Origin of the sequence: Metapseudomonas otitidis, assembly GCF_011397855.1 — a bacterium.
Lineage (GTDB): Bacteria > Pseudomonadota > Gammaproteobacteria > Pseudomonadales > Pseudomonadaceae > Metapseudomonas > Metapseudomonas otitidis.
Window position 1 is genome coordinate 609165 of record NZ_AP022642.1, and the last position, 56706, is coordinate 665870.

At 65.3% G+C, this 56706-nt stretch carries 48 protein-coding genes and 1 tRNA gene (2 of these 49 running past the window's edge); 18 read left to right on the plus strand and 31 right to left on the minus strand.

Annotated elements, in window-relative coordinates; translation table 11 throughout:
* Positions 1-225, minus strand: partial view of a LysR family transcriptional regulator gene (locus PotMrB4_RS02890; protein ID WP_172432466.1) — the start only. Its footprint begins 684 nt before the window's first position; the window shows 225 of its 909 coding nt (coding positions 1-225); it begins with the start codon at positions 223-225; its stop codon lies beyond the left edge, outside the window.
* A 110-nt stretch (positions 226-335) separates the two neighbouring features.
* Here PotMrB4_RS02890 and PotMrB4_RS02895 point away from each other — a divergent pair, with 110 nt between their 5' ends.
* The gene (locus PotMrB4_RS02895) at positions 336-1418 is read left to right on the plus strand and encodes a polyamine ABC transporter substrate-binding protein (RefSeq protein ID WP_172432467.1); all 1083 of its coding nucleotides are present in this window, start codon (positions 336-338) and stop codon (positions 1416-1418) included.
* A 43-nt stretch (positions 1419-1461) separates the two neighbouring features.
* A complete protein-coding gene (gene speB / locus PotMrB4_RS02900; RefSeq protein WP_172432468.1) occupies positions 1462-2424 on the plus strand; it encodes an agmatinase in 963 nt (320 codons plus the stop codon).
* A gap of 552 nt (positions 2425-2976) precedes the next feature.
* Here speB and PotMrB4_RS02905 read toward each other — a convergent pair.
* The 3 genes from PotMrB4_RS02905 to PotMrB4_RS02915 form a co-directional block, all read right to left on the minus strand.
* Positions 2977-4539 carry an acyl CoA:acetate/3-ketoacid CoA transferase gene (locus PotMrB4_RS02905; RefSeq protein WP_172432469.1) on the minus strand — a complete coding sequence of 521 codons (1563 nt, stop codon included), beginning with the start codon at positions 4537-4539 and terminating at the stop codon, positions 2977-2979.
* 136 nt (positions 4540-4675) lie between these two features.
* Positions 4676-6061: a GntP family permease gene (locus PotMrB4_RS02910; RefSeq protein ID WP_172432470.1), complete on the minus strand. Its 1386-nt coding sequence runs from the start codon at positions 6059-6061 to the stop codon at positions 4676-4678.
* 486 nt (positions 6062-6547) lie between these two features.
* Positions 6548-8008, minus strand: a complete 1461-nt coding sequence (locus PotMrB4_RS02915; protein ID WP_172432471.1) for a sigma-54 interaction domain-containing protein — start codon at positions 8006-8008, stop codon at positions 6548-6550.
* A 128-nt stretch (positions 8009-8136) separates the two neighbouring features.
* Between PotMrB4_RS02915 and PotMrB4_RS02920 the strand changes: the two genes are divergently transcribed.
* Positions 8137-8295, plus strand: coding sequence for a YqaE/Pmp3 family membrane protein (locus PotMrB4_RS02920; protein WP_003084988.1), 159 nt, complete (start codon positions 8137-8139; stop codon positions 8293-8295).
* A gap of 85 nt (positions 8296-8380) precedes the next feature.
* Here the strand turns inward: PotMrB4_RS02920 and PotMrB4_RS02925 are convergent, their stop codons facing one another.
* The 9 genes from PotMrB4_RS02925 to rpsU form a co-directional block, all read right to left on the minus strand.
* Positions 8381-8851 carry a BRO-N domain-containing protein gene (locus PotMrB4_RS02925; RefSeq protein ID WP_074967423.1) on the minus strand — a complete coding sequence of 157 codons (471 nt, stop codon included), beginning with the start codon at positions 8849-8851 and terminating at the stop codon, positions 8381-8383.
* Between the two features lie 590 nt (positions 8852-9441).
* Entirely contained in the window at positions 9442-11115 is a 1674-nt protein-coding gene (locus PotMrB4_RS02930; RefSeq protein WP_172432472.1) for a UvrD-helicase domain-containing protein, read from the minus strand.
* Positions 11112-13016, minus strand: a complete 1905-nt coding sequence (locus tag PotMrB4_RS02935) for an ATP-dependent nuclease (protein ID WP_172432473.1) — start codon at positions 13014-13016, stop codon at positions 11112-11114. The genes PotMrB4_RS02930 and PotMrB4_RS02935 overlap by 4 nt, the downstream gene beginning before the upstream one ends.
* Before the next feature lie 18 nt (positions 13017-13034).
* Entirely contained in the window at positions 13035-13805 is a 771-nt protein-coding gene (locus PotMrB4_RS02940) for a nuclease-related domain-containing protein (RefSeq protein WP_172432474.1), read from the minus strand.
* Positions 13806-13955: 150 nt separating this feature from the next.
* Positions 13956-14032: transfer RNA gene (locus PotMrB4_RS02945), tRNA-Ile, on the minus strand.
* 16 nt (positions 14033-14048) lie between these two features.
* Positions 14049-17783 (minus strand): bifunctional diguanylate cyclase/phosphodiesterase, encoded by a 3735-nt coding sequence (locus PotMrB4_RS02950; RefSeq protein ID WP_172432475.1) that lies wholly within the window; start codon positions 17781-17783, stop codon positions 14049-14051.
* Between the two features lie 103 nt (positions 17784-17886).
* Positions 17887-19740, minus strand: a complete 1854-nt coding sequence (gene rpoD / locus PotMrB4_RS02955) for an RNA polymerase sigma factor RpoD (RefSeq protein ID WP_044405638.1) — start codon at positions 19738-19740, stop codon at positions 17887-17889.
* Between the two features lie 67 nt (positions 19741-19807).
* Complete coding sequence (gene dnaG / locus PotMrB4_RS02960; protein ID WP_172432476.1) at positions 19808-21757, minus strand: DNA primase; 1950 nt, start codon at positions 21755-21757, stop codon at positions 19808-19810.
* Between the two features lie 193 nt (positions 21758-21950).
* The gene (gene rpsU / locus PotMrB4_RS02965) at positions 21951-22166 is read right to left on the minus strand and encodes a 30S ribosomal protein S21 (protein WP_003085057.1); all 216 of its coding nucleotides are present in this window, start codon (positions 22164-22166) and stop codon (positions 21951-21953) included.
* A 204-nt stretch (positions 22167-22370) separates the two neighbouring features.
* Here rpsU and tsaD point away from each other — a divergent pair, with 204 nt between their 5' ends.
* Positions 22371-23396, plus strand: a complete 1026-nt coding sequence (gene tsaD, locus PotMrB4_RS02970) for a tRNA (adenosine(37)-N6)-threonylcarbamoyltransferase complex transferase subunit TsaD (RefSeq protein WP_074967460.1) — start codon at positions 22371-22373, stop codon at positions 23394-23396.
* Positions 23397-23437: 41 nt separating this feature from the next.
* Here the strand turns inward: tsaD and plsY are convergent, their stop codons facing one another.
* Positions 23438-24007, minus strand: coding sequence for a glycerol-3-phosphate 1-O-acyltransferase PlsY (gene plsY, locus PotMrB4_RS02975; protein ID WP_172432477.1), 570 nt, complete (start codon positions 24005-24007; stop codon positions 23438-23440).
* Between the two features lie 52 nt (positions 24008-24059).
* Between plsY and folB the strand changes: the two genes are divergently transcribed.
* Both folB and folK read left to right on the plus strand, forming a co-directional pair.
* Positions 24060-24413: a dihydroneopterin aldolase gene (gene folB / locus PotMrB4_RS02980; protein ID WP_044405660.1), complete on the plus strand. Its 354-nt coding sequence runs from the start codon at positions 24060-24062 to the stop codon at positions 24411-24413.
* The gene (gene folK, locus PotMrB4_RS02985) at positions 24404-24943 is read left to right on the plus strand and encodes a 2-amino-4-hydroxy-6-hydroxymethyldihydropteridine diphosphokinase (RefSeq protein ID WP_172432478.1); all 540 of its coding nucleotides are present in this window, start codon (positions 24404-24406) and stop codon (positions 24941-24943) included. The genes folB and folK overlap by 10 nt, the downstream gene beginning before the upstream one ends.
* Before the next feature lie 3 nt (positions 24944-24946).
* On the opposite strand, the gene PotMrB4_RS02990 is transcribed toward folK, so the two are convergent.
* The 15 genes from PotMrB4_RS02990 to PotMrB4_RS03060 all read right to left on the minus strand — a co-directional run bounded on the left by PotMrB4_RS02990 (position 24947) and on the right by PotMrB4_RS03060 (position 42036).
* Positions 24947-25441, minus strand: coding sequence for an OmpA family protein (locus PotMrB4_RS02990; RefSeq protein WP_172432479.1), 495 nt, complete (start codon positions 25439-25441; stop codon positions 24947-24949).
* Positions 25442-25477: 36 nt separating this feature from the next.
* Positions 25478-26722, minus strand: coding sequence for a diguanylate cyclase domain-containing protein (locus PotMrB4_RS02995; protein WP_172432480.1), 1245 nt, complete (start codon positions 26720-26722; stop codon positions 25478-25480).
* On the minus strand, positions 26719-27267 hold the full coding sequence (locus tag PotMrB4_RS03000; RefSeq protein ID WP_232060787.1) for a YfiR family protein: 549 nt from the start codon (positions 27265-27267) through the stop codon (positions 26719-26721). The genes PotMrB4_RS02995 and PotMrB4_RS03000 overlap by 4 nt, the downstream gene beginning before the upstream one ends.
* Positions 27268-27396: 129 nt before the next feature.
* The gene (locus PotMrB4_RS03005; protein WP_172432481.1) at positions 27397-28638 is read right to left on the minus strand and encodes a multifunctional CCA addition/repair protein; all 1242 of its coding nucleotides are present in this window, start codon (positions 28636-28638) and stop codon (positions 27397-27399) included.
* The gene (locus tag PotMrB4_RS03010) at positions 28604-29188 is read right to left on the minus strand and encodes a DUF4136 domain-containing protein (RefSeq protein WP_172432482.1); all 585 of its coding nucleotides are present in this window, start codon (positions 29186-29188) and stop codon (positions 28604-28606) included. The genes PotMrB4_RS03005 and PotMrB4_RS03010 overlap by 35 nt, the downstream gene beginning before the upstream one ends.
* A 61-nt stretch (positions 29189-29249) precedes the next feature.
* On the minus strand, positions 29250-30815 hold the full coding sequence (locus PotMrB4_RS03015) for a SpoVR family protein (protein ID WP_172432483.1): 1566 nt from the start codon (positions 30813-30815) through the stop codon (positions 29250-29252).
* Between the two features lie 10 nt (positions 30816-30825).
* Entirely contained in the window at positions 30826-32097 is a 1272-nt protein-coding gene (locus PotMrB4_RS03020; RefSeq protein ID WP_044405672.1) for a YeaH/YhbH family protein, read from the minus strand.
* 92 nt (positions 32098-32189) lie between these two features.
* Positions 32190-34112 carry a PrkA family serine protein kinase gene (locus tag PotMrB4_RS03025; RefSeq protein ID WP_044405674.1) on the minus strand — a complete coding sequence of 641 codons (1923 nt, stop codon included), beginning with the start codon at positions 34110-34112 and terminating at the stop codon, positions 32190-32192.
* Positions 34113-34386: 274 nt separating this feature from the next.
* Positions 34387-34716 (minus strand): thiosulfate sulfurtransferase GlpE, encoded by a 330-nt coding sequence (gene glpE, locus PotMrB4_RS03030; protein ID WP_172432484.1) that lies wholly within the window; start codon positions 34714-34716, stop codon positions 34387-34389.
* Positions 34709-35536: a symmetrical bis(5'-nucleosyl)-tetraphosphatase gene (locus PotMrB4_RS03035; RefSeq protein WP_172432485.1), complete on the minus strand. Its 828-nt coding sequence runs from the start codon at positions 35534-35536 to the stop codon at positions 34709-34711. The genes glpE and PotMrB4_RS03035 overlap by 8 nt, the downstream gene beginning before the upstream one ends.
* Before the next feature lie 8 nt (positions 35537-35544).
* On the minus strand, positions 35545-35925 hold the full coding sequence (gene apaG, locus PotMrB4_RS03040; RefSeq protein WP_044405679.1) for a Co2+/Mg2+ efflux protein ApaG: 381 nt from the start codon (positions 35923-35925) through the stop codon (positions 35545-35547).
* A 39-nt stretch (positions 35926-35964) separates the two neighbouring features.
* A complete protein-coding gene (gene rsmA, locus PotMrB4_RS03045; protein WP_172432486.1) occupies positions 35965-36768 on the minus strand; it encodes a 16S rRNA (adenine(1518)-N(6)/adenine(1519)-N(6))-dimethyltransferase RsmA in 804 nt (267 codons plus the stop codon).
* 144 nt (positions 36769-36912) lie between these two features.
* Complete coding sequence (gene pdxA, locus PotMrB4_RS03050) at positions 36913-37911, minus strand: 4-hydroxythreonine-4-phosphate dehydrogenase PdxA (protein ID WP_172432487.1); 999 nt, start codon at positions 37909-37911, stop codon at positions 36913-36915.
* Positions 37912-37979: 68 nt separating this feature from the next.
* A complete protein-coding gene (gene surA, locus PotMrB4_RS03055; RefSeq protein WP_394354015.1) occupies positions 37980-39278 on the minus strand; it encodes a peptidylprolyl isomerase SurA in 1299 nt (432 codons plus the stop codon).
* Complete coding sequence (locus tag PotMrB4_RS03060; RefSeq protein WP_172432489.1) at positions 39253-42036, minus strand: LPS-assembly protein LptD; 2784 nt, start codon at positions 42034-42036, stop codon at positions 39253-39255. Before PotMrB4_RS03060 ends, surA begins: the two co-directional genes overlap by 26 nt.
* Positions 42037-42162: 126 nt before the next feature.
* On the opposite strand from PotMrB4_RS03060, the gene PotMrB4_RS03065 reads away from it, so the two are divergent.
* From PotMrB4_RS03065 to PotMrB4_RS03075, 3 genes are read left to right on the plus strand one after another with little or no spacing between them, the layout of a single operon-like run.
* Positions 42163-43188: an aminoglycoside phosphotransferase family protein gene (locus PotMrB4_RS03065; protein ID WP_172432490.1), complete on the plus strand. Its 1026-nt coding sequence runs from the start codon at positions 42163-42165 to the stop codon at positions 43186-43188.
* Entirely contained in the window at positions 43185-43856 is a 672-nt protein-coding gene (gene murU / locus PotMrB4_RS03070) for an N-acetylmuramate alpha-1-phosphate uridylyltransferase MurU (protein ID WP_172432491.1), read from the plus strand. The genes PotMrB4_RS03065 and murU overlap by 4 nt, the downstream gene beginning before the upstream one ends.
* A gap of 1 nt (position 43857) precedes the next feature.
* Positions 43858-44616, plus strand: a complete 759-nt coding sequence (locus PotMrB4_RS03075; RefSeq protein ID WP_172432492.1) for a TerB family tellurite resistance protein — start codon at positions 43858-43860, stop codon at positions 44614-44616.
* Here PotMrB4_RS03075 and PotMrB4_RS03080 read toward each other — a convergent pair whose 3' ends face one another.
* Positions 44617-45717 carry an alpha/beta hydrolase family protein gene (locus PotMrB4_RS03080; protein ID WP_074967488.1) on the minus strand — a complete coding sequence of 367 codons (1101 nt, stop codon included), beginning with the start codon at positions 45715-45717 and terminating at the stop codon, positions 44617-44619.
* Positions 45718-45854: 137 nt separating this feature from the next.
* Between PotMrB4_RS03080 and PotMrB4_RS03085 the strand changes: the two genes are divergently transcribed.
* From PotMrB4_RS03085 to PotMrB4_RS03110, 6 genes are all read left to right on the plus strand, one after another.
* Positions 45855-48257: a PAS domain-containing sensor histidine kinase gene (locus PotMrB4_RS03085; protein WP_172432493.1), complete on the plus strand. Its 2403-nt coding sequence runs from the start codon at positions 45855-45857 to the stop codon at positions 48255-48257.
* A complete protein-coding gene (locus tag PotMrB4_RS03090) occupies positions 48254-48883 on the plus strand; it encodes a response regulator (protein WP_044405695.1) in 630 nt (209 codons plus the stop codon). The genes PotMrB4_RS03085 and PotMrB4_RS03090 overlap by 4 nt, the downstream gene beginning before the upstream one ends.
* A 197-nt stretch (positions 48884-49080) precedes the next feature.
* The gene (locus PotMrB4_RS03095) at positions 49081-50193 is read left to right on the plus strand and encodes an ABC transporter ATP-binding protein (RefSeq protein ID WP_044405697.1); all 1113 of its coding nucleotides are present in this window, start codon (positions 49081-49083) and stop codon (positions 50191-50193) included.
* A gap of 54 nt (positions 50194-50247) precedes the next feature.
* Positions 50248-51279, plus strand: a complete 1032-nt coding sequence (locus PotMrB4_RS03100) for an ABC transporter substrate-binding protein (RefSeq protein WP_394354016.1) — start codon at positions 50248-50250, stop codon at positions 51277-51279.
* A gap of 69 nt (positions 51280-51348) precedes the next feature.
* On the plus strand, positions 51349-52581 hold the full coding sequence (locus PotMrB4_RS03105) for an ABC transporter permease (protein WP_172432495.1): 1233 nt from the start codon (positions 51349-51351) through the stop codon (positions 52579-52581).
* Positions 52582-52592: 11 nt separating this feature from the next.
* On the plus strand, positions 52593-53420 hold the full coding sequence (locus PotMrB4_RS03110; protein WP_044405701.1) for an ABC transporter permease: 828 nt from the start codon (positions 52593-52595) through the stop codon (positions 53418-53420).
* 83 nt (positions 53421-53503) lie between these two features.
* Here the strand turns inward: PotMrB4_RS03110 and PotMrB4_RS03115 are convergent, their stop codons facing one another.
* Positions 53504-53890, minus strand: a complete 387-nt coding sequence (locus tag PotMrB4_RS03115; protein ID WP_172432496.1) for a hypothetical protein — start codon at positions 53888-53890, stop codon at positions 53504-53506.
* A gap of 109 nt (positions 53891-53999) precedes the next feature.
* Between PotMrB4_RS03115 and rpe the strand changes: the two genes are divergently transcribed.
* The 3 genes from rpe to trpE form a co-directional block, all read left to right on the plus strand.
* Complete coding sequence (gene rpe, locus PotMrB4_RS03120; protein ID WP_172432497.1) at positions 54000-54668, plus strand: ribulose-phosphate 3-epimerase; 669 nt, start codon at positions 54000-54002, stop codon at positions 54666-54668.
* The gene (locus tag PotMrB4_RS03125) at positions 54668-55510 is read left to right on the plus strand and encodes a phosphoglycolate phosphatase (protein ID WP_044405707.1); all 843 of its coding nucleotides are present in this window, start codon (positions 54668-54670) and stop codon (positions 55508-55510) included. Before rpe ends, PotMrB4_RS03125 begins: the two co-directional genes overlap by 1 nt.
* A gap of 91 nt (positions 55511-55601) precedes the next feature.
* Positions 55602-56706 carry the 5' portion of an anthranilate synthase component I gene (trpE, locus tag PotMrB4_RS03130; protein ID WP_044405708.1) on the plus strand. Its footprint extends 383 nt past the window's final position, so the window shows 1105 of its 1488 coding nt (coding positions 1-1105); the start codon lies at positions 55602-55604; the stop codon falls past the right edge of the window.

Sequence of the window (56706 nt, forward strand, 5' to 3'; positions counted from 1 at the left end):
CGTGGCCGCCAGCACCTGCTCGCCCTTGGGGGTCAGGCGGAAGCCGGCCTTGCCGCGCTCGCACAGGCGGAAGCCCAGGCGCGTCTCCAGCTTGGCCATCTGCGTGCTGATGGTGGACTGACCCACCCCCAGCGCGCCCTGGGCGGCGCTGAAGCCGCCGCTTTCGACCACGGTGACGAACAGCCTGAGCAGTTGCAGGTCCAGGTCCTGGAGTTGGGCGAGCATGGGGATCTCCAAACATCGATGGCGAGCGATGCCAAAGTAGAACACTTCATATTTATCCGAAGCAAAGCCCGGCGCAGGATCGTCCCATCACCGCTCCGGGAGCTTTCGCCATGCGCCTTTCCCTGTTGTTCGCCCTGCTCGCCGCCTGTGTCCTGCCCGCCCATGGGCAGGACCGGGAGTTGAACCTCTACAGCTGGTCCGCCTACATCCCGCCCCAGGCGCTGGAGCGCTTCAAGGCCGAGACCGGCATCCGGGTGAAGTACGACATCTTCGACAGCGCCGAGGCCCTTGACGCCAAGCTGATGACCGGCGGCAGCGGCTATGACGTGGTGTTCCCCGCCAGCAGCGGCCTGGCGCGGGCGATCAAGGCCAATGCGGTGCAGCCGGTGCAGCGCGAGCAGCTGCACCACTACGCCAACCTCGACCCGCAGCTGCTGGCCAAGCTCGCCAGCGTCGACCCCGGCAATCGCTTCGGCGTGCCCTACACCTGGGGCACCATCGGCCTGGGGCTGAACCGCGACGCGGTGCAGAAGCGCATCCCCGACGCGCCGCTGAACAGCCTCGACCTGCTGTTCAAGCCCGAGTACGCCACCCGCCTGAAGGACTGCGGCATCGCCGTGATCGACTCGCCCCAGGAGGTCATCAGCGTGGCCCTGCACTACCTCGGCAAGGACCCGTACAGCACCGCCAAGGCCGACCTCGCGGCGGTCCATGAGCTGCTCACCGCGTTGCAGCCGAACCTGCGCTACGTCGGCGCCGGCAAGCACATCAACGACCTGGCCAAGGGCGAGATCTGCCTGGCGCTGACCTACAACGGCGACGCCGCCATCGCCGCCGAGCAGGCCCGCGAGGCGAAGATGCCCTTCGAGGTGGTCTATCGCATCCCCCGCGAGGGCACGCTGATCTGGTTCGATACCCTGGCCATCCCCGCCGACGCGCCGCACCCCCAGGCGGCCCATGCCTTCATCGACTGGATGCTGCGCCCCGAGGCCATCGCCGAGCTGACCAACAGCCAGTTCTTCGCCAACGCCAACCAGGCCGCCACGCTCTTGCTGGACCCAGCGGTGGCCAACGACCCGGACATCTACCCGGACCAGGCCGTGCGCGACCGCCTGTTCGGCGAGCAGGCGCTGACCCTCAAGGAGCAGCGCGAGCGTACCCGCATCTGGACGCGCTTCCGCACCCAGTACTGACCCCGCGCAGACGCACACCCCACCCACGACGGAGCCCGATGACATGGAACACGCCTTCGACAACGACCAGGCCATCACCCGGCCGAGCCTGCTGGGCACGGCCGCCGAAGCCACCTACGCCGGCATCACCAGCTTCATGCGCCGGCGCTACAGCCGCGACCTCACCGGCGTCGACCTGGTGGTGAGCGGTGTGCCCTTCGACACCGCCACCACCAACCGCCCCGGCAGCCGCTTCGGGCCGCGCGCCATCCGCGCCGCCTCGGTGCAGATGGCCTGGGCGCGGCATTTTCCCTGGGAGTTCGACCCCTTCGACCACCTGGCGGTGATCGACTTCGGCGACTGCGCATTCGACCACGGCACGCCGCAGCACACGCCGGAGGCGATCCAGGCCCACGCCGCGCACATCCTCGAGGCCGGCGCGGCGATGCTCACCCTGGGCGGCGACCACTTCATCAGCTACCCGCTGCTCAAGGCCCATGCGGCCAAGCACGGGCCGCTGTCGCTGATCCACTTCGACGCCCACAGCGACACCTGGCCGGACGAAGAGGGCCAGCGCATTGACCACGGCACGATGTTCTTCCACGCCGCCCGCGAGGGCCTGGTGGACACGGCGCGCTCGGTGCAGATCGGCCTGCGCACCACCAACGACGACGTGATGGGCTTCCAGGTGCTGGACGCCCGCGAGGTGCACCGCCACACCCCGGAGCAGATCGCCGAGCGCATCCGCGCGCGGGTGGGGGAATACCCGGTGTACCTGACCTTCGACATCGACTGCCTCGACCCGGCCTTCGCCCCGGGCACTGGCACCCCCGTGTGCGGCGGGCTCTCCAGCCACCAGGCGCTGGAAATCCTCCGCGGCCTGCGCGGCATCAACCTGGTGGGCATGGACGTGGTGGAAGTGGCACCGCCCTACGACAACGCCGAGGTCACCGCCCTGGCCGGCGCCACCCTGGCGATGGAGATGATCTGCCTGTACGCCGCGCGGCATAAGTTGGGGGAGCGGTAGGCGCGGCGCTGTGGAAGCGAATTCATTCGCGAACCGGTGCACGGACATCGCGGCTGAAGCCGCTCCGACAGGTCGGGCCACCTGTAGCCCGGACTTCAGTCCGGGACCGGCGGTGCTGCCTGGGATGGGCGTTCGCGAGGAGAGCTCGTTCCTGCGGGGTTGGTGCCAGCCGGAGGGGGCCCGGGCTGAAGCCCGGGCTACGGAGCGCTCTGGCTCGGTGGGAGCGAATTCATTCGCGAACAAGGTGAAGCACGAGCATCGCGGCTGAAGCCGCTCCCACAGGGCGTGCCACCTGTAGCCCGGACTTCAGTCCGGGGAGGGGTGGTGGTGCCGAGGATGGGCGTTCGCGAGCAGAGCTCGCTCCTTCGGGGTTGGTGCCATCCGGAGGGATTCCCGGGCTGAAGCCCGGGCTACGGAGCGCTCTGGCTCGGTGGGAGCGAATTCATTCGCGAACGAGTTGAAGCACGAGGATCGCGGCTGAAGCCGCTCCCACAGAGTGGGCTACGGGATGCACCTGAAAAAAGCCACGGGCCCAAGGGTGGGCCCGTGGTTTCACGCACAACCGTCGATCATGGCGCGCAGGCCCAGGCGGGGCTCCTTGAACAGCCGCGCATCCATCCGTTGGGGTTGGTTGACGATGGGGCGGAAGTCCATGCGGGCAAGGATGTCGCGCTCGACGTCGATGCCCGGCGCGACCTCGATCAGCTCCAGGCCCTCGGTGGTGAGGCGGAACACGCAGCGCTCGGTCACGTAGAGCACCGGCTTGCCGGCTTCGGCGGCGAGGCGGCCGGCGAAGGTGCGGTGCTCCACCTCGCGGACGAACTTGCGCAGCTCGCCGTCCTGCACGATGCGCAGGGCGCCGTTCTCGATACGGATGTCCTGCGGGCCGGCGCTGAAGGTGCCGACGAAGACCACCGCCTTGGCGTTCTGGCTGATGTTGATGAAGCCCCCGGCGCCGGCCAGGCGCGTGCCGAACTTCGACACGTTGAGGTTGCCCGCCGCATCCGCCTGGGCCAGGCCGAGGAAGGCCAGGTCCAGGCCGCCGCCGTCGTAGAAGTCGAACTGGTAGGGCTGGTCGATCAGCGCGCTGTGGTTGCAGGCCGCGCCGAAGTCCAGGCCCGAGGCCGGTACGCCGCCGATCACGCCGGGCTCGGCGGTGAGGGTGAGCAGGTCGATCACGCCTTCTTCCGCCGCCACCGCCGCCACGCCTTCGGGCATGCCGATGCCCAGGTTCACCACCGCGCCGGGCTTGAGTTCCAGCGCGGCGCGGCGGGCGATGAGCTTGCGCAGGTCCAGCGGCATGGGCGGCAGGCTGCCTTCGGGCACCCGCACCTCGGCGGCGAAGGCCGGGTTGTAGGCGGTGGCGAAGGTCTGCTGGTGGTGCTCCGGCGCGGCCACCACCACGCAGTCGACGAGGATGCCGGGGATCTTCACCTGGCGCGGGTTGAGCGAGCCACGGGCGACCACCCGTTCCACCTGGGCGATGACCAGGCCGCCGGAATTGCGCGCGGCCATGGCGATGGCCAGGCTCTCGATGGTCAGCGCCTCACGCTCCATGGTCAGGTTGCCCTCCTCGTCGGCGCTGGTGGCGCGAACCACCCCGACGTGGATGGGGAAAGCCTTGTAGAAGAGGTAGTCCTCGCCGTCGAGGGGCACGCGCCGCACCAGCTCCTCGGTGGTGCGGGCGTTGAGCTTGCCGCCGCCGTGCTCGGGGTCGACGAAGGTGCCCAGGCCCACCCGCGACAGCTGCCCCGGCTTGCCGGCGGCGATGTCGCGGAACAGCTGGGAGATCACCCCCTGGGGCAGGTTGTAGGCCTCGATACGGTTCTCCACCGCCAGCTTCTGCAACCCGGGCACCAGGCCCCAATGGCCGCCGATGACGCGGCGCACCAGCCCCTCGTGGGCCAGGTGGTTGAGGCCCCGGCCCTTGCCGTCGCCCTGGCCGGCGGCGTAGACCAGCGTCAGGTCGCGCGGCGCCTGCTCGGCCTGGAAGCGTTGCTCCAGGGCGATGGCGATGGCCTCGGCGAAACCGATGCCGACGAAGCCGCCGGTGGCCAGGTGGGCGTTGTCGGGGATACGCGCCACCGCCTCGGCGGCGCTCATCACTTTGCTCATGTCGTACCTCGAGCGTGGAAAGGGGGGCTGCCTGCTTCTCCCGTGGGAGCGGCTTCAGCCGCGAAGGGCCGCGCAGCGGACCCGGGGCGCCCCTGCGGGCCGCATCGCGAATGAATTCGCTGCCACGGGCTACTCATCAGAAGCTGCCGAACAGGCTGCCGAGGGTGATCACCACCACCAGGGCGGCGAGGGGGAAGATCACCGTGTTCATGAAGATGAATCTGTAGGAATCGCGATGAGTCAGCTTGCAGATGGCCAGCAGCGAGATCACCGCGCCGTTGTGGGGCAGGGTGTCCATGCAGCCGGAGGCCATGGCGGCGACCCGGTGCAGCAGCTCGGGGCTGATGCCGGCGGCGTTGGCCATCTCCAGGTACTGCGCGCCGAGGGTCTTGAGGGCGATGGACATGCCGCCGGAAGCGGAGCCGGTGATGCCGGCGAGGATGTTCACCGCCACCGCCTCGGACACCAGCGGGTTGCCCGGCACGCTCAGCACCAGGTCGCGGATCACCACGAAGCCGGTGAGGGAGGCGATCACGGTGCCGTAGCCCACCTCGGAAGCGGTGTTGAGGATCGGCAGCATGGAGCCGAAGGTGCCGTCGTTGAGGCTCTGCTTCAGGTCCGCCCAGCGCCGCCAGTGCAGGCCGATGAGCAGCAGAACCGCCGCGCCGAGGGCGACGATGATCGACCAGATGCCGATCACCGACTTGGCGTCCTGCAGGCCGCCGAACTCGGGTTTGGCCAGGTAGCTGGTGTCGAGGTTGGGCAGCACCTGCTTGGCCATCAGGAAGTTCAGCACGATCACCAGCAGGATCGGCAGCAGCGCCAGCCAGAAGCCGGTCACCGGCAGGCCGCTCTGCTCGGTGGGGTCGTCCTTGTGGCTGCCGTAGCCTTCGCCGGCGGCCATCAGCGTGCGGGCCTGGGCGGCGAGCCACCAGCTGCCGAGGCCGAGCATGATCAGCCCGCCGATCAGCCCGAGGATGGGCGCGGCGAAGGCGTCGGTGCCGAAGAAGGGGCTGGGGATGGCGTTCTGGATCGCCGGGGTGCCGGGCAGGGCGGTCATGGTGAAGGTGAAGGCGCCCAGGGCGATGGCACCGGGCAGCAGCCGCTTGGGAATGCCCGCCTCGCGGAACAGCGCGGTGCCGATGGGGTACACGGCGAAGGCCACCACGAACAGCGACACACCGCCGTAGGTCAGCAGCCCGCAGGCCAGCACGATGGCGAGGATGGCCCGCTCGCGCCCCAGCCGCGTGACGATGCCCTGGGCGATGGCGCGGGCCGAGCCGGAGTCGTCCATCAACTTGCCGAAGATGGCGCCGAGCAGGAACAGCGGGAAGAACTGGATCAGGTAGCCGCCCAGGGACTTCATGAACACCTGGGTGTAGGTGGGCAGCATCAACGCCGCATCACCGGCGAACAGCACCGCCAGCAGCGCCATCAGCGGCGCCAGAATCAACACGTTGTAGCCGCGGTAGGCCAGGAACATCAGCAGTGCGAGGGACAGCAGGATTCCGAGGGTACCCATGGGATTTCCTTCTTGTTGTTGTTTTGAACCGCCGCAGCGGCCGGGCCTGGGTCGGCCCTTTGCCGGTATAGAGCGAAAGCTGTGCCAGGTGGGCTGAAAAGCCCTGGGGAAGGCGCTGGTAGTGGGTTTGAGCCATTGGCGGGGAGGAGAACGGAGCGGCTCAAGCGTCCAAATAATTGGACGGCGTCCTGTTTTTTGGACGCCTATTGCCTGCGATGTCCAAAAATATGGACGCTCGATAACCCGAGCGCGAGGCCTCCGGGCTGTAGGGTGGATGGCGCTCTTTCCATCCACCAAAGCGCTCGCTCTCAAACACCGTGGTCGCAGGTAAACGCACGCCCTGCCGAGCGATCAACCCTGCACCGCGTGGATCGATGAAGCGCGATCCGCCCTACGCCGCCTGGGCGTTCCGTGGGGGTATGCCACTTCTCCCTCCACCGACGTTCCGGCCCGTAGCCCGGGCTTCAGCCCGGGGAAGCCGCCCGGCTACAACCCGTGCGCCTGGAGCTTGTTGTAGAGGCTGGCGCGGGCGATGCCGAGGCGTTCGGCGGCGCGGGTGCGGTTGCCGTCGCAGGCGGCGAGGGCGGTGAGGATGGCGGCGCGTTCTGCCTCGGCCAGGCTGTCCGCCAGGGGGCGGACATCGCTCGGTGCAGACGGCTCGGGCGCTGGGGCCGGTTCGGCGCTGGGCGGCAGCGGGTCCACCAGCAGCTCGGCCAGTTCCGCCCCATGCAGGGGCTGGGTGCCATCGCCCAGCAGCTGCGCCCGTTCCAGCAGGTTGCGCAGCTCGCGCACGTTGCCCGGCCAGGGTTGGGCGCGGAGCAGGGCGAGGGCGTCGGCGGTCAGCTCCAGCGGCGGCTGGCCGGAGCGGCTGGCGATGTCGTCGGCGAGGTGCTCGATCAGCGCCGGCAGGTCTTCCCGGCGCTCGCGCAGGGGTGGCAGGCGCAACGCCAGGACGTTGAGGCGGTAGTAGAGGTCTTCGCGGAATTCGCCGGTAGCCACCTTGGCCTCCAGGTCCACATGGGTGGCGGCGATCACCCGTACGTTCAGGGTCTTCACCTGGTTGGAGCCCAGCGGCTCCACTTCCTGCTCCTGCAGCACACGGAGCAGCTTGGCCTGCAGCGGCAGGGGCAGGTCGCCGATCTCGTCGAGGAACAGCGTTCCGCCGTCGGCCAGTTCGAACTTGCCGGCCCGCGCGCGGCGGTCGGCACCGGTGTAGGCGCCCGGCGCGGTGCCGAACAGCTCCGCCTCCACCAGGGATTCCGGGATGGCCGCCACGTTCACCGCCACGAAGGGCCCGCTGGCCCGCAGCGAGAGGTTGTGGATGCCCTGGGCGAGCAGCTCCTTGCCGGTGCCGGTCTCGCCGCGCAGCAGCACGGTGGCGTCCAGCTGGGCGGCGCGGCGGGCCTGGCGCTTCACTTCGCTGGCGGCGGCGCTGGTGCCGATGAAGCCGGCGATGGTGTAGCGCGCACGGCGGGCGCGGGCCAGTTCGCGCTGGGCGGCGGCCAGCTGGTTCTGCAACTGGTTGTACTTGGCCATGACCGGCTGCAGGTGGCGCGCGCGGTCGAACAGCACGAAGCCCAGGGCGCCCACCAGGGTGCCGTCGGCGTCGCGCAGGGGGATGCGGGTGACCACGAAGTGCTCGTCGCCGAAGGCCATCAGGTCGAGCATGCTCGGCGCGCCGCTCTGCACCACCTCGCGCAGGCGGCTGGCGGGCAGCACGTCCTCCACCTCGCGGCCGAGCACCGAGCGCGGGTCGGCGATGCCGAGCTTCTGGGCGTACTTATCGTTGATCCAGACGATGCGCGCCTGGCGGTTCACCGCGATGGTGCCCTCGCACTGGGCATCGAGGTGGTCGAACAGTAGCGGCATCGCCACTTCGCGGAAACGCTCGGGGGAGACGCCGATGATCAGGCCGTGGGGGTCGAGGTCGTCGCGGGAGATCGCCATGGGCACGGCTCCGGAAGGGAAACGCCGGCGATTATGGAAGCCGCCTCGCCGGCCCGGCAAGAAAGCCTGAACCCCCGTGACGCAGCGGCGGTCGACTGCAGGTACCCACTGACTTGCACGGAGTCGTCATGGACCTGATCCGCATCCTTATCGCCATCCTCCTGCCGCCGCTGGGCGTCTTCCTCCAGGTTGGCTTTGGCGGCGCCTTCTGGCTGAACATCCTGCTCACCCTGCTGGGCTACATCCCCGGCATCGTCCATGCGGTGTACATCATCGCCAAGCGCTGAAGCACCGGGGGCACTGCGGGCCACCGGTTCCGCTCCAGCAGGCGGTTGAACGGCTGCGTTGCCGCTGCGCCATTGAAACGGCGGGCTAGTGCCGCGTGGCGAATTCGCGGCCTTCGAACAGGTCGGCCACATCACGCACCCGCACCCACTGGCGGCCTTGCCATTCCATCAGGCTGAACTCGCGCCCCTGCCAGGTCACCCGGCGCTGGCGGGGCAGCTGTGGCGTGGCGGCGGAACGCAGCGCGGGCACCACGTCCTGGGTCAGCCACTGGCGCAGGGCGCGGTGTTCGGGGTGGTAGAAGTTGACTTTGAGCAGCTCGAACACCGCGCTTTCGTTGATCAGCAGCACCTCCTGCTCTCCGCCCTGTACGTACTCCACGCAGGCGTGGCGCCATTGGTCCGGGTCCAGCTTGCGCGACAGGCGTTCGTCGAAGCGGTGGTTGGTGAGGGGACCGAGGTCCTGGGCGACGAACCAGACCTGGTCGTCGATCAGCAGGGCACGCAATGCGCGGTGATGGCGGTGGAAAACCGTGGGGATGTAGCACTCGTAGGACATGGTGAGACTCCTTCCTTGTAGGGGGAGCCCGCCACCGGTTCCTGACTGCATGAGGGTGGCGGACCGTGCGAGGTGTGGAATACCGGTTTGAATGCCAAGACCGGTGGGCTCACGCCCCCCTCGCACGGTCCGCCATAGATTGCCAGGCGTCAGCGAGTCGAGTTTCCACTTGCTGATCCTGCTTATGGCGATGTTGCGTTGGCATCCAATTTCGGGATTCCACTCCCGGCCGCAGCCTGCGCTGCGACGGGGGAGACGCTACGAGCCGAGTGTGTAGGACGGCAATGCCGGTGAGGGGTAGGAATCTTCGGAGAGGCGCGGGCTGTAATAAGACCTACTTTGGCGGAAAGAAAAAGCCGCGCAGTGGCGGCTTTTGCATAGGGACTTTGACACGGACTTGAACTGTGGACCAAGGGATTATGAGTTGCCTAGAAACGCTGCAAGCCCAGTGAAGTCGGGCGTAGATTAGCGCAGGTACAGTTAGCTGAAAGCAGCGCCGTTACAGGGCTTGAGCGTAATTTTGCGAAATCTATAAAGGCTATGCGCGGTATCGTTAGTGTCCTTATCTTTTACCGGTCAGGCTTCAGCCGTCATTGCTGTTGCCTCACAAACGGCAGGGCGTAGTCAAAATATTCTTTCTGGGCTGAGCGATGAGTGTCCCAACGCTTTGCGTCAGCGGGTCGCTCACGGTGTTCTGCATGGGTAAGAATCAATCGCCTCTTGGCGCGTGAGACTCCTACAAAATAAGCGCAACGGTTTTCAGCCTTATTACCAAAGAAGATTTCGTTTTCAACGGCCATGATGATGACTGTATCGAACTCCAAACCTTTGCTCTTATGGATGGTCAGGATGCGTACCGCCCGGTCATCTGAAAACCGCTCAAGGGCTTTAGGCAAATCGGGCTCTAGCGCAAGTAACTCTTCTATGCGCGCCTTGGTGCTTCGGACGACCTCTTTGAGCCGTTCATGGGTTTCATAGTCCGGCGACAGCGCCACGAGGGTTTCGAGACTGATTTGATTTAAGAAGGCTCGAACAAATTCCCACCAGCCAGAAAAAGGCTCCGCGAGCAGGTCAGCAATAGCCGCCTCTTTCCGTTGTTGCTTGATTAGTCGATCAAGGTCTTTACGAGCGTCCGACTGAATGTCCTCGTCCGCGAAAGGAACCAGCTGATTCATTAGCCGAATCCAGGCTTTTGGCTCGCGTTGGCCGTAGAGGCAAGATAAATAGTCCACGATCAAGCGGGCGGCGGGTTCGACCGTGATGTCCTGCATCTGCTGCTCATTGCGAAAAGGAATGCCGCGCGCCTCCAGTGCAGCCATGAGATGGTCGGCGTAAAGATCAAGCTGCTTGGAGATGAGAACTGCAATTTCCGCAGGCGATAGCTGTTCGGTCTTTATCCAGTCATCAATCAAGCCCGCTAGATACTCAGCTTCCTTGCGGCTGTCTTCGAAACGCCAAGCAAATACCTCACCCTCATCGCCGACAAGCTGCTCATCAGGCATGACGGACGCAGGGTCGAGCACCCGGATGATTTCATTCTGTAGGCGCAGTAGGCGCGGTTTTGAACGAAAGTTGCGGTACATGCTGAGCGGTGTCGCTGCAAAATCGGCTGAAAAGGTCTGGAAGATGCCGTCTAAGGCACCCGCCCAACCCATGATCTTTTGCTTGGTATCGCCCACGGCGGTCAAGCGAATGCTGGTGCCTTGAAAGGCGAGTTTCAGAAGCTCGTACTGCAGATTGGTGCAGTCCTGAAACTCATCCAGAAAGACATCGCTGTAGGTCTGGCGGATGGCATTACGTGCCATTTCTGATTTCTGAAGAATCTGGATGGCCATCGGAACCAGGTCGGCAAACTCGATGAGGCTGCGCGAGGGTCCTGATTTTCGATCAGCAATTTTGTACCCAGCATCCAGCGCGTACTCACCCGTAAGTACTGGCCGGAAGCGATCGATAATGCGCTTGGCAAAAGCGTGAAAGGTGTAGCTGTCAAACCGCGAGGCCAGCTCAGAGCCACAGCGGCGCCTCACCCGCTCTTTCAGGTTGCTACTGGCGTCAACCTTGAACGAGATAGCCAGAATTCGTTTGGGATAGCGGCAAGTGCCTGTACGCAGCAAGAAGTCTGCCCGCTGCGCAAGCATTTCGGTCTTACCCGCACCAGGGCCCGCCGTTAGCGCCAGGCAGTGCACTTGCTCCTTTGCCGCACGCAGGGCATTGGGTTCAAGAGTTAGCCCGTCTGCGGGCTGCCATGCATCGGCGGTTATCACTCAGGCAACTCCGCAAGCTTGGAGATCACTGCATCGGCCAAGCGTCCGAGTGATTCGGGCATGTTGGCGAGCAGGTCTTCATCGTTGAGCTTAGCGAGCGCTTCAATATGCGCTGCCGGTTTGCTGCCAAGCTTGAAGCTGCGGTGATATGTGCCGAACAACTTCTGTTCGTCCTCGCTGTATTGACTTGCATCGTGGTGACTTTTCCCGAGGACAGCCACGATTGTTGAATCATCGGGCGTCTCTTCCTCTACACCGTAGGCGTTCGGGTAAGCGAGCAGCATTGCAAAGTCGAGATCCATGGGAAACGAGAAATACACATCTCGCGCTTCAAGTAGAGATCTGTAGTTTGCGTATGTCCGGACCTTGTCAGTTGCATCGTTCCACTTGGGAATACCGTGGTCTGCAGGCAGTGTCTTGCCTGGTTCGTGCGCCGCCAACTGATCATTAACGTATTTGATTCGTCCCCAGCCGGCCTGATGGCGCGCGACATCAAGATCAAGCAGCGTCAGATAGGGAATCTGCAAGGCAGACAGTAGGCGCCAGAAGTGATTAACGTGACGCCCGCCCAGCGGCGCTATCGAGACTGCCGACTCGTCAACAGGAGCACCTTTGGCCTGAAGGAGCCTAGGCAGCACGATTTCTTCGCTGTCGCCCTCCCCCAGAACCACAAGGCGAGAAAAATAGACTTCCGGAAAAGCTTGCACAGCCTCACGCACAAACTTGTGTGCTTCGTCCGCGGTGTCGGGCAGCTGGATATGGGTAACGCGCGATGTTCGCCCCTCGGTCAGACGCAGGTACCGGATCCGTTCGGGGGCTACGCGCCGCAGCATTGACGGAGCGTGAGTGGCAATCAGTGCTTGCGCGTCGCCGTTGCCGGTCATCAAACCCAATGCATTGACGATGCGCCCGAGGTAATGAGGCGAAAGACTATTCTCCGGCTCTTCGACTGCAACCAGCGTAAAGACAGGTGGCCGTAACTTGTCGACATCGAATGATTTGTCCTCTTCAGCCAGTACGGCGCGACCAATGGCCTGTGACGAGAGCACGAGAGACAGGTAAAGCATGGATTTCTGGCCATCGCTCAGACGTGAGAAGTCCACCAACTGCTCATCGTGCCCGGGCGAAAAGGAAACCGACATATGCCTCAACAAGGCTTCGACCTCTGAGGCCACGAAGGTGATTTTCGGATCGGTAAAGAAACTGCCTTTGTGCAAAGCGCCCCAAGCCGCTTTCAAGCTTGTGCTGAATGCATCTACCGATGGGTTGGCCGCCAGACTGTCGCTGATTTGGTCAGTGAGACCCTTGATGACATCACGCTCTGCATCCCAGTTCACCGCGCGCAGCATGCGCCCGAGCAACGCATTGGCGCCGTAGGCAATGTGATCAGCTGGGTCACGGCGGGCTGGCAGGTAGTGGACGTGGATATGGTTGCGCTCAGAGCGGGGCACTTGCGCTGTGTTGAGCGGCGAACCATCCACATTGATGTCCAAGACATAAACGAAAGTCTCTTCTATGTCACCGTCCGGACCCATGGTGGCACTGAGGCGAAAACGAACACGCGGAGTTCCATCCGCCTCATCAAGCCGCATGTGGCCAAAGTGAGGAGCAACGGTGCTGTTGTCTTCATCTTCCGCCAGTTCCGGAAAGAGGAAATCGGCCTCTATCCAGAGCTGGCGCCCTTCCGGCACGATCTCCTCATCAAAGGGGACGTGAAAGTCTGATCGCAGGATGCGGCGCAAGGATGGATCGAAAGCAAACAAGCGGCACAGCGCCTGGAGCGCAGCTGTCTTGCCTGAGCCGTTTGGGCCAATCAAATAGGTAATATCATCCAGCCCGAGCTCGGTAGGCTCCATTCCAAAAGACTGGAAACTCGATAGACGAATCGTTTGAAGCTTCAATACAGCCTCCTCTGCCTATCAAAGGCTTTGCATAGTTCGGCACTTCGGGAAAGCTGAGCAGCCCCAAAACCTCTGCCCAGCTTTCGGGCCTGATTTCACGGTACGAATCACCAGCGCATTGCCGCACTTGGGGCATTGCCGCTCGGCGGTCGGGTCGTTGCGGCGCTGGAGGCTCTGCACATGTTCGCGGTGGGTGGCGAGGGTGGGGGCGCGGCGGCCGGTTTGCAGGGCGCGGACCAGGGTGGCGACCTGTGCGTCGTCGAAGACCGGCTGCTGGAATGACTTGATGTAGCGGATAAAGCCGATGCCCTCGGTGACGTTGGCGGGCATGGCGGTCTTGAAGGTGCTGCCGCCGACGAAGGTGATGACCGAGTGCAGGTGCTCGGGGGCGATGCCGAGGGTGGCTTCCAGGGCCTTGAGGTGTTTGTAGTTCTGCCGCAGCGGGTTCTGGAACTTGTAGCTGTGCTTGTAGAGCTTCTGCGTCCACTGGGCCTGCTGTTCGCTGCCGAAGATCCAGCCGCTCATGTTCTTGGTCTCCAGCACGAAGATGCCGTAGCGGGAGAGGAAGACGTGGTCGATCTGGGTGGTGCCGTCCGGGGTGTTCAGGGTGACGTTGTGCAGGCGGTGGTAGGTCTGCCTGTCGAGTTGCCAGTGGGCGAATAGCCGGACGAGGAGTTCGCCGACATAGCCTTTGCCGAGGGGGGATTTGAGCAGGCCGATGAGGATCATCAGCGGGATGAACCAGGCGAAGGTGGTCCAGACCTGGGCGATGAGCGGTATGAAGTCCATTTCCGTCACTCATGAGTCGTGAGTGGTCGGATAGTAGCGAAAAAAACCGTGCTGGCACTATGGAATTGCGTGCCGGCCGGGGGCTCCTTTGGTGGGGGGGGTGGCCTTGGGCCAGAAACGCAAAAGCCGCGCAATGCGCGGCTTTTTGTTTGGTGGGCCCACACGGACTCGAACCGTGGACCAAAGGATTATGAGTCCTCTGCTCTAACCGACTGAGCTATAGGCCCTCAGAAGGCGGGCGGATTATACCGGCGCCTTGTCGGGGGCGCCAACCGTTTGACTGGGGCTGAGGAATTGTCGGGCGAAGACGTCGGCAGGGACGGGGCGGCTGACGATGTAGCCCTGGATCTGTTCGCAGCCTTCGGCGCGGAGGAAGGCTTCCTGGGCGGGGGTTTCGACGCCTTCGGCGATGACGGTGAGCTGCATGCTGTGGCCGAGGGCGATGATGGCGCGGGCGATGGCGGCGTCTTCCTGTTCGTGGGGGAGGCCGCGGACGAAGGATTTGTCGATCTTGATGATGTCGAGCGGGAGGCGCTTGAGGTAGCTGAGGGAGGAGTAGCCGGTGCCGAAGTCGTCGATGGCCAGTTGAAGGCCGAGGTCCTTGAGGGCGTGGAGGACGGCGAGGGCTTCTTCGGCCTGGCTCATGATGAAGGTTTCGGTGATTTCCAGTTGCAGGCGTTCGGCGGGGACGCCGGCGCTCCTCAGTTGCTGGTCGATGCGCTGGACGATGCCGGGCTGGCGCAGTTGTGCGCCGGCGAGGTTGACGGAGAGGGGGCCGAAGGGGGCGTGCTGGTCCTGCCATTCGCGCATCTGGCGGCAGGCTTCGCTGATGACCCAGTCGCCGAGGGTGAGGATGAAGCCGTTCTCTTCGGCGAGGGGGATGAAGCGTTCGGGGGAGATGTCGCCGAAGAGGGGGTGCTGCCAGCGCAGGAGGGCTTCGGCGCCGATCAGGCGGCCGCTGCGCAGGCAGAGCTTGGGTTGGTAGTAGAGGCAGAGTTCGTGGCGTTCGAGGGCGCGGCGCAGTTCGTTTTCCAGGGCCATGCGTTCGGTGGCCTGGAAGGTGAGGTCGCGGGTGTAGAGCTCGACGCGGTTCCGGCCTTTGGATTTGGCCTGGTACATGGCGGCGTCGGCGTTCTTGACGAGGGTGGCGGTGTCGCTGCCGTGCTCGGGGAAGCGGCTGATGCCGATGCTGGCGCTGATGAAGAATTCGTGGTCCTGGGTTTCGAATGGGGCGTTGAAGCAGGCGAGCAGGCGCTCGGCCAGTTGCTGGGCCTCTTCGGGGTGGCGCAGGTGCGGCAGGAGGATGATGAATTCGTCGCCGCCGAGGCGGGCGACGGTGTCGTTGCGGCCGAGCTGGTTGCCGAGGCGGGTGGCGATGCTCTTGAGGAGGACGTCGCCGATGGGGTGGCCGAGGCTGTCGTTGATGTGTTTGAAGCGGTCGAGGTCGAGGAACAGGACGGCGCCTTCGTGGCCTTCGCGTTCGCAGGCGGCGAGGGCCTGGCGCAGGCGGCTTTCGAAGAGGACGCGGTTGGGCAGGCCGGTGAGGGGGTCGTGGTGGGCCTGGTAGTCGAGTCGGGCCTGGGCTTGCTTGAGCGGTGAGATGTCGGCAAAGACGCCGACGAAGTGGGTGATCTGGCCTTCGGGGTTGCGGACGGCGTTGATGGTGAGCCATTCGGGGAAGGTTTCGCCGTCCTTGCGGCGGTTCCAGATTTCACCTTGCCAGTGCCCTTCGCGGTTGAGCTGGTCCCACATGTCGACGTAGAAGCCGCGTTCGTGGTGGTTGGAGGCGAGCAGGCGGGGTGTCTGGCCGAGGGCTTCGTGTTCTTCGTAGCCGGTGATGGTGGTGAAGGCGCGGTTGACGGCGAGGATGCGCTGCTGGGTGTCGGTGATCATGACGCCTTCGGCGGTGCTTTCGAAGACGGTGGCGGCCTGGAGGAGCTCTTCCTGCATCTTCTGCCGGTCGGTGACGTCGCGGGCGATGGTGAGGATGCAGGCTTCGCCGCCGACGGGCAGGGGCTGGGCGGAGAGTTCGCAGATGCGCAGGCTGCCGTCCTTGCTGCGGATGGGGGCGGTGTAGTGGCGCAGGCCGCCTTCTTCGCGGATGGCTTTGACCATGTGGTCGCGGTCGGCGGGGTTGACCCAGATGCCGAGGTCGAGGGTGGTGCGGTGGTCGGCTTCGCCGAGTTCGTAGCCGGTGATGCGGGTGAAGCCTTCGTTGGCTTCGATGAGGCAGCCGTCGGCGAGGCGGGTGATGAGCAGGCCGTCGGGCGAGGCGTGGAAGGCGCGGGCGAATTTCTCTTCGGAGAGGCGCAGGCGCTGCTGGGTTTCCTGCAGGACGGTGATGTCGCGCACGACGATGATGAGGGCGGGGACGCCTTCGACGTCGGTGGGCTGGGCGGAGAGGAGGCCGGTGAAGCCTCGGCCCTCGCTGCGGCGGAAGGCCATTTCGAGGTTGTGCAGGCTTTCGTGCTGGATGCGCTGGAGCAGGCCGGCGGCGAGGCTGGGGTCGGCCCAGAGGCCGAGTTCGGTGGCGGTGCGTCCGATGGCCTGTGCGGCACTGAGCCCGGTCTGTTGCTCGAAGGTCTGGTTGACGTCGAGCAGGCGGCCGTCGCTGCGGCGGGCGAGGGCGATGACGTCGGGGCAGTGGTGGAAGACGGTGGCGAACTTCTGTTCGGAGAGGCGCAGGGCTTCTTCGGTGTGCTTGGCTTCGGTGATGTCGATCATGAGGCCGCGGATGACGGGGACGTGGCCGTGGTGGATGAGGGTGACGATGTCGCGGATCCAGAGGATGCGGCCGTCGGCGGCGAGCATGCGGTAGTCGAAGCTGTGGTCGCGGCCGGCCTGGGTCTCTTGCTGGCAGTAGCAGAAGGCGCGTTCGGCGTCTTCGGGGTGGAGGGTGCGTTGCCAGAAGCCGGGTTGTTTCCATTCGTCGAGGGGGTAGCCGAGCAGGCGTTCGGCGTGGGGGGAGACGTAGGTGAAGCAGTAGTCGTCGAGGTTCATCTCCCAGGCGATGGCGTTGAGGCTTTCGACGAGGCCGCGGTAGTGCTGTTCGCTGTTGCGGAGTTCTTCTTCGAGCAGGGCGCGGCGGTTCATTTCGCCCCGCAGGCGGCGGTTGATGCGCAGGACGAGTACTAGGACGAGCAGGGCGCCGAAGAGTGCGGGGATGACGTAGATGAGCTGGTCGGTCCAGACCGGGCGGCGGTCGATGACGCCGCCGACCCAGCGGTCCTGGATGGCATTCACCTGTTCGGCGGTGAGTTCGGCGAAGACTTTGTCGAGGATGCCGATGAGGATCGGTTCGCTCTTGGGGGTGGCCATCGCCAGTTGGTAGCGGTAGGGCGTTTCGCCGCTGATGAAGAGGCCGTCGAGCTTGAGCTGGCGGAGGCTCCAGACGCTGGAGGCGAGGTCGCCGACGAAGGCGTCGGCCTGGCCGGTGGCGAGAACCTGGAGGGCGGCGGCGACGGTGGGCGCGGTGAGCAGGTTGAGGTCGGGGTTGTGGGTGTGGAGCAGTTCGTGGGGTGCGTAGCTGTCGACGACGACGACCCTGAGGCCGTACAGGTCCTTGAGGGTCTTGGGTCGGGGGCCGTCTTCGCGGGCGAGGATGACAATGGGGAAGTCGAGGTAGGGGCGGGTGAAGCTGAGGTAGTTCTGGCGCTCGGGCGTGGACATGATGCCGGGCAGCAGGTCGATTTCGTTGCGTTTGGCGCGTTTGAGCACTTCACCCCAGCTGCCGGGGTCGATGGGCTCGAGGCGGATGTTGAGGCGGTCTTCGATGAGTCGGGCGTAGTCGGCGGCCAGGCCTTGGTAGCGGCCCTGGGTGTCGCGGAATTCGAAGGGGGGCCAGGCGGCATCGGTGCCAAGGCGCAGGGTGGGATGGGCCTGGAGCCAGTCCTGTTCTGCCTGCGTGAGGGTCAGGGCTCCGGATGTGGGAATCCAGAACGCCAGGCACAGCAGGAGAATGGCAGACAGACGCGCCATGAGGGTCCCGTTCCAAGTTGGATACAGGCGTGAGTGTAGTCGGGGGAAATGGGGCTTTGGTAGCGAAAAGAAAGACCCCCGGGCGGGCCGGGGGTCTTGTCTTTTACTCGTCGAGGAAGGAGCGCAGATGCTCGCTTCGCGACGGGTGGCGCAGCTTGCGCAGTGCCTTGGCTTCGATCTGGCGGATACGTTCGCGGGTGACGTCGAACTGCTTGCCCACTTCCTCGAGGGTGTGGTCGGTGTTCATGTCGATACCGAAACGCATGCGCAGGACCTTGGCTTCACGGGCAGTGAGGCCGGCGAGGACTTCGCGAGTGGCTTCCTTGAGGCTTTCGACCGTGGCGACGTCGATCGGGGACTGCATGGTGCTGTCCTCGATGAAGTCACCCAGGTGCGAATCTTCGTCGTCACCAATCGGGGTTTCCATGGAGATCGGCTCTTTGGCGATCTTCAGGACCTTGCGGATCTTGTCCTCGGGCATCTCCATGCGCTCGCCGAGTTCTTCCGGAGTGGGCTCGCGGCCCATTTCCTGGAGCATCTGGCGGGAGATGCGGTTGAGCTTGTTGATGGTCTCGATCATGTGCACCGGGATACGGATGGTGCGGGCCTGGTCGGCGATCGAGCGGGTGATCGCCTGGCGGATCCACCAGGTGGCGTAGGTCGAGAACTTGTAGCCGCGGCGGTATTCGAACTTGTCCACGGCCTTCATCAGGCCGATGTTGCCTTCCTGGATCAGGTCGAGGAACTGCAGGCCACGGTTGGTGTACTTCTTGGCGATGGAGATCACGAGACGCAGGTTGGCCTCGACCATCTCTTTCTTGGCACGGCGGGCCTTGGCTTCGCCGATGGACATGCGACGGTTGACGTCCTTGATCTCGGCGACCTTGAGGTCGACTTCCTTCTCGAGGTCCACCAGCTTCTGCTGGTTGCGCTTGATGTCGTCCAGCAGCTTGCCGATGGCTTCGGCGTACTTGGCCTTGCCCTTGGCGATGTCTTCGGCCCAAGTCAGGTCGACTTCGTTGCCGGGGAACAGGCGCAGGAAGTCGGCGCGCGGCATGCGGGCGTCACGGACGCACAGCTGCATGATGGCGCGCTCCTGGCCACGGACGCGGTCCAGGGCGCCACGGACGCGCTCGACCAGGGCGTCGAACTGCTTGGGCACGAGCTTGATAGGCATGAACAGTTCGGCGAGGGCTTGCAGCTCCTCGGTGGCCTGCTTGCTGTCGCGGCCGTGCTTCTTGAGAGCCTTGCGGGCCTTCTCGAGCTGGTCGGATACCGCGGTGAAGCGGCGCAGGGCCTCTTCCGGGTCCGGACCGCCGTCACCTTCTTCCTCGGTGTCGTCGGATTCGCTTTCTTCGTCTTCTTCGTCTTCATCCTTGGCTTTGGCGGCGCTGTCGCTTTTCAGTTCGACAGGCTCGACTTCCTCGGCCGGCAGGCTGCCATCGTCGGGGTCGATGTAGCCACTGAGGACGTCGGAGAGGCGGCCACCTTCGGTGGTGACGCGCTGGTATTCGGCGAGGATGCTGTCCACGGCGCCCGGGAAGTGGGCGATGGCGCTCATCACTTCGCGGATGCCTTCCTCGATGCGCTTGGCGATTTCGATCTCGCCTTCGCGGGTGAGCAACTCGACCGTGCCCATTTCGCGCATGTACATGCGGACCGGGTCGGTGGTGCGGCCGATGTCGGTCTCCACCGCGGCGAGAGCGGCTGCGGCTTCTTCCGCTGCGGCTTCGTCGGTGTCGGCCTCGGCCAGCAACAGGGCGTCCGCATCCGGAGCACTCTCGAATACGTTGATCCCCATGTCGTTGATCATGCGGATGATGTCTTCCACCTGTTCCGGATCGGAAATATCCTCCGGCAGGTGGTCGTTGACCTCCGCGTAAGTCAGGTAACCCTGCTCACGACCGCGGGCGATCAACTCTTTGAGGCGAGACTGCTGTTGCGCTTTTCCGGACATAACACCCTATCCACTGAAGGTCTTGGCGGGCTAAAAACAAGCCGAGGATTATACCAGAACCGGGGCCTCACGCGCCAGTTGGGCGGGAGGGGGCTGAGGATGGACTACGGCTGAGAAGGTCGCGCAGCTGGTCTTTCTCTTCTGCGCTGAGTTCGCTTTGCTTGGCTTTGCGTAGCAGTTGTTCAAGGCTGCGCTCGCGTTGGCGGGCCGACAACCTAGTTATAGTGTCGAAAAACTGTTGTTCAAGGTTGTCGCTGGAAATCAGCCATTCCTTTTCCGCCAGTGCCTGCAGCAGGCGCCCCTGCTCGGTGCCGTGCCAGCGGGCGATCAACTGCAGTGAACGCAACTGGGGATTTTTCTGTACGGCTTCCAGCAGCGACACCATGAGCTGGGCGTAGCTGTCGTCTTCTGCGGCGAAGTGGCTGGCATTCTCGACTTTCTGCGCGAGTTGCGGGTGGTGCAGCAGCGTGCGCAGCGCGGTCAGCGTGGGCGATTCGACATGCACTTCGGTGCGTGGGGGGCGACGCGGTTCGCCCTTGCGATCCCACTTGCGGCCATCCTTCTTCCAGCCGTCCTTTTTCCACTCGCGCTTCGGTTGGGCGACGGGTGGTTCGTAGCTGATCTCCCGCATGGAGTCGCCGTACGCGTCGTAGGTGGGGGCAGCCTCGTAGGCGTAATCCTCCGTGTACGGCATGTGTTCGCTGACGGGGGCTGCCTGCGCCATCTGGCCGATGGCGTCGCCGCTGAGGCCGGTGATCTCGGCCAGTCGCTGGCGCATCAGGGCTCGCAGGTTGGCGCCGGGCACTTTGTCGATCAGTGGTGAGGCGAGCGTCACCAGGTGTGCCTTGCCTTCCAGGGAGCGCGGGTCGGCTTCTTCCTGCAGTTGGTGGAAGAAGTAGTCCGCCAGCGAGTGGGCGTGCTGGGTGATGCGGGCGCGGAAGGCGTCGGTGCCTTCCGCGCGGACCAGGCTGTCCGGATCCTCGCCTTCCGGAAGGAACAGGAAGCGTGCGCGGCGCCCGTCTTCTAGGCTCGGCAGGGTGGCTTCCAGGGCGCGCCAGGCAGCCTTGCGTCCGGCCTGGTCGCCATCGAAGCAGAACAGGATGCTGGGTACGAGGCGGAACAGGCGGCGGACGTGCTCTTCGCTGGTGGACGTGCCAAGGGTGGCCACGGCGTTGCGCAGGCCCTGCTGGGCGAGGGCGATCACGTCCATGTAGCCCTCGACGACCATGATCTCGTCGAGGTTGCGATTGCTCTTGCGTGCTTCGTAGAGCCCGTAGAGCTCCTGTCCCTTGTGGAAGACGGGGGTTTCCGGCGAGTTGAGGTACTTGGGCTTGTCATCCCCCAGGACTCGGCCGCCGAAGGCGATGATGCGTCCGCGGCTGTCGCGGATGGGGAACATGACCCGGTCGCGGAAGCGGTCGTAGCGCTTGCCGGTCTCGCTGTTCTCGATCAGCAGGCCGGCATCGATCATGTGCTTCTGCTGCAGGGCGTCGGCGCCCATGTGCTTGAGCAGGTTGTCCCAGCCGGGTGGGGCGAAGCCCAGGCCGAAGTCGCGGGCGATCTCGCCGGAGAGGCCGCGTCCCTTGAGGTACTCGACGGCCGCCTTGCGGGTCGGATGGCTTTTCAGGGCGCTCCGGTAGTAGTCGGAGGCCGCGCTGAGCAGGCCGTACAGCGGTGAATCGGTCGGCTGGCGCGGGCGATTGCTGCGGCCGCCTTCCTCGCGCGGGACTTCCATGCCGGCCTTGCGGGCCAGTTCTTCGACAGCCTGGGGAAAGTCCAGGTTGTCGTGGTCCATGATAAAACCCAGCGCGTTGCCGCCGGCGCCGCAGCCGAAGCAGTAGTAGAACTGCTTGTCGGGGCTGACGCTGAAGGAGGGGCTCTTCTCGTTATGGAACGGGCAGAGGGCGCTGTAGTTCTTCCCGGCCTTTTTCAGCTGGATGCGCGATGCCACCACCTCGACGATGTCGGTGCGGTTCAGCAGGTCATCGATGAATCCTTGCGGGATCAGGCCGGCCATAGGGTGCTCAGGAGACGAAAAGGCTCAAAGCATAGGCCCTTGTCGCAATCGCGGCGACGTCGGGTGGACCCGGGCTGTAAAAACGAAAACTCCGATCTTCGCGATGCGAAGCGGAGTGGATTGCGGTGCCCCATTAATGCACTCGCCCGGCCGAGGCCGGGCGATGCTTGAGCGTGCGGCGAAGCCTGTTAACTCAGTACAGGCGCTCGCGGCGACGCTGTTCGCGCTGCACTTTCTTGGCGTGGCGCTTAACGGCGGCAGCGGCTTTGCGCTTACGCTCGGCGGTGGGCTTCTCGTAGAACTCACGGCTGCGGACTTCGGCCAGTACACCGGCTTTCTCGCAGGAGCGCTTGAAGCGACGCAGGGCTACGTCGAAGGGTTCGTTCTCTTTAACTTTGACGGCTGGCATCCAGGTCGTACCTTCACTAATTACCGGGGGTGAACGTGCTCCTGGCTTAGAGTGCGGGAGAACGTCGGTTTTCAAGGGTTGCGGATATTAACCCCTTGCCCCCTGGAATGCAAAGCCTTCAGTCGAAAAGCGCTGGTCGGGGAGGGGGGCGGCGATTATGATGCGCGCCTTCTTCATTGGCTAGTCCTTCAAGGTTCGATCCTCATGCTGGTGCTGGGTCTTGAGACCTCTTGCGACGAGACCGGCGTCGCCCTTTACGACAGTGAGCAGGGCCTGTTGGCCGATGCGCTGTTCAGTCAGATCGATCTCCATCGCGTCTACGGTGGCGTGGTGCCGGAGCTCGCCTCCCGCGACCACGTGAAGCGCATGCTGCCGCTGATTCGCGAGGTGCTTGCAGCGGCCGGCCGCAGTCCGCAGGACATCGATGGCATTGCCTATACCTCCGGCCCCGGCCTGGTGGGCGCCCTGCTGGTTGGCGCTTCCTGCGCCCAGGCCCTGGCGTTTGCCTGGGGAGTTCCGGCGCTGGGCGTCCATCACATGGAGGGGCATCTGCTGGCTCCGATGCTGGAGGAGCAGCCCCCGGTCTTTCCTTTTATTGCGTTGCTGGTTTCCGGCGGGCACACCCAGCTGGTGCGGGTGGATGGCATTGGCCGCTACCAGGTGCTCGGCGAGTCGGTGGACGACGCAGCCGGCGAGGCGTTCGACAAGACCGCCAAGCTCATCGGCCTGGGCTACCCGGGCGGCCCCGAGATCGCCCGGCTGGCGCAGTCCGGCACCCCAGGGCGATTCACCTTCCCTCGACCGATGACCGATCGTCCCGGGCTGGACTTCAGCTTCAGCGGTCTCAAGACCTTCGCCCTGAACACCTGGCAGCAGTGCCGCGACGCGGGCGATGCCGGCGAGCAGACGCGCTGCGACATCGCCCTGGCCTTCCAGCAGGCGGTGGTCGAAACGCTGGTGATCAAGTGCAAGCGTGCGCTCAAGCAGACCGGCCTCAAGCGCCTGGTCATCGCCGGCGGCGTCAGCGCCAACCAGTCCCTGCGCGAGTCCCTCGGGGCGATGCTGGGTGAGCTGGGCGGCGAGGTGTTCTATGCCCGTCCGCGCTTCTGCACCGACAACGGCGCGATGATCGCCTACGCCGGTTGCCAGCGGCTGCTGGCCGGCCAGAAGGATGGCCCGGCCATCGGTGTACAGGCGCGTTGGCCGATGGAGAGCCTGCCGGCCATCTGAGGCTGGAGTGCCCGGAGTCTTCCGGGCATCCACTCCGATTTTCAGAAATGTCGTTCGCGTCCTGCGAAAAGGTCGCGTAGATTCCCCCGGTGCCGCCAGACGATGAGCCCGCACAGCGCGGACATCGGCAGCAGGGCCGCCGGCTGTTGCCAGGCCAGCAAGGGCAGGGTCAGCGGCGTGGCGATGAGCGAGGCGAGTGAGCTGGTGCGGGTCAGGTAGAAGGTGAGCACCCAAGCCGACAGTGCCAGCAGCGCTGCCGGTGGGTAGAGCCCCAGGAGCATGCCGGCGGCAGTGGCGACGCCTTTGCCGCCACGAAAGTTGAAGTACAGCGGGTAGAGATGCCCGAGCACGGCAGCCAGGCCGACCCAGGCCTGTTCCTGCAGGTCGAGACCAAGCAGGCGGGCGACCAGCACGGGCAGCAGCCCTTTGAGCAGGTCGCCCAGCAGGGTGAAGATGGCGAGGCGCTTGCCGGCCACCCGCAGCATGTTGGTGGCCCCGGGATTGCCCGAACCTTCGGCGCGCGGGTCGGCAGTGCCGAACACGCGACTGAGCAGGATGGCGAAGGACAGCGAGCCGAGCAGGTAGGCGAGGATCGCCAGCAGCCAGAACATTGGTATCCATTCCAGGGCGAGGAAGCCCTGATTCTAGCGGGGCAACACTGACGTGGACACGGTTTTCATCGAGGGCTTGGAAGTCGATACCGTTATCGGTGCGTACGACTGGGAGCGCAGTATCCGACAGTGCCTGCGTCTGGACCTCAGCATGGCCTGGGACAACCGGCCGGCTGCGGAAGGCGACGACCTGAGCAAGGCGCTCGATTATGCCGCCGTGTCCCAGCGCATCCAGGCCTTCGCCAGCGAGGCGACCTTCGAGTTGGTGGAAACCTTCGCCGAGCGCCTGGTGGCGCTGCTGATGAGCGAGTTCGGCATCCCGTGGATCCGCCTGCGGCTGCACAAGCCCGGCGCGGTGTCCGCTGCCAGCAGCGTCGGCGTGGAGATCGAACGCGGATGCCGCTGACCACGATCTACCTGGGCCTGGGCAGCAACATCGATCGGGAGCGCCATCTCGTGGCGGGACTCGAAGCCCTCTCCAGTTTCCTGCAGGACATGCGCTGCTCGCCGGTTTTCGAGAGCTTGCCGGTGGGGATTCGCAGCGGGAATTTCTTCAACCTGGTGGTCGAGGCCCGTACCGATCTGCCGTTGCATGACCTGGATCGCCGGCTCAAGGAGATCGAGGCGGACAACGGCCGCTACGCGCCCGATCGCAAGGGGCTGCCCCTGGACATCGACGTGCTGCTCTACGGCGATCTGGTGGGTGACTTCGAGGGCCTGGTGCTGCCGCGGGCGGAAGTCCTGAAGAATGCCTTCGTGCTCTGGCCTCTGGCGCTGCTGGCGCCGGATCTGCAACACCCCGGCGTGCAGCGTCCGTTCGCCGACCTCTGGCTGGAGGCGTCCATCGATCAGGCGCTGTGGCCGGCCGCCTTCCGTTGGCGAGGCCTGGCGTTGACGCCGGGCGAACTCCTCCAGGCCTACCCGGCGCCTGCCTGATCCTCAGTCCGCGACGACAATGATCACCACCCGGCGGTTTTCCTTGCGGCCCGCCGAGGTCGCGTTGTCGGCGATGGGGCGGGTCTGCCCCATGCCGCGCAGCTGGATGGCCTGCTTCTGCATGCCGTTTTCCTCCATCACCGCCCCTACGCTGCCGGCCCGACGCTCCGAGAGTTGCCGGTTGTAGTCCGGCGCGCCGTAGTTGTCGGTGTGGCCTTCGAGGATCACGCCGGTGATGCCCACCTTCAGCAGGGAGCGGGTGATGTCCGCGATGGTCTGGCGACTGGCGTCGGAGATGCGCTCCGAGTTGTTGTCGAACAGCACCTTGCCAGAGAGACCGAAGGCCCAGCCCTCATCCGTCAGCTTGAAGCCCTTGGCCTTGAGCATGGCCACCTGTTCTTCGCTCAGGCCTGGCTTGGGCGGTGCACTCTGGCACCCGGTTATCCACAGGAAGGCGACCAGCAGCCAGGTCAGGTGGAGGCTCGGGTGGATTTTCATGGTGGTTCTCCTGAACAACGGGGGTAAAAGACAGCGTTAACGCAGGGAGGCGGCCTGCCGACCGCTCTGGTTCCTCTTGGCCCTGTACATGGCGGTGTCGGCTTGCTGGAGCAGTTCGTCGAGCGAGCTGGCGTCCTGGGGATAGATGGCGATGCCGATGCTGAGCGAGGCGACGATCTCGCTGCTGCCTGTCAGGGGGATGGGGGGCAGCATGCTGGCGAGGATCTTGTCGGCGATGCGCTGGGCGTCTTCGAGGTCATGCATTGGCGACAGCAGCACGGCGAACTCGTCCCCGCCCAGGCGGGCCACGAGGTCCTCCTCGCGCAATTGGCTGCGCAGTCGTTCGGCGATGCTGATCAGGACCTGGTCGCCAGCCCCGTGGCCCAGTTCGTCGTTGATGGCCTTGAAGCGGTTGCAGTCGAGGAACAGGAGGGCGAAGCGCCCGCCTGTCAGCTTGGCTTGCCGCACGGCGCGGGTCAGCGCCGGTTCGAACTGGCTGCGGTTCGGCAGGCCGGTCAGGGGATCGTGGCTGGCCTGGTGGGCCAGCGAGGCGTTCTCCCGTTGCAGCTGGTTTTGCCAGGCTTCGATCTCATCCAGCAGCTGGTTGAAGTCCTCTCCCAGCTCGTGCAGCTCGACGATGGGGGATGAGGGCACCCGGCGGGCGAAGGTGCGCTCCCGGGCAATGGTGCGGGCCACGGCCGAGAAGGCACGCAGCGGTGCCATCAGCTCGCGCTGGGTGCGGCGCGAGTAGAGGTTGGCGACCAGGCTGCCGAGGGCGAGGCAGAGCAGGAGCGCCAGCGCGCCATTCTGCAGGAAGCGGCTCAGGTTGCTGCCCTGGCTGCTCAGTTGCAGCTCGCCAACGGTGCGCCCCTGGTACTGGATGGGGTAGCGCAAGGGTTGGCTGAGCAGCAGGTCGGCCAGGCCGCGTTCAAGCGCGCTCCAGCCATGGGTGGCGGGGCGTTGCCAGTCCACCAGGAGGGATCGCTGGCTGTCCAGTACGCGCACTTCGGCCAGGTCCTCGGGGGCGGCGATCAGTTCAAGGCTTTCCTGCACGGCGGCTGCATCACGGAAGACCACGGCGGCTTCGAGGGTGTAGCCCAGGGAGCGGGCGAGCAGGTGCAACTGGTACTCGGCGTAGTTGCGCAGTGCGAGCACGCCCAGCAGGGTCAGCGTGAGTGCGGTGAGGCTCATGGCCAGCAGGATGCCGCGCAGTTGCGTCCGCCACAGCAGGCGGCTGAGGGTGTAGGCATGAGGGCGGGTGACCTGGCGTCGACGGTTCATGGCTGAGCCCTGTTGCGACGCCCCAGTTGCAGGACCTGGGGATGGATGCGCAGACCGCTGCGGGCGACGGCATCCAGATTAACGGCGAAGCTGACGCGGGTATTCTCGATATCCAGGCAGAACAGGCTGCCATCACTGCAGGCATCGGCGCTTTCGCTGATGGTCAGCACGGGTTTGTCGGCCAGGCGACCCAGCAACCGCTGGCGTGACCCGGGGTCGAGGATGCCGATGTAGAGGGCATCACACATGGTTTCCAGGTCTGGAGAGTCCTGGAGCAGGCGTCGACTGGAAACGGGAATCTCGTAGTCGCGGCTCACGCCGGCAAGCAGGCGGTCCGCGTACTGGGTCGGGCCGGTGATGCACAGGGCGATCCGGTCCTTGGGCTGCGGCCAGCGGCTGTAGGCCAGGATGCCTTCTACCGCCTGGCGTACTCGCTCACCACGGACCTCGGCTGGATTCGGTGTCGGCTCCTGGGCCGTTGCGCTGAGCGCCAGCAGCCCCAACAGCAGGCCCAGCTGCCAGGGATGAAGGTTCCACGAGAGCACCTGCAGCCTCCTGGGCTCTCGCTGCGCGCGAGAGTGTTCGCCAAAAAAACGGCGCCAACATCCATTTGATAAATCAAAAGTCTAGATGGGCCAAATATTTGGCAGCCTACCAAGGACAGGCAGGTGTGGCTACTGGCTAGCAGCGGGCTGATGGGCCGAGCGGTAGGCGGCGAGTGCGGCGATCCGTTCCCGTGATAGCGCTTCGCCGAGGGCTGCGCCGCTGAGTCCCTTGGCCATCAGCTCCTTCACACCGACGGCACGGGCCGCCGTCGCGGCACCACGCAGGTAGGCGGCCTGGGGATAGTCCCGGTCTTCCAGGCCGGTACGACCCCGGGCGTCCATCTCGCAGGCGGCGATGAATTCATCGAAGCGCTGCGGGCGGCGATAGACGTCGAAGGCCTGCATCAGCGTGGCCAGGGTACCGGGACGCAGCTCCAGGGCGCGGTGAGCGTGGGTGTGGTACTCGCACACCAGCAACGCAAGTTCCTGGCAGTCGCGTGGTGCCTTGCAGCGCTCGTTCACCGTCTTGATCGGCGCCAGGCCCCGTTGTTCGTGCTGGAGGTGGCGGGGCCACTCTTCCGGCGGAGTCAGGCCTTTGCCCAGGTCGTGCAGCAGGCAGGCCCAGCGCACGGTGAGGGGCTGCTGGTGCTCGGCGCACTGGCGCAGGACTGCGAGGACGTGCAGGCCGGTGTCGACTTCGGGGTGGTGGGCAGGTGGCTGGGGCACGCCGAACAGGGCATCCAGTTCCGGCATCCAGGCCTTCAGGGCGCCGCAGGCGTGCAGGACCTCGATGAACACATCGGGCCGGGGTTCCATCAGGGCGCGTGAGACTTCCTTCCAGGTGCGTTCGGCTGTCAGCGCATCCAGTTCGCCGGATGCGGCGATCTCGCCCATGAGCCCGAGGGTTTCCTCGGCGACGCGGAAGCCCAGTGGGGCGTAGCGGGCGGCGAAGCGGGCGACCCGCAGGACACGCAGCGGGTCTTCGGCGAAGGCCGGGGAGACGTGGCGGAGGATGCGTTGCTCCAGGTCGCGCTGGCCACCGTAGGGGTCGACCAGGCGGCCGTCGGCGTCTTCGGCGATGGCGTTGACGGTGAGGTCGCGGCGGATCAGGTCGTCTTCGAGGGTTACGTCCGGGCTGGCGTAGAAGGTGAAGCCGCCATAGCCCCGCCCGCTCTTGCGCTCGGTGCGGGCCAGGGCGTACTCATCGCCGGTGTCGGGGTGGAGGAACACCGGGAAGTCGGCGCCCACCGGTTTGTAGCCAAGCGCCAGCATCTGTTCGGCACTTGCGCCCACCACTACCCAGTCGTTTTCGGTGACCGGTCTGCCCAACAGACGGTCACGTACGGCGCCGCCCACCTTGTATATCTGCATGCTCATTTCCTCCGAGGCTGCGGAGGATAGCAGCCTGGCCGGCCGTGGCGACCGGTATCTGCCGGACCAGTGCTTCGACGGCGGTCTGCAGCAGTTCGGCACTGTCCCAGGCGGGGCTGAGGCCGGTGCTGGCGGTGCCTTCCCAGAGCACCTGACCTGTCAGGTCGGTAATGCGCAGGCGCAGGGTGCCGGTGGCGTCGCGCAGACGGTGGATGGCCTGGTAGCCGCCGAGCGGAGTGGGCGGTGCCTCGTCGACGCGGAATTCCAGCGGCGCATCCTGCAGGGCCAGCCAGTAGTAGACGCGCAGCTCCGGCTGCTGGCTTTCGTGGTAGCCGCGCTCAGCCAGTTGCTGGCGCAGCAGCGGGGCGAGCTGCCGGTAGTGGGCGCGGTAGGGGGCTTCGCCCTGCACGGCCTGCTCGGGGGCGATGAGTTCGAAGCTGGCGTGGCCCATCAGAGAAGGGTTGGCCGGATGGGTGACCTGGATGCCGGGGATGTGGCTGGAGCAGGTGGCCAGTGCCAGGCACAGCAGCAGGACGAGGAACAGGCGCATCGACGCTCTCCATGGGCGATGGACCGCATGCTCGGGCGCACCCGGGCAGGCGGTCAACCGATCAAATGGGCGGGATGACCAGATCCAGGCGCGGGTACTCGCCGTCCTCGCCCCGTTCACCCTTTGGGGGCATGTGGAAGGTCCCCGTGATGTTGTCGCCGTTGAGTGTTTCCATGTGGATGTCGAACCCCCACAGGCGATGCAAGTGGCGCATCACTTCTTCGGTGGATTCGCCGAGCGGTTTGCGGTCGTGCTGCTGGTGGCGCAGCGTGAGCGAGCGGTCACCCCGGCGGTCGACGTTCCAGATCTGCACGTTGGGCTCGCGGTTGCCGAGGTTGTACTGGGCAGCGAGGGTTTCGCGGATGATCCGGTAGCCGGGTTCGTCGTGGATGGCCGGGACCAGCAGTTCGTCCTTCTGGTCGTCGTCGAGGATGCTGAACAGCTTGAAGTCGCGGATCACCTTGGGCGAGAGGAACTGCAGGATGAAGCTCTCGTCCTTGAAGCTCTTCATGGCGAACTTGATGGTGGAGAGCCAGTCGCTGCCGGCGATGTCGGGGAACCAGCGCTTGTCTTCCTCGGTGGGCTCCTCGCAGATGCGGCGGATGTCGCGGTACATGGCGAAGCCCAGGGCGTAGGGGTTGATGCCGCTGTAGTAGGGGCTGTCGAAGCTGGGCTGGTAGACCACGCTGGTGTGGGACTGGAGGAACTCCATCATGAAGCCGTCGGTGACCAGGCCTTCGTCGTACAGGTCGTTCATCAGGGTGTAGTGCCAGAAGGTGGCCCAGCCTTCGTTCATCACCTGGGTCTGGCGCTGTGGGTAGAAGTACTGGGCGATCTTGCGCACGATGCGCACGATCTCGCGCTGCCAGGGCTCCAGCAGCGGGGCGTGCTTCTCGATGAAGTAGAGGATGTTCTCCTGGGGTTCGGCCGGGAAGCGGCCCTTGTCCTTGTCGTCGGACTTGCCATGGCCCTTGGGAATGGTGCGCCAGAGGTCGTTGATCTGCCGTTGCAGGTGCTCTTCGCGCTCTTTCTGCCGGCGCCGCTCTTCTTCGGCGGAGATAGGGTAGGGGCGCTTGTAGCGGTCCACGCCGTAGTTCATCAGGGCGTGGCAGGAGTCCAGCAGGTTCTCCACGGCATCGATGCCGTGCCGTTCTTCGCACTGGTTGATGTACTGCTTGGCGAACACCAGGTAGTCGATGATCGAGCTGGCGTCGGTCCAGGTGCGGAACAGGTAGTTGCCCTTGAAGAAGCTGTTGTGGCCATAGCAGGCGTGGGCGATCACCAACGCCTGCATGGTGATGGTGTTCTCCTCCATCAGGTAGGCGATGCAGGGGTCGGAGTTGATCACGATCTCGTAGGCGAGGCCCATCTGGCCGCGGCTGTACGATTTCTCGGTGCTGAGGAAGTGCTTGCCGTAGGACCAGTGGTGATAACCCAGGGGCATGCCCACGGAGGCGTAGGCATCCATCATCTGTTCGGCAGTGATGATCTCGATCTGGTTGGGGTAGGTGTCGAGTGCATAGCGTTCGGCCAGGCGGCCGATCTCGCGGTCATAGGCTCGGATGAGGTCGAAGGTCCACTCCGATCCCGTGGAGATCGGCTGCCTTTTCTTCTCTTTCGCGGTCATGGCGCAGCCCTCAGGTAACCAGCCGGCGCTGGAAGAGTTCGCGGAACACCGGATAGATGTCGGACGCCGAGACGATCTGCTGCTGGGCAAAGGTATCGGCGAACGCCTCGCACACCTGCTCGTACTCGAACCACAGCGCCTGGTGCTCGCGCGGGGTGATCTCGACGTAGGTGTAGTACTGGACGAACGGCATGATCTGCTTGATGAGGATGTCGCGGCAGATGGGCGAGTCGTCGTTCCAGTTGTCGCCGTCCGAGGCCTGGGCGGCGTAGATGTTCCATTCGTTGATGGGGTAACGCTCGGCCATGATCTCCTGCATCATCTTGAGCGCGCTGGAGACGATGGTGCCGCCGGTTTCGCGGGAGTAGAAGAACTCTTCCTCGTCCACTTCCTTGGCGCTGGTGTGGTGGCGGATGAACACCACTTCGATCTTGTCGTAGTTCCGCTTGAGGAACAGGTACAGGAGGATGAAGAAGCGCTTGGCGATGTCCTTGGTCGCCTGGGTCATGGAGCCGGAGACGTCCATCAGGCAGAACATGACGGCCTTGGAGCTGGGGTTGGGCTGTTTGACCAGCAGGTTGTACTTGAGGTCGAAGGTGTCGAGGAAGGGCACCCGCTCGATGCGGGCGCGCAGCCGGGCGATCTCGGTTTCCAGCTCCTGGATGTCGCCGAAGTTGTCCGGCTCCTCCCGCTTGAGGCGTGCGAGTTCCTCCTTTGCCTCCCGCAGCTTGGCGCGGCTGGAGCCGGAGAGGGCGATGCGCCGTGCATGGGCGGAACGCAGGGTGCGGACGATGTTGATGCGCGAGGGGTTGCCTTCGTTGCTGATGCCGGCGCGCACGGTCTTGAAGGTGTCGGCACCGGTCAGGTGGCGTTTCACCAGGTTGGGCAGCTCGAGGTCCTCGAACATGAAGTCGAGAAACTCTTCCTGGGTGATCTGGAAGACGAATTCGTCCATCCCGTCGCCCTGGTTGCTGGCCTTGCCGCTGCCGCGTCCGCCGCCTCCGCCCTGGGGGCGAGGGATGCGTTCACCGGCGGTGAACTCCTTGTTGCCCGGGTGGACGATGGTCTGCCGGCCGCCACGGCCGTGGTGCAGGACGGGCTCGTCGATGTCGCGGCCGGGGATGCTGATCTGCTCGCCGTGCTCCATGTCGGTGATGGAGCGCCGGCTGACGGCCTCCTCCACGGCCTTCTTGATGTGCTCGCGGTAGCGCCGCAGGAACCGCTGGCGGTTCACGGTGCTCTTGTTCTTGCCGTTCAGGCGTCGGTCGATCACATAGCTCATAGATGCCCCTCCGGGGCAGCGTCAGGCTGCCAACCGCAGGCTGCGGCGGGGAGCCCCGCACGCAGCGTGCAGCTGATGACTTGCGGCTGCTGTTATTGCGACTTGCGTACCCGCAGGTACCACTCGGACAGCAGGCGGACCTGCTTCTCGGTGTAGCCGCGCTCGACCATGCGCTTGACGAAGTCGTTGTGCTTTTGCTGCTCCTCTTTGCTGCCTTTGGCGTTGAAGCTGATGACCGGCAGGAGGTCCTCGGTGTTGGAGAACATCTTCTTCTCGATGACCACCCGCAGCTTCTCGTAGCTGAGCCAGCTGGGGTTCTTGCCGTTGTTGTTGGCCCGGGCGCGCAGCACGAAGTTGACGATCTCGTTGCGGAAATCCTTCGGGTTGCTGATGCCGGCGGGTTTCTCGATCTTCTCCAGTTCCTCGTTGAGGGCCACGCGGTTGAGGATCTCGCCGGTCTCCGGGTCGCGGTATTCCTGGTCCTGGATCCAGAAATCCGCGTACAGCACGTAGCGGTCGAAGATGTTCTGGCCGTACTCGCTGTAGGACTCCAGGTAGGCGGTCTGGATTTCCTTGCCGATGAATTCGATGTAGCGCGGTGCCAGGTACTCCTTGATGTAGCGCAGGTAGCGCTCGCGTACTTCGGCGGGGAACTGCTCCTGCTCGATCTGCTGCTCCAGCACGTAGAGCAGGTGCACCGGGTTGGCAGCGATCTCGTGGGGGTCGAAGTTGAAGACCTTGGACAGGATCTTGAAGGCGAAGCGGGTGGACAGGCCATTCATGCCCTCGTCGACGCCCGCCGAATCACGGTATTCCTGAATCGACTTGGCCTTGGGATCGGTGTCCTTGAGGTTCTCGCCGTCGTAGACGCGCATCTTGGAGTAGATGTTGGAGTTCTCCGGCTCCTTCAGGCGCGAGAGAACGGAGAACTGGGCGAGCATGCGCAGGGTGTCGGGCGCGCAATGGGCCTTGGCCAGCGAACTGTTGATCAGCAGTTTGTCGTAGATGCGGATCTCGTCGGTGACGCGCAGGCAATAGGGCACCTTGACGATGTAGATCCGGTCGATGAAGGCCTCGTTGTTCTTGTTGTTGCGGAAGCTGTGCCACTCGGACTCGTTGGAGTGGGCCAGCAGGATGCCGCTGTACGGGATCGCGCCCAGGCCTTCGGTGCTGTTGTAGTTGCCCTCCTGGGTGGCGGTGAGCAGCGGGTGCAGGACCTTGATGGGTGCCTTGAACATCTCGACGAATTCCATCAGGCCCTGGTTGGCGCGGCACAGGGCGCCGGAGTAGCTGTAAGCGTCCGCGTCGTTCTGCGGGTACTCCTCCAGCTTGCGGATGTCGACCTTGCCGACCAGGGCCGATATGTCCTGGTTGTTCTCGTCACCCGGTTCGGTCTTGGCCACGGCGATCTGGTTGAGGATCGACGGGTAGAGCTTCACCACGCGGAACTGGCTGATGTCGCCGCCGAACTCCTGCAGGCGCTTGGTGGCCCAGGGCGACATGATGCTGGAGAGGTAGCGGCGCGGGATGCCGTAGTCCTCTTCGAGGATCGCGCCATCCTCGGCGGCGTTGAACAGGCCCAGCGGAGACTCGAACACCGGAGAGCCCTTGATGGCGTAGAAGGGCACCTTCTCCATCAGCTGCTTGAGCTTCTCGGCCAGGGACGACTTGCCGCCGCCCACCGGGCCCAGGAGGTAGAGGATCTGCTTCTTCTCTTCCAGGCCCTGCGCGGCATGGCGGAAGTACGCGACGATCTGGTCGATGCACTCTTCCATGCCATGGAAGTCGGCAAAGGCCGGATAGCGGCGGATCACCTTGTTGGAGAAGATCCGCGACAGGCGTGGATCGGAAGAGGTATCCAACAGCTCGGGCTCGCCGATCGCCATGAGCATGCGCTCTGCGGCGGTGGCGTATGCGCTCCTGTCCTGTTTGCAGAGGTCCAGGTACTCCTGCAGGGAATACTCTTCCTGGCGAGTGGCTTCGAAGCGCTGTTGGAAGTGGCTGAAAATGCTCATTGCGTCACCTCGCTGGATACGGGAGCCGGCGGGATCGGTCACGCGGGTGGGCAGTCGTCCGACGAGTCGGCCGAAGAGAATCCCCCAGTACACCAAATGGTCGCTGCCGATGGCCCGGAACCGGTGTGCCGGCTCTCCTTTTTGGATGGCCTGCCCTAAGAGTAGTTCGGAATCGGCGAGGTCAAGGATGACGGAGTGATAACAGCGTGTTGCCGTTCGTCAGGAAGGTGCGCAAGGCTACGGATGGCGCGGGTTTGCGCCATCCGCAGTTTTTTTACTCTTCGCCGCCTTGTGCTACGTGGGTGGGGTAGGTGGCGCGCCACAGCTCGAAGCCACCGTCGAGGCTGTAGACCTCGGAGAAGCCCTGGCCCACCAGGTAGGCGGCGGCCCCCTGGCTGGAGTTGCCGTGGTAGCAGGCGACGATCAGCGGGGCGTCGAGGTCGGCCTGGGCGATGAAGTCGGCCAGGGAGTAGTTGTCCAGATGGCGTGAGCCGGTGATGTGGCCCTGCGCGAAGCTCTGCGGATCACGGATGTCGACCACCACGGCGCCTTGTTCGCGCAGGGCCTGGGCCCGCTCCGGCGGGATTCGCTGGAATTCACTCATGTCGGGACTCCTTGCAGTTACAGCTGGTGCGCTGGCCGTTGTCGATGTTCAGTAGGGTCATGGTGCCGCCCCAGACACAGCCGGTGTCGAGGGCATGCAGGCCGGGCTCGTTGCATTTGCCCTCAAGGGCTGCCCAGTGGCCGAAGATGATCTTCTGCCCACGGGTTTTGCGGGACGGGTGGGCGAACCAGGGGCGATAGCCGGGCGGGGCGGTGTCCGCGCCCTCCTTGCTCTTGAGGTCGAGGGTGCCGTCTGCCTTGCAGAAGCGCATGCGGGTGAAGTAGTTGGTGATCACCCGCAGGCGGGTGATGCCGTGCAGGTCGCTGTCCCAGCAGGCGGGATCGTTGCCGTACATGCCCTCGAGGAACAGCGGCAGGCGCGCGTCATCGAGCAGCGCCTCCTCCACTTCGGCGGCGCGCTTGAGCGCCTTGGCCAGCGTCCACATGGGGGGAATGCCGGCATGCACCATGACGATGTCGCGGGCCTCGTCGTAGTGGACGAGCTTCTGCCGGCGCAGCCAGTCCAGCAGGTCCCCGGCGTCGGGGGCTTCGATGATTTCCCGCAGGGTGTCGGACTTCTTCAGCCGTTCGACATTGTGAGCCACGGCCAGCAGGTGCAGGTCGTGGTTGCCAAGCACGCAGGTGACCGAGTCGCGCATGGCAAACAGGAAGCGCAGTGTCTCCAGGGACTTCGGGCCGCGGTTGACCAGATCGCCCACCAGCCAGAGGCAGTCCCGGGCCGGATCGAAGGCGACCCGGTCGAGCAGGCACTTCAGGGGATCCAGGCAGCCCTGCAGGTCGCCAACGGCATAGGTCGTCATGGCGGGCCTCAGTGCAGTGCGCCGGGTACGGCCAGGCGGAAGGGGGCGATGGGAGCGTCGAAGTGGTGGCCATCCTCGGCCAGCATCTGATAACTGCCCTGCATGGCGCCCACGCGGGTGGTCATGACCGTACCGCTGGTGTAGACGTGCTGCGCGCCCGGCTCGATCAGTGGCTGCTGCCCCACCACGCCGGCTCCGCGCACTTCCTGCACTTGGCCGTCGCCATCGGTGATGACCCAGTGACGGGAGATCAGCCGGGCGGCCACATCGCCGCTGTTGGCGATGGTGATGGTGTAGGAGAAGGCGTAGCGGCTGTCGTCCGGCTGCGACTGCTCAGGCAGGTAGCGGGTGGTGACGCTGACGTCGATCTGGTAGCGGGGTTCGGACACTGGGTGGGCTCTCTCGCGCGATGAAAAAAGTCTAGGAGCTCAGGCGGTGCCTGTCCTGGCGGCAAGCTGGTCGGCCAGACGGACGAACGCGGCCAGGTCCAGTTGCTCGGGGCGCAGGCTGCCATCCACGCCGGTGGCTTCGATGGCTTCAGCGTCCAGCAGGGCCTTCAGGGTGTTGCGCAAGGTCTTGCGGCGCTGGTTGAAGGCTTCGCGAACGATGCGTTCCAGCAGGCGGTGATCCTTGGCCGGATGCGGCAGGGTCTCGTGGGGGACCAGGCGGACGATGGCGGAGTCCACCTTCGGCGGCGGGTTGAAGGCGCCCGGGCCGACGTTGAACAGGTGCTCCACGCGGCAGTGGTACTGGACCATGATCGACAGGCGGCCCCAGTCGCCACCGCCGGGTTCGGCCGCGAGGCGCTCCACCACTTCCTTTTGCAGCATGAAGTGCATGTCACGGATCAGCGGTGCGTTGTCCAGCAAGTGGAAGATCAGCGGGGTGGAAATGTTGTACGGCAGGTTGCCCACGACTCGCAGGGAGCGGGGTTCAGCGCCCAATTGGTTGAAGTCGAACTTCAGGGCATCGCCCTGGTTCAGGCGAAAGTGTGGTTCGGCGCCGAACTTGGCGTTGAGGATCGGAATTAGGTCCAGGTCCAGTTCGATGACGTCCAGTTGCGCGCCACTGCCCAGAAGGCCTTCGGTCAGCGCGCCCTGGCCGGGGCCGATCTCCAGCAGGTGCTCGCCAGGCTTGGCGTGGATCGCACGCAGGATGCGGTGGATGACGCCGGCGTCGTGCAGGAAGTTCTGGCCAAAGCGTTTGCGGGCGCGGTGTTGGTATTCGGACATAGAGAGGCGGCTCCAGGCTTCAAGCTGCAAGCATCAAGCAAGAGCACAAAGCGAAAAAACGAGGTCGCGTAGTTTAAGGCAAAAGCGGCGCTGAGGTGCTGCTCGTCGCTGCCCGGTCGCAATCCGGGCAGCGGTCGGTCGGCATCAAGCGGTGCGTTGGCGGCTGGTGGCCATCTGGTAGGCGGTCTCCAGCGCCACCTGCAGGCTGCCACCGTCGACACGGCCGGTGCCGGCAAGGTCCAGGGCGGTGCCATGGTCCACCGAGGTGCGGATGATCGGCAGGCCCAGGGTGACATTCACTGCGGCACCGAAGCCCTTGTACTTGAGCACGGGCAAGCCTTGGTCGTGGTACATGGCCAGGACAGCGTCGCAGTGCTCCAGGTGTTTGGGGGTGAACAGGGTGTCGGCCGGCAGCGGGCCGATCAGGTCCATGCCCTCGGCGCGCAGGCGCTGCAGGCAGGGCTCGATCACCTCGATCTCTTCCCGTCCCAGGTGACCGCCTTCCCCGGCGTGGGGGTTGAGGCCGCAGACGAGGATGCGCGGCTGGCTCAGGCCGAACTTGTCCACCAGGTCGGCGTAGAGGATGCGCGTGACCCGTTCCAGGCGCTCCGTCGTGATGGCGGCGGCGACATCCTTCAGCGGCAGGTGGGTGGTGACCAGGGCGACGCGCAGGCCCCTGGTCGCGAGCATCATCACCACCTGCTGGGTGCGGGTGAGGTCGGCGAGGAATTCGGTGTGGCCGGAGAAGGCAATGCCGGCGTCGTTGATCACGCCCTTGTGCACCGGGGCGGTGATCATGCCGTCGAACAATCCATCCAGGCAGCCCTGGCCGGCGCGGGTGAGCGTCTGCAGGATATAGGCTGCGTTGGCGGTGTCGAGCTGGCCGGCCGTGGCTTCTGCCCCCAAGGGCGTATCCCAGACGTAGAGCGATCCAGCGGCAGCGGGGGCGGCGGGTAATCGCTCTGCTGTGAAGTCGATGAGGTTGATATCGACGCCCAAGGTGCGGGCGCGCTGCTCAAGCAGTTGCCGGCTGGCGATGGCAATCAGTGGATGGGGTTGGGCTTCGCGAGAAAGGAGCAGGCACAGGTCGGGACCGATACCGGCAGGCTCACCGGGGGTGAGGGCAAAACGCAGGGGGGGCATCAAGAGGGCTCCGGCGGGGAACTCGGGCGCTCATTCTAGCGCTGGCGAGTCCCCGCCGGTGAAGCGGGTCAGAGCTTGGTTTCGACGTAGGCTTCGTCGCGGATCTGACGCAGCCAGGCTTGCAGCTCTTCGTCGTACTTGCGGTTGCGCAGGACGTTGATGGCCTGCTGCTCGCGCATCTGGTCGCTGCTGTCGGTGGCGCGGCGGCCAAGTACTTCGAGCACGTGCCAGCCGTAGGGGCTCTTGAACGGGCGGGAAAGCTTGCCGGCGGGGGTGTTTTCCATCACTTCGCGGAACTCGGGCACCAAGGCGTTGGGGTCGATCCAGTTGAGGTCGCCGCCGTTGAGGGCCGAACCCGGGTCTTCGGAGAAGTTCTTCGCCAGCTCGGCAAAGTCTTCTCCGGACTGGATGCGCTCGTAGAGGCGCTCGGCCAGGCGCTTGGTGTCGGCTTCGCTGCGGATCTCGCTGGGCTTGAGCAGGATGTGACGTACATGCACTTCATCGCGAACCTGGCTGCTGCCGCCACGTTTGTCCAACAGCTTGAGGATCATGAAACCGCTCGGAGTGCGTACCGGCTCGGTGACCTCGCCTGGTGACAGGGCGCTGATCATGGCATCGAAGGGTGGGGGTAGCTGGGCAGCCTTGCGCCAGCCGATCTCGCCGCCTTCCAGGGCGGTTTCACCGGCAGAGCGGGATATCGCCAACTGGGCAAAGTCGGCACCCTGGCGCAGTTGCTGGTAGAGGTCGCGGGCCTGGCGCTCGGCCGCCTGGATGGTATCCGGGGACGAACCGTCCGGAACCGGGATCAGGATGTTGGCCAGGTGGAACTCTTCAGACAGCTGCAGCTTGCCCAGGTCGGAGGCCAGGAAGTTCTGCACTTCCTGGTCGGTGACCTGGATGCGCTCGGCCACGCGGCGTTGGCGCACACGGCTGATGACCATCTCGCGACGGACCTGGTCGCGGGCGTCCTGGTAGGACAGGCCATCACGGGCCAGTGCCGAACGGAACTGATCCACGCTCATGCCATTGCGCTGGGCGATGGATTCGATGGCCTGGTTCAGTTCCTCATCGGTGATGCGGATGCCGGAGCGGTCGCCGATCTGCAGCTGGACGTTCTCGATGATCAGGCGCTCGAGTACCTGTTGCTGCAGGACGTGCTCCGGGGGGAGCGCGGCACCGCGCTTGGAAATGGTCTGCTGGACCTCGTGGACGCGCTGGTCCAGCTGGCTCTGCATGACCACGTCGTTGTCGACGATCGCCACTACGCGGTCGAGGGTCTGAACCTCGGCCTGCGCACCGGTCCCGAGGAGCAGGGCGCCCAGCATCAGCGGGCGCAGACAATCAGAAAGCTTGGTCTTCACGTTCACGGTAACCTTGGATGCCGGTGTCGAGGAAACTTTCAACCTTGTTGCCCATGATCCCGCCGAGGCCCTTCAGGACGATCTGCAGGAAGATGCCACGGTCGGCTTTTTCGTTCAGGTCGGGCGACAGGGTGGTTTCGTCGTAGCTGACCCAGTAGCGGTTGATCAGGCGCAACTTCCAGCAGCAGCTGTCGTACTCGAAGCCACCGAAGGCTTCCAGCGTGCGGTTGCGGTTGTAGTCGTACTGCCAGCGTGCGATGGCGGCCCACTGCGGCACGATGGGCCAGATGACCGAGGCATCGTGCTGCTGGATCTTGTAGTAGTCCTTGATCACGTTGCCGGTGACCGGGTCCTCGTAGTCGCCACCTTCCTGCCAGCGGCCGGTGGTCTGGTTGTAGACCACGGCATCGTTGCGGTAGCGGTAACCGAAGTTGACCACCTTGTTGACTTCGTCTTCCGGCTGGTAGTGGAACATCAGGTTGCCGGAGCGGGTCTGGCCAGCGTCAGGATCCCAGTTGTACTCGGAGCTCAGGCGCCAGTCGCGGTTGAAGCGATACAGGTATTCCATCGCGTAGGGCGAGCTGCTGGCCTGGGCAGAGTTACGCAGGCGGTAGTCGATACCGGGCAGTTGGACCTTGCGATCTTCGAAGTAGAAGGCCTGGCCGATGCTGAAGCGCTGGCGTTCGAAGCCATTCGGCTGAATCCAGCGGTTGGTCAGGCCCAGGGAGACCTGGTTGGCATCACCGATGCGGTCACGCCCGGTGAAGCGGTTCTCGCGGAACAGCGAGGCGTAGTTGAAGCTGCTCTCGCCGGCGTCGAAGATCGGGATGTTGTTCTGCTTCTCTTCAGGCACATAGAGGTAGAACAGGCGCGGTTCCAGGGTCTGGCGGTAGTTGCTGCCGAACAGGGTGGTGTTGCGGTCGAAGTACAGGCCGCTGTCCACGCTGAAGATCGGTATGGTGCGGTCCTGGCTGCTCTTGAAGGTCTGCCCGGCGAGCAGTGTCGACTTGCCTTGGCTGTCCAAGTCGATGTCGTACTGGGTGTAGAGATATTTCACCGAGGGCTTCAGGAAGCCGTAGCTCCAGTCCAGTGGCAGGCTGACGCCTGGCTCGACATGGATGCGGTTGCCGTCGGCGCGGGCCAGGCCCTGGATACGCGTGTCGTTCCACGGAGTGGCCTGGCCGTTCTCGTCGATGAAGTTGCCGTTGCGCAAGCTGCGCTCGAAGCGCACGAGCTCTGTGGAATAGCCGAATTTCAGGCCGCCTGCATCCACCGGCAGCGTGCCGTCTAAGGATATTTGGGGCAGGCGATTGTATGGGGTGATGTCGGTGACGGTCGCCATCTCAAAAGCATGGGCGTTCAAGCGCGCGGTGTAGCTGTCGCCGCGCCAGGTCAGGGTGCCGCGCTGGTTGACGTAGGTGTTGCGCTGCACGTCAAGGTCGGTGGGCAGATCCTGGAAGTAGTAGGGGTCGCTGATGTCGGTGTAGTCCACCTCGGCCAGCAGGCGGGAGTTCAGGCCGCCGGTGTGTTGCCAGCTGTACAGCCAGCGCTTGTCCTTGTACTCCGACTGCAGCTTGCGGTCGTCGTTCTCGTCGTTCAGGTAGGCGCCACTGACCTGGCCTTCGCTGCTCTGGGTGAGGTAGCGGAATTCGCCGCCCATCATCAGACCGCGTTTGGCCATGTAACGCGGGTAGAGCGTCGCGTCGTAGTTGGGAGCGAGGTTGAAGTAGTAGGGCGTCAGCAGGGTGAAGCCGGTGTCGCTGCCACTGCCGATGCTCGGCGGGAGGAAACCGGACTGGCGACGGTTGTCGATCGGGAAGTAGATGTAGGGGGTGTAGAACACCGGTACATCCTTGACCCGCAGGGTGACGTTGGTCGCGGTACCGAAACCGGTGGCCGGGTTCAGCTTGATGTTGTTGCCCTTCAGGTTCCAGGCATTGTCACCCGGCTCGCAGCGGGTGTAGGTGCCGTCCTTCAGGCGGATGATGGCGTCGTCCTGGCGCTTGGCGTAGAGAGCGCTGCCGCGTACGTGTGACTTGTGCAGGACATACTCGGCGTTGTCGATCTTCGCCTCGCCGTTGTCCAGTTGCAGCTCGGCTCGGTCGCCTACTACCAAGGCACCGTTGTCACGCAGGCGGACGTTGCCCACCAGCTCGCCGCGGTTCTCGGCCTGGCGCAGGTTGGCCTCGTCGGCCTCGACCTGCATGCTGCCCTGGCGCATCACCACGTCACCGGCGAGGGTGGCCACCTGCTGCTCCTGCTCGTAGCGCGAAGCCTTGGCAGAAATGTAGGTGGGCGCATCCGCCTTGGGCGTCTTGTCGTTCATGCCTGGACGGGTCGGCTCGATGTAGGCGCCTGCGCAGTACGGGCCGGTCTCGGCCAGCTGTGCGGCGGTTAGCTTTTCACGCGGGACCCAGTCGAGGTGGCTGTAGTCGGCACTGCGGGAAGCCAGGGCGCGACCACCGGATTCGGTGACCAGCGTCGGCTTGGCTTCTTCGCCGCTGGCTACCTGGCCGTTGCTGCCTGCCTGTGCACTGGCGACACCCACGGTGGAGCTGACGGCGCTCTCGCTGTGGATCGGCCGGGGCGGGAGGTTCGACGCGGAAGCCTTGGGGGTGCAGGCCCAGCCGCCCGTGGTGGACGCCTGGCAGTCAAACTGGTCAGCGGCGACAACGAATGGAGTGGCTACAGGTTGCAGGGCCAGCAGACCGCCGGTGACCAGCAAGGGAAATTTTTTACGAAACGCGGGAGATTTTACTGCCATCTTGTTAGTCCGGGCTTCCTGCGCGCCATCGGCCCGCGGGGGCCGCACGCCTCTCGATGGGCTGAAAAAGATGCTGGATAATAAAGCATGACCCGCGCAACGGCTAGCGCCGTCGGAGACCTCTCGATGCCCCACCAAGATGTACGGCTTCAACAACTTAGCGTTTGGCTGGAGCAGCAGCTCCCCGTTCTTTTCCAGCGTGAGGGCTGGGGCGAAGTGCCCGCGGCGAGCCTGACTCCGGCCAGCAGCGACGCCAGCTTCCGTCGTTATTTCCGCTGGCAGGGCGAGGCCCGCACGCTGATCGTGATGGATGCCCCGCCGCCCCAGGAAGACTGCCGCCCCTTCGTCAAGGTCGCCGGCATGCTGGCCGAGGCAGGCCTGCATGTGCCGCGCATCCTCGCGGCCGACCTGGAGCAGGGCTTCCTGCTGCTGGACGACCTGGGGCGCCAGACCTACCTGGACGTGATCGACGCCGACAACGCCGATGCCCTGTTCGAGGATGCCCTCCAGGCCCTGATCGCCCTGCAGCGTCGCAGCCTCGACGTGCCGATGCCCTGTTACGACGACGCCCTCCTGCGTCGCGAACTGCAGCTGTTCCCCGACTGGTACCTGCAGCGCCACCTCGAAGTGACCCTGGACGCCACCCAGCAGGCGCTCTGGTCGAAGACCTGCGACCTGCTGGTCGACAGCGCCCTGGCGCAGCCCCGTGTGCTGGTGCACCGCGACTACATGCCGCGCAACCTCATGCTCAGCACGCCCAACCCCGGCGTGCTGGATTTCCAGGATGCGGTCTACGGCCCGGTCACCTACGACGTCACCAGCCTGTTCAAGGATGCCTTCCTCAGTTGGCCCGAAGCGCGGGTGCGTGGTTGGCTGGAGCGCTACTGGAACCTCGCCCGTGAGGCCGGCATCCCGGTGCAGCCGCAGCTCGATGACTTCCTCCGCGCCAGCGACCTGATGGGCGTGCAGCGCCACCTCAAGGTCATCGGCATCTTCGCCCGCATCTGCCACCGCGACGGCAAGCCCCGCTACCTGGGCGATGTCCCGCGCTTCTTCTCCTATATAGAAGCCGTGCTGGCGCGCCGGCCCGAGCTCGCGCCCCTGGCCGAGCTGCTGGCCAGCCTGCCCCGTCATGCGGCGGTGCCCGCATGAAGGCGATGATCCTCGCCGCCGGCAAGGGCGAGCGCATGCGGCCGCTCACCCTGCACACGCCCAAACCCCTGGTCCGTGCGGCCGGTGTTCCGCTGATCGAGTACCACCTCAAGGCGCTGGCTGCAGCCGGGTTCGTCGATGTGGTGATCAACCACGCCTGGCTCGGCCAGCAGATCGAAGACCACCTTGGCAACGGCGCGCGGTTCGGCCTGCGCATCCGCTACTCCCCCGAGGGCGAGCCGCTGGAGACTGGCGGCGGCATCCATCGGGCGCTGCCGCTCCTGGGCGACGAGCCCTTCCTCGTGGTCAACGGCGACATCTGGACCGACTACGACTTCGCCCGTCTGCGTGCACCGCTCGATGGCCTGGCCCACCTGGTCCTGGTGGACAATCCGGCTCATCACCCGGGTGGCGATTTCCAGCTCCACCACGGTTGCGTCAGCGATAGCGTGCCCGGTGAGCCGGGGCTGACCTACAGCGGCATCGCCGTGCTCGACCCGCGCCTGTTCGAAGGTTGCCAGCCCGGGGCCTTCAAGCTCGCGCCGTTGTTGCGCGACGCAATGGGGCACGCTCAGGTGAGCGGTGAGCACCACCCGGGTCACTGGGTGGATGTCGGCACCCTGGAGCGGCTGGCCGAGGTCGAGCGCCTGGTCGAGGCGGGGCGCTGAGATGTTCTGGCCCATGACCCTGCTGGGCGCCGTCGCCGGCATGCTCATCGCCAGCATCCCCGGTGCCTTGCTCGGCGGCCTGCTGGGCCAGGTGGCGGACCGGCGCTTCAAGCTCAACTCCTGGTCACGCCTGGTCCAGTGGGTGCGCCGCCGTGACGAGCATGAGCTGCTGTTCCGCCTCCTCGGTCGTCTGGCCAAGAGTGGGGGGAGGGTGCTCGAGGTGCATATCCAGCAAGCCCGTGCCGAGATGCGTCGCCTCGGTTTGGACGACGCGGCCCAGCGCCGTGCCATCGAAGCCTTCACCCGGGGCAAGAACGGCGAGGGTGACCTGCGCCGGCCCCTGCGCCGCTTGCGCCACCAGCGTGCGGCAGGCGAAGCGCTGCTGCGTGCGTGCTGGCAGATGGCGGCGGCCGATGGGCGCATCGCTCGCCAGGAGCGGGAGCTGATCCTGCAATGGGGGCAATGGCTGGACTGGCCGGCGAACGAAGTGGAAGCGCTCAGCGTCGGCTTCGACAAGCCCAGTGGGGCACCCGTGCAGCGGGGCGGGGCCTATCAGGAGGCGCTGGCCCTACTGGGCGTGGGCGCCGACAGCGAGCCTGCGGTCATCAAGCGTGCCTACCGGCGCCTGATCAGCCAGCACCACCCCGACAAGCTCGCCGGCGCGGGTGCCACCCCGCAGCGGGTGCGCGAGGCCACCGAGCGGACCCGCGAGCTGCACAGCGCCTACAACCTCATCCGCGAGCGCCACGGCTTCCGCTGATCAGATGCTCGGCGTCGCCGGCGCTGCCGGTGGCGTGGGGGCCGTGGCGCCGCTGCTTGCCGGGCGCTTTGGCGCAGCGCCTTTCAGGTGGCTGTCCAGCCAACCGCGCACGCGCCGCACCAGTTGCTCCTGCTTGGCATCCTGGCTGGCGGACCAGTCCGCCAGCGGCACCTGCACGTAGTCCAGGTGCTTGACCCGCTTGCTCGCCTGCAAGCGCTTCAGCGCCGATGCGGCAGCGGTGGGCGCCTGCTGGTAATAGAGGTCGCCCACGGCCTGGGGCAGGCGCGGGGCCAGCTCCTCCAGCGGCGGCTCGTAGCCGGCGGGCACTTCGGCCGCCACCATCACCAGGTTCTCGACGCCGCTTGACGGCGTATCGGTCAGAAAGCGTGCCGCCCACCAGGCGCCACTGCCGTGTCCCAGTAGGACGATGGTGGTGGCCTGTTGTTGGCGGGCAAAGCCGATGGCCGCCTGGATGCGGGCGGAGATGCGCTCGGTCTGGGTCTTGCGTCGCTCCTCGGCTCTTGGCTGTGGTGGCGCCGGATCGGTGCTGGGCTCCGCCGTGCTGGCCTGTTCTGGCGGGGGCGGTGGATTGGCCGGGTCGGCACTTTCGGACTTCGGCGGCTCCGCAGGCGTCCCGCCTTCGCTGGCCGCTGGCGGCGGGGTATCCGCCGGCCGCGGTGGCGGCTCATCGCCGGCCGGGTCGGGCAGGGTGAGGCTCAGGGTGTGCCAGCCCACGTCCGGCAGCTTGGTGCGCAGGGGGGCAATCGCCCGGGGCCAGTCCGCAGTTTCGCCATCGCCGGGAATCAGGATCACCACCCCATTGGGCGTGCCGACGTTGGCCGGTTGCCACAGGGCGAGGAACGGCTCGCTGCCCGCTGTCAGTTGCTGCTGTTCAGCCTGGGGCAGGCGTTGCTCCAGGGCCTTGGCATCCTCCTGGCTGCGCTCGTCGAGTGGCGCGCGCTCCACCGGCTTTTCGGCCGGCTGCCCGGTGCCATCGGCCGGAGCTGCATCGCCTTTCTCGGCGGGTGGGTCTTCAGCCTGGGCGGCGGTGCAGAGCAGGGCCAGGGCGAGGGTCGCAAGGGTGAGCGTGCGGCGGGGCATGGCGGGCGTCCGGGTGGGGCAACAGGCGGAAGCCTATAGGCTGGCTGTTTTTTTGTCAGGCCTGCCTTCGCCTCCAGGGGCGGCGCTGGAGTAAGGTATGTCCGCCCCGATCCCGGGTCGTCGTGGTGTCCCGTCGCATGATTCGCTCGTTGTGCCTGTCCATCCTGTTCGCCTGCTTGCTGCCGGGGCTGTCCCTGGCGCAGCCGTCGCCGAGCTTGTCCCTCGATGACGGCCAGCGCGCCTGGCTCGAAAACCACAATGAGTTGCGCGCCGGCATCGTGCTGCAAGCCCCCTATGCGCAGCTGGACCGCCGCCTGCAGCAGCTGTCCGGCCTCAATGTCGAGTTGATGGAGCGCCTGGCCGCCGAACTCGGCGTGCACCTGGTCTGGCGCAGCTTCAATGAAATGGGCGAACTGGAGCACGCCCTGCGCAACGGGCAGGTGGACATCGCCCCCGGCCTGATCCAGACCCCCGCCGGCCTGCGCCTGTGGCTGTTCTCCGACCCTTACATGCGGGTGCCGCAGCTGATGGTGGGCGAGCGCGCCACCACCACCGGCGCGGTGGACATCGAACAGCTCGGCGCGAACGAGCCGGTGGCGCTGCGCTCACCGAGCCCGGTGGCCGACTACCTGCGGGCCACCTATTCCGGCCTGGCGTTGCAGGCGGTGACCAGCGAGCGCCAGGCGTTGCGCGCGGTGCTGGAGCAGCAGGTGCGCTACGCCGTGATCGACGAGGCGCAACTCAGCCGCCTGTCCCGCGAGCAGGAGTTCACCGGCCTGGCCGTGGTGGCGGACATCGGCTTCCCGCAGTTGCTGCGGGTCGCTACCCGGCGCGACTGGCCGGAGCTGTCGACCCTGGTGGATGTCGCCCTGCGGGCGATCCCGCCGAAGGACCTGGACCAGTTGCACGAGCGCTGGCTGCAGGCGCGCTACCCCCGCGCCAGCGAGTCCCCGGGTTTCTGGCAGAACCTCTGCCTGCTGTTCGGCCTGTTGCTCGCCAGTGCGGGCGCCATCATCTATTGGTTGCGGCGGCAGCAGCGTGCGCTGGAGAAGCGCCTGCTGGAGGCTCGCCATGCGATCCAGTTGCGGGAGGCGGCGGAGGAAGCCCTGCGGCTGACCCAGTTCTCTATCGACCACAGCACCGTGGGCATCCTCTGGGTCAACTGGGACAGCCATGTGCGCTACGCCAACCGGGCAGTGGAGCAGATGCTCGGTTATGCGCCGGGCGCCCTGGTGGACCGCCCCCTGTCGGCCCTGCAGCCGGATCTCACGATGGATCGCTGGCTCAACCTCTGGCGCCGTGCGCGCAACAGCAATGAGAGCGCGCAGAACATCGAGACCCTGTGCCAGCGCGAGGATGGGCGCCTGGTGCCGATGGACGTGTCGCTGAGCTTCCTGCGCTTCGGCACCTCCGAATACCTGGTGGTGTTCCTCACCGACATCACCGAACGCCGCCGTGCCCACGAGGCGCTGGAGGAGAGCGAGGCGCGGCTCAAGGGCATCGCCTCCAACGTGCCCGGACTGGTGTTCCGCCTGGAGCGGCCCAGTGGCAGCGCCCATGCGGCGTTTGCCTTCATCGGCGCCGGCAGCGAGGCGTTGGTGGGCTACAGCGCCGAGGAGTTGCTGAACACCGGACGCGGCATTCGCGGGCTGGTCCACCCGGATGACGAGGCCGGCTACTGGGCCAGCCAGATGGCCGCCCTGGCAGAGGACCGCGACTGGCACTGGCAGGGCCGCATCCTCACCCGCGACGGCGAGCAGCGCTGGGCCGACATCAAGGCCAGCGCGCGGATCTTCGAGGATGGCCGCGCGGTGTGGGACGGCGTGGTCTGGGACATCACTGCCAACAAGCGCATCGAGCTGGAGCTGGCCGCTTCGCGGGCGCAATTGCGCGACCTGTCGGCGCACCTGGAGAGCGTGCGGGAGGAAGAGAAGGCCCGTATCGCCCGCGAGGTGCATGACGAGCTCGGCCAGGTGCTCACCGTGCTCAAGCTGGAAACCTCCATGTGCGAGCTGGCCTACGGGGGCAGCGATGCCGGCCTGGGCGAGCGCCTGAACAGCATGAAGCGCCTGATCGCCCAGCTCTTCCAGCTGGTGCGCGACGTGGCCACGGCGCTGCGCCCGCCGATCCTCGACGCTGGCATCGGCTCGGCCATCGAGTGGCAGGCCCGGCGCTTCGAGGCGCGCAGCGGCATCCCCTGCCTGGTGACGGTGCCCGAGGCGCCGCCGGCGCTGTCCGATGCCAAGGCCATCGGGCTGTTCCGCATCCTGCAGGAAGCGCTGACCAACGTGCTGCGCCACGCCCGCGCGCAGAGTGTCGAGCTGGAGCTGGCCCCGGAAGGCGGTTGGCTGCGGCTTTCCATCAGCGACGACGGCATCGGCTTCGACCCCGATGCCTGCCGTCCGGGGGCATCGTTCGGCCTGGTGGGCATGCGCGAGCGCGTGCTGATGCTGGGCGGCAGCCTGTCCATCCACAGCCAGCCGGGCGAAGGCAGCACCCTGGAGGTGCGCATTCCCCTGGAGAAGGAGACGACCGCGTGATCCGAGTACTGGTGGCCGAAGACCACACCATCGTCCGCGAGGGCATCAAGCAGCTCATCGGCCTGGCCAAGGACCTCTGCGTGGCCGGCGAGGCGAGCAATGGCGAGCAACTGCTCGAAACCCTACGGCACACGCCCTGCGAGGTGGTGCTGCTGGACATCTCCATGCCCGGGGTCAACGGCCTGGAGGCGATCCCGCGCATCCGCGCGCTGAGCAACCCGCCGGCGGTGCTGGTGCTGTCCATGCACGACGAGGCGCAGATGGCCGCGCGGGCGCTGAAGATCGGCGCCGCCGGCTATGCCACCAAGGACAGCGACCCGGCGCTGCTGCTCACGGCGATCCGCAAGGTGGCGTCCGGCGGGCGCTACATCGACCCGGACCTGGCCGACCGCATGGTGTTCGAAGTCGGCCTGACCGATTCGCGACCGCCCCATGCGCTGCTCTCGGAGCGGGAGTTCTCGGTATTCGAGCGCCTGGTGCGGGGCGAAGGGGTGAACGAGATCGCCCAGCACCTGGCTGTCAGCAGCAAGACGGTGAGCACCCACAAGGCCCGCCTGATGCAGAAGATGGCGGTGCATTCGGTGGCGGACCTGGTGAAGTACGCGGTGGAACACAAGCTGCTCTGAAGCGGCTTTTGCCTGGAAGGGAGGGGGCCGGTTCCGACCGGTGAATGCCCGATCTAATCGCTCGGGATTGTAGGGCGATCCCTACAAGCGATCCTCCGCGCCCCTTATAGCAAAGTCTCATAGCGCCCGATTTGCGTGGCCTGCCGGCTTCTCTAGTCTCTCGGCACGGCATAAACAAAAATCAAAAAGGTGCGGTGATGGCCTCGATTCCGGCGAACGATGTACTGGTCAGCTTCCGTGGCGTGCAGAAGAGCTACGACGGCGAATCCCTCATCGTCAAAGACCTCAACCTGGACATTCGCAAAGGCGAATTCCTGACCCTGCTGGGCCCCTCCGGCTCCGGCAAGACCACCAGCCTGATGATGCTCGCCGGGTTCGAGACCCCGACCAATGGCGAGATCCTCCTGGCCGGGCGCTCCATCAACAACGTGCCGCCGCACAAGCGCGACATCGGCATGGTGTTCCAGAACTACGCCCTGTTCCCGCACATGACGGTGGCCGAGAACCTGGCCTTCCCGCTCACCGTGCGCGGCATGAACAAGACCGATATCAGCGAGCGCGTGAAGCGTGCGCTGTCCATGGTCCAGCTCGACAGCTTCCGCAACCGCTACCCGGCCCAGCTCTCCGGCGGCCAGCAGCAGCGCGTGGCCCTGGCCCGTGCGCTGGTGTTCGAGCCGCAGCTGGTGCTGATGGACGAACCGCTGGGTGCGCTCGACAAGCAGCTGCGCGAGCACATGCAGATGGAGATCAAGCACATCCACCAGCGCCTGGGGGTGACCGTGGTGTACGTGACCCACGACCAGGGCGAAGCGCTGACCATGTCCGACCGCGTGGCCGTGTTCCACCAGGGCGAGATCCAGCAGATCGCACCGCCGCGCGAGCTGTACGAATTCCCCTGCAACACCTTCGTGGCCAACTTCATCGGCGAGAACAACCGCATCAACGGCCAGCTGCTCAGCCGTGACGGCGACCAGTGTGTGGTGGTGCTGCCGCGCGGCGAGAAAGTCCAGGCCCTGGCGGTCAAGGTCGGCCAGCCCGGCGAGCCGGTGACCCTGTCGGTGCGCCCCGAGCGCGTGCGCCTGAACAGTGCCAGCGAATCCTGCGCCAACCGCTTCTCCGGCCGTGTGGAAGAGTTCATCTACCTGGGCGACCACGTGCGCATTCGCCTGGAGGTCTGCGGTCATTCCGATTTCTTCGTCAAGCAGCCCATTGCCGAGCTGGACCCGTCCCTGTCCGTCGGCGACGTGGTGCCGCTTGGCTGGCATGTGGAGCATGTCCGCGCGCTGGACCCGGTGGCGGTGGACGACTGACGCCCGCCCGAGGCTTAACCCCAACCCTGCACTTGCACTATGGAGAGAACAACAATGTCCAAATCCTTGAAGCTCACTGCCCTTGCGTTGGGGCTGGCATGCGCCGCACAGGCCATGGCAGCCGACCTGACCGTCGTATCCTTCGGCGGCGCTAACAAGAATGCCCAGGTGAAGGCGTTCTACGAACCCTTCCAGGCCACCACCAGCAACACGATCATCGCCGGCGAGTACAACGGCGAGATGGCCAAGGTGAAGGCCATGGTCGACACCGGCAGCGTGTCCTGGAACCTGGTGGAAGTGGAGTCCCCCGAGCTGGCCCGCGGCTGCGACGAGGGGCTGTTCGAGGAGCTGGACCCGGCTCAGTTCGGCAAGGCGGAAGACTTCGTCCCGGGGGCCATCCAGCCCTGCGGCGTCGGCTTCTTCGTCTGGTCCACCGTGCTGGCGTACAACGCCGACAAGCTGAAGACCGCCCCCACCGGCTGGGCCGATTTCTGGGACACCAGCAAGTTCCCGGGCAAGCGCGGCCTGCGCAAGGGGGCCAAGTACACCCTGGAGTTCGCCCTGATGGCCGACGGCGTCGCGCCCAAGGACGTCTACACCGTGCTGGCCACCAAGGAAGGCCAGGACCGCGCCTTCAAGAAGCTGGACCAGATCAAGCCCAGCATCCAGTGGTGGGAAGCCGGCGCCCAGCCGCCGCAGTTCCTCGCCTCCGGTGACGTGGTCATGAGCTCCGCCTACAACGGCCGCATCGCTGCCGTGCAGAAGGAAAGCAACCTGAAGATCGTCTGGGCCGGTGGTATCTACGACTTCGACGCCTGGGCCATCCCGAAGGGGGCCAAGGACAAGGACGCTGCGCTGAAATTCATCGCCTTCTCGGTCAAGCCCGAGCAGCAGAAGATCTACTCCGAGAACATCGCCTACGGCCCGGCCAACACCCAGGCGGTGCCGCTGCTGGACAAGGCGCTGCTCAAGGACATGCCGACCACTCCGGAGAACATCAAGGACCAGGTCGCCATGAGCGTCACCTTCTGGGCTGACTACGGCGAGCAGCTGGAGCAGCGCTTCAACTCCTGGGCCGCCAAGTAACCGGCCACCCAGCACATCCCCTCCTCCTCGCGGGGGAGGGGAGTACCCAGAGATCCACCGGAGTTCGCCATGGCCACTGTCGTCACCGGCCCGACCCTGAAGCAGCGCCTTGCGCGTGCCGAACGGGTCAACCGCCTGAAGTCCCAGGCGCTGATCCTGCCCTTGCTGCTGTTCCTTCTGCTGACCTTCCTGGTGCCCATCGGCGCGCTGCTCTACAAGAGCGTGAGCAACCCCGAGGTGGTGTCTGCCCTGCCGCGTACCGTGGACGCCATCGGCACCTGGGACGGCAAGGCCCTGCCCGCCGAGCCGGTCTACAAGGCCCTGGCCCTTGACCTGGCCGATGCGCGCAAGAACCAGACCATCGGTGACCTGTCCAAGCGCCTGAACATGGAGCTGGCCGGCTACCGCAGCCTGATGGCCAAGACCGCGCGTGCGCTGCCGTTCAAGAGCGAACCAGGCTCCTACAAGGACGCCATGGAAGGGCTCGACGAGCGCTGGGGCGACCCGGCCTACTGGCAGGCCATTCGCCGCAACGCCTCGAACCTGACCCCCTATTACCTGCTGGCGGCCGTCGACCATCGCATCGACGACCTCGGCGAGGTGGCCCCGGCCACGCCGGACCAGGCCATCTACCTGGATATCTTCGCCCGCACCTTCTGGATGGGCGCTGTGATCACCCTGATCTGCCTGGCGCTGGCATACCCGCTGGCCTACCTGCTGGCGACGCTGCCGACGCGCAAGAGCAACCTGCTGATGATCCTGGTGCTGCTGCCGTTCTGGACCTCGATCCTGGTGCGCGTGGCGGCGTGGATCGTGCTGCTGCAATCCGGCGGCCTGATCAACGGCGCGCTGCTCAAGCTGGGCCTGATCGACCAGCCGCTGCAGCTGGTGTTCAACCGCACCGGCGTGTACGTGGCGATGGTGCACATCATGCTGCCGTTCATGATCCTGCCGATCTACAGCGTGATGAAGGGCATCTCCCCCAGCTACATGCGGGCGGCGATCTCCCTGGGCTGCCACCCGTTCGCCAGCTTCTGGCGGGTGTACTTCCCGCAGACCGTGGCCGGCGTGGGCGCGGGCTGCCTGCTGGTGTTCATCCTGTCCATCGGCTACTACATCACCCCCGCGCTGCTGGGCAGCCCGAACGACCAGATGGTGAGCTACTTCGTGGCCTTCTTCACCAACACCACCATCAACTGGGGCATGGCCACCGCCCTGGGCGGGATGCTGCTGCTGGCCACCATGGTGCTCTACGTCGTCTACAGCTGGCTGGTGGGCGCCGGCCGCCTGCGCCTGGGTTGAGGAGATAAGAAATGCTGAGTCCCTACATGTCCCCGGTCGAGCGCCTGTGGTTCTACACCCTGCGCATCCTCTGCGGCCTGGTGCTGCTGTTCCTGATCCTGCCGGTGCTGGTGATCGTGCCGTTGTCGTTCAACTCCGGCACCTTCCTGGTGTACCCGCTGCAGGGGTTCTCCCTGCGCTGGTACGCCGACTTCTTCAGCTCGGCCGAGTGGATGCGCTCGCTGACCAACAGCATGATCGTGGCGCCCGCCGCGACCCTGCTGGCGATGGTCTTCGGCACCCTGGCGTCCATCGGCCTGACCCGGGGCGAGTTCCGCGGCAAGGCGCTGGTGATGAGTCTGCTGATCTCGCCGATGGTGGTGCCGGTGGTGATCGTCGGTGTCGCCAGCTACCTGTTCTTCGCGCCGATGGGCCTGGGCAACAGCTACCTGTCGCTGATCATGGTGCACGCCGTGCTGGGCGTGCCCTTCGTGATCATCACCGTGTCGGCCACCCTGCAGGGCTTCAACCACAACCTGGTGCGTGCCGCCGCCAGCCTGGGGGCGCCGCCGCTGACCACGTTCTTCCGCGTCACCCTGCCGCTGATCGCACCGGGTGTGATCTCCGGGGCGCTGTTCGCCTTCGCCACGTCCTTCGACGAGGTGGTGGTGACCCTGTTCCTCGCCGGCCCCGAGCAGGCGACCCTGCCCCGGCAGATGTTCAGCGGCATCCGCGAGAACCTCAGCCCCACCATCGCGGCGGCGGCAACCCTGCTGATCGGCTTCTCGGTGGTGCTGCTGCTGACCCTGGAGTGGCTGCGCGGTCGCAGCGAGAAGATGCGTACCTCCATGCCGGAGTGACTTCCATATAGGGCGGCTCCCTCGTTGTGCTCGTTCACAACGAGGGCGTGGCCCTGCGCTCATGCGCGCTCCCAGGCGCGCACTCACTTCAGCCTTTCGCTGATGTGCCCCTCTTCGATGATCCACTCCATATCCGGGATGCCGTGAGTGCCGTCCTCAGTCAGAAGAAAATGGCCGCTCGGGTGGATGGTGTAGTCATCGCCGCACGCTACCAAACGTGAAAGCGCCATCACCTGGGATCGGATGTAGGGAATGGCTGCCGTTCTGATCGGCGCACCAAAGAACACGAATCGAGAACCGTTGATCGCTTCGGGTTGAATCATCCAGCCGCCTCGATAAAGCGCTTTCTGATCGTCATTCAGCAGTCTCGCAACGTCTTCCCCTGTGGTCTCAATACACCCTGCGATTTCTTCAGTCGTGAGTGAGTAATCCAGTTCGATCCAGCCAGCCACCGTTGTATAGGCACCCATTCTTCGCTCCTCTGTCTGTCGCATTCAGGACTGAATGTCGCGATTGTCACCGGTGAAAAACGAATGCGGCTACAATCCGCGCCACCGTGATTCTGCACCGAGGTCTCTCATGCAACCCTTCGCCATCGCCCCGTCGATCCTGTCCGCCGATTTCGCACGCCTGGGCGAGGATGTGGACAAGGTGCTCGCTGCCGGCGCCGACATCGTCCACTTCGACGTGATGGACAACCACTACGTGCCCAACCTGACCATTGGCCCGATGGTGTGTTCGGCGCTGCGCAAGTACGGCGTCACCGCGCCCATCGACGTGCACCTGATGGTCTCCCCGGTGGACCGCATCATCGGCGACTTCATCGAAGCCGGCGCCACCTACATCACCTTCCACCCGGAAGCGACCCAGCACATCGACCGCTCCCTGCAACTGATCCGCGACGGCGGCTGCAAGTCCGGCCTGGTGTTCAACCCGGCCACTCCGCTGGACAGCCTGAAGTACGTGATGGACAAGGTGGACATGATCCTCCTGATGAGCGTGAACCCCGGTTTCGGCGGGCAGAGGTTCATCCCCGGCACCCTGGACAAGCTGCGCGAAGCCCGTGCGCTGATCGAGGCCTCGGGCCGCGACATCCGCCTGGAGATCGACGGTGGGGTGAACGTGAAGAACATCCGCGAGATCGCCGCCGCAGGCGCTGACACCTTCGTCGCCGGCTCTGCCATCTTCAATGCGCCGGACTACGCCGAAGTCATCGCCGCCATGCGCGCCGAGCTGGCCCAGGCCTGATGAACGCGCTGCAACGGCTGTTCGACGGCCGCCTGCCGCGTCTGGTGATGTTCGACCTGGACGGCACCCTGATCGACTCGGTGCCGGACCTGGCCGCCGCGGTGGACCGCATGCTGGTCAGCCTCGGACGTCCACCCGCCGGGGTCGAGCGCGTGCGTGACTGGGTCGGCAACGGTGCGCGGGTGCTGGTGCGCCGGGCCCTGGCCGGTGGCATCGACCACAGCGCCGTGCATGACGAGGACGCGGAGAAGGCCCTGGAGATTTTCCTGGAGGCCTATGCCGACAGCCATGCGCTGACCGAGGTCTACCCGGGCGTGGCGGAAACCCTGAAGTGGTTGCGCAAGCGCAAGATCGAGCTGGCGCTGATCACCAACAAGCCCGAGCGTTTCGTGGCGCCGTTGCTGGACCAGATGAAGCTGGGGCGCTACTTCCCGCTGATCATCGCCGGCGACACCCTGCCCCAGCAGAAGCCGGACCCGGCTGCGCTGCTGCATGTGATGCACATGACCGGCGTCAGTCGCAACGAGGCGCTGTTCATCGGTGACTCGCGCAACGACGTGCTGGCCGCCAAGGCGGCGGGGGTCAAGTGCGTGGCGCTGAGCTACGGCTACAACCACGGTCGGCCCATCGACGAGGAGGAGCCGGCGCTGGTGGTGGATGACCTGCGCGAGCTGCTGCCTGGCGGTTGCGCCGCACACGGCGCTGCGCTAATGTCGCCCGACTCCCCAGATCATCTGCCTCATAGAAGAGATAGAAACGTGCTGGTTCCCTGCAAGCTCTGGCTCGAACGAGCCTCCATGCGAATCATCAAGGCCGTGGCCCGTTGGCGCTGGCGCGCCTGATTCCATTCTGGCCGGACCGGTCCGGCGCGCTTGCACACCGACGTCTTTTATCCAGGAGCCCACCCGGGCTCCTCGCCCTACGAGGCAAATCATGACCCGCGATGAATTCCTGCGTTTGGCCGCCCAAGGCTACAACCGCATCCCGCTCGCCTTCGAAACCCTGGCGGACTTCGATACCCCGCTTTCCCTCTACCTGAAGCTGGCCGATGCGCCGTACTCCTACCTGCTGGAGTCGGTCCAGGGCGGCGAGAAGTGGGGGCGCTACTCCATCATTGGCCTGGCCAGTCGCACCGTGCTGCGTGCCCATGGCGCGAAGGTCAGCGTCAGCGTCGATGATCAGGTGGTGGAGGCCGTGGACAGCGAAGACCCGCTGGCCTTCGTCGAGGCGTTCAAGGAGCGTTACCAGGTTGCGCCCATCGACGGCCTGCCGCGTTTCAACGGTGGCCTGGTGGGCTACTTTGGCTACGACTGCGTGCGCTATGTCGAGAAGCGCCTGGCCAACTGCCCCAACCCTGACCCCCTGGGCACGCCGGACATCCTGCTGATGGTGTCGGATGCGGTGATCGTGTTCGACAACCTGGCAGGCAAGCTGCACGCCATCGTGCTGGTGGACCCGAGCCAGCCAGACGCTTTCGAGCAGGGCCAGGCTCGCCTCGATGCGCTGCGGCAGACACTCCGCCAGCCGGTGGTGCCGCGCCTGGGTGTCGACCCGAGCCTGCCGGTGGAGTTGCAGAGCGACTTCCGCTCCAGCTTCACCCGCGAGGACTACGAGCGGGCAGTGGGCGAGATCAAGGAATACATCCTGGCGGGCGACTGCATGCAGGTGGTGATCTCCCAGCGCATGTCGGTGCCCTTCGAGGCAGCGCCGATCGACCTCTACCGGGCGCTGCGCTGCTTCAACCCGACGCCCTACATGTACTTCTTCAACTTCGGCGACTTCCATGTGGTGGGCAGTTCGCCGGAGGTGCTGGTGCGGGTCGAGGATGGCCTGGTCACCGTGCGCCCCATTGCCGGCACCCGTCCCCGTGGCGCCACCGAGGATGCCGACCGGGCTTTGGAAGAGGACCTGCTGTCCGACGCCAAGGAGTTGGCCGAGCACCTGATGCTGATCGACCTGGGCCGCAATGACGTGGGGCGCGTGTCCGCCACCGGTTCGGTGAAGGTCACCGAGAAGATGGTGATCGAGCGCTACTCCA

What these genes read in the sequence shown, in the direction of transcription:
- PotMrB4_RS03095 (WP_044405697.1), top strand. Translation starts at nt 49,081, where the DNA reads ATGGCCTCGATTCCGGCGAACGATGTACTGGTCAGCTTCCGTGGCGTG.
- PotMrB4_RS03005 (WP_172432481.1), bottom strand. Translation starts at nt 28,638, where the DNA reads ATGCAGATATACAAGGTGGGCGGCGCCGTACGTGACCGTCTGTTGGGC.
- PotMrB4_RS03015 (WP_172432483.1), bottom strand. Translation starts at nt 30,815, where the DNA reads ATGACCGCGAAAGAGAAGAAAAGGCAGCCGATCTCCACGGGATCGGAG.
- PotMrB4_RS02895 (WP_172432467.1), top strand. Translation starts at nt 336, where the DNA reads ATGCGCCTTTCCCTGTTGTTCGCCCTGCTCGCCGCCTGTGTCCTGCCC.
- PotMrB4_RS03025 (WP_044405674.1), bottom strand. Translation starts at nt 34,112, where the DNA reads ATGAGCATTTTCAGCCACTTCCAACAGCGCTTCGAAGCCACTCGCCAG.
- PotMrB4_RS03100 (WP_394354016.1), top strand. Translation starts at nt 50,248, where the DNA reads ATGTCCAAATCCTTGAAGCTCACTGCCCTTGCGTTGGGGCTGGCATGC.
- rpoD (WP_044405638.1), bottom strand. Translation starts at nt 19,740, where the DNA reads ATGTCCGGAAAAGCGCAACAGCAGTCTCGCCTCAAAGAGTTGATCGCC.
- PotMrB4_RS02920 (WP_003084988.1), top strand. Translation starts at nt 8,137, where the DNA reads ATGGACCTGATCCGCATCCTTATCGCCATCCTCCTGCCGCCGCTGGGC.
- PotMrB4_RS02905 (WP_172432469.1), bottom strand. Translation starts at nt 4,539, where the DNA reads ATGAGCAAAGTGATGAGCGCCGCCGAGGCGGTGGCGCGTATCCCCGAC.
- PotMrB4_RS02995 (WP_172432480.1), bottom strand. Translation starts at nt 26,722, where the DNA reads ATGAACCGTCGACGCCAGGTCACCCGCCCTCATGCCTACACCCTCAGC.
- PotMrB4_RS03065 (WP_172432490.1), top strand. Translation starts at nt 42,163, where the DNA reads ATGCCCCACCAAGATGTACGGCTTCAACAACTTAGCGTTTGGCTGGAG.
- dnaG (WP_172432476.1), bottom strand. Translation starts at nt 21,757, where the DNA reads ATGGCCGGCCTGATCCCGCAAGGATTCATCGATGACCTGCTGAACCGC.
- PotMrB4_RS03125 (WP_044405707.1), top strand. Translation starts at nt 54,668, where the DNA reads ATGAACGCGCTGCAACGGCTGTTCGACGGCCGCCTGCCGCGTCTGGTG.
- PotMrB4_RS03105 (WP_172432495.1), top strand. Translation starts at nt 51,349, where the DNA reads ATGGCCACTGTCGTCACCGGCCCGACCCTGAAGCAGCGCCTTGCGCGT.
- PotMrB4_RS03080 (WP_074967488.1), bottom strand. Translation starts at nt 45,717, where the DNA reads ATGCCCCGCCGCACGCTCACCCTTGCGACCCTCGCCCTGGCCCTGCTC.
- pdxA (WP_172432487.1), bottom strand. Translation starts at nt 37,911, where the DNA reads ATGCCCCCCCTGCGTTTTGCCCTCACCCCCGGTGAGCCTGCCGGTATC.
- PotMrB4_RS02915 (WP_172432471.1), bottom strand. Translation starts at nt 8,008, where the DNA reads ATGGCGATCTCCCGCGACGACCTCGACCCCCACGGCCTGATCATCGGC.
- PotMrB4_RS03060 (WP_172432489.1), bottom strand. Translation starts at nt 42,036, where the DNA reads ATGGCAGTAAAATCTCCCGCGTTTCGTAAAAAATTTCCCTTGCTGGTC.
- glpE (WP_172432484.1), bottom strand. Translation starts at nt 34,716, where the DNA reads ATGAGTGAATTCCAGCGAATCCCGCCGGAGCGGGCCCAGGCCCTGCGC.
- murU (WP_172432491.1), top strand. Translation starts at nt 43,185, where the DNA reads ATGAAGGCGATGATCCTCGCCGCCGGCAAGGGCGAGCGCATGCGGCCG.
- PotMrB4_RS03020 (WP_044405672.1), bottom strand. Translation starts at nt 32,097, where the DNA reads ATGAGCTATGTGATCGACCGACGCCTGAACGGCAAGAACAAGAGCACC.
- PotMrB4_RS02940 (WP_172432474.1), bottom strand. Translation starts at nt 13,805, where the DNA reads ATGGACTTCATACCGCTCATCGCCCAGGTCTGGACCACCTTCGCCTGG.
- PotMrB4_RS02990 (WP_172432479.1), bottom strand. Translation starts at nt 25,441, where the DNA reads ATGAAAATCCACCCGAGCCTCCACCTGACCTGGCTGCTGGTCGCCTTC.
- PotMrB4_RS02950 (WP_172432475.1), bottom strand. Translation starts at nt 17,783, where the DNA reads ATGGCGCGTCTGTCTGCCATTCTCCTGCTGTGCCTGGCGTTCTGGATT.
- PotMrB4_RS03085 (WP_172432493.1), top strand. Translation starts at nt 45,855, where the DNA reads ATGATTCGCTCGTTGTGCCTGTCCATCCTGTTCGCCTGCTTGCTGCCG.
- PotMrB4_RS03115 (WP_172432496.1), bottom strand. Translation starts at nt 53,890, where the DNA reads ATGGGTGCCTATACAACGGTGGCTGGCTGGATCGAACTGGATTACTCA.
- speB (WP_172432468.1), top strand. Translation starts at nt 1,462, where the DNA reads ATGGAACACGCCTTCGACAACGACCAGGCCATCACCCGGCCGAGCCTG.
- rpsU (WP_003085057.1), bottom strand. Translation starts at nt 22,166, where the DNA reads ATGCCAGCCGTCAAAGTTAAAGAGAACGAACCCTTCGACGTAGCCCTG.
- PotMrB4_RS03035 (WP_172432485.1), bottom strand. Translation starts at nt 35,536, where the DNA reads ATGACGACCTATGCCGTTGGCGACCTGCAGGGCTGCCTGGATCCCCTG.
- rsmA (WP_172432486.1), bottom strand. Translation starts at nt 36,768, where the DNA reads ATGTCCGAATACCAACACCGCGCCCGCAAACGCTTTGGCCAGAACTTC.
- folK (WP_172432478.1), top strand. Translation starts at nt 24,404, where the DNA reads ATGCCGCTGACCACGATCTACCTGGGCCTGGGCAGCAACATCGATCGG.
- rpe (WP_172432497.1), top strand. Translation starts at nt 54,000, where the DNA reads ATGCAACCCTTCGCCATCGCCCCGTCGATCCTGTCCGCCGATTTCGCA.
- PotMrB4_RS03075 (WP_172432492.1), top strand. Translation starts at nt 43,858, where the DNA reads ATGTTCTGGCCCATGACCCTGCTGGGCGCCGTCGCCGGCATGCTCATC.
- PotMrB4_RS02925 (WP_074967423.1), bottom strand. Translation starts at nt 8,851, where the DNA reads ATGTCCTACGAGTGCTACATCCCCACGGTTTTCCACCGCCATCACCGC.
- PotMrB4_RS03110 (WP_044405701.1), top strand. Translation starts at nt 52,593, where the DNA reads ATGCTGAGTCCCTACATGTCCCCGGTCGAGCGCCTGTGGTTCTACACC.
- tsaD (WP_074967460.1), top strand. Translation starts at nt 22,371, where the DNA reads ATGCTGGTGCTGGGTCTTGAGACCTCTTGCGACGAGACCGGCGTCGCC.
- plsY (WP_172432477.1), bottom strand. Translation starts at nt 24,007, where the DNA reads ATGTTCTGGCTGCTGGCGATCCTCGCCTACCTGCTCGGCTCGCTGTCC.
- PotMrB4_RS02910 (WP_172432470.1), bottom strand. Translation starts at nt 6,061, where the DNA reads ATGGGTACCCTCGGAATCCTGCTGTCCCTCGCACTGCTGATGTTCCTG.
- PotMrB4_RS03010 (WP_172432482.1), bottom strand. Translation starts at nt 29,188, where the DNA reads ATGCGCCTGTTCCTCGTCCTGCTGCTGTGCCTGGCACTGGCCACCTGC.